This window comes from Legionella beliardensis (genome assembly GCF_900452395.1).
In the GTDB taxonomy this organism is placed as follows: domain Bacteria; phylum Pseudomonadota; class Gammaproteobacteria; order Legionellales; family Legionellaceae; genus Legionella_C; species Legionella_C beliardensis.
Genome location: NZ_UGNV01000001.1, coordinates 570,514 through 628,184 on the forward strand (window position 1 = coordinate 570,514; position 57,671 = coordinate 628,184).

Consider the following 57,671-nt stretch of genomic DNA (forward strand, 5'->3'; position numbering starts at 1 on the left):
CAGACATAAAATTAATAGGTACATTTAATAATTTTTCTTGCCCAATTACTAAAGATTCTTTGGGAAAATAATAAGGCATACAAGCTGCCAGGGCTTGATTAAATGTTTCTTGCGTGGGATTTTCGGTAAAAGTTTGCATTTCTAAAGATAAATCAGGAAGATTAAGCTCATTTGCTTTTTTGACAGCGGCTTCTAACCATAGGCCTGGTGCAGAATTTAAAATAACTAACCCGGCAAGGATCGTTTCTAATTCAGGGTATAACAAGGGTAACATGCCACCAAAAGAGTGACCGACAAGCACTGGATTAGCGAACTTTTGCACGGTAGGTAAGAATATATCTAACCATTTATCAAAGTTTTCATAATTAACTCCATGACTACCATTACCAGGTAAATCAATTAACCATACATTTCCCGGAAGATTAAGTAGATTAACTAAGTCAAAAAGATAAGAAGAGTCAACGCCTGGCCCACCTGGAAAAAATAACCAGTTGATGCTTTCTTTACCACGTGTTGATAGTAAATTAAAGCGCACCTGATTTTCATCATAAAAGTAATTAAGTTGATTGCTCATAATCCTCACTTGATTAGTTTGAAATAGCTATTTATAAAGTCTTAGAAAAATAAATTCGGTTTTTCTTGTTCTAGAATTTTCTTTAAGTAGAATTATTTCTAATTAGTGGTTTAGACAATCTAAAGATTATATTTGCTAAAACGGTGAGCAAAATAATACACCTAATCAAAAATGTCAAAATGAAGTAAAACGCATTTAATACTACAAGTCAGACTTAAAGGATATTCCTAAAATTAAGGGGAGAAACTTTTTATCAAAAAATATAATTTAGGTAATGGAAATAAATGAACATAATTGAGCCAATAATCTGGGGGCTAGTGTTAAGTGTTGATTCGTTTTCAGCGGCGCTAGCCATGGGATTTCGTCCTCATAAATTAAGTGACTCTTTAAAATTTGCTACTTCATCGGGTGGGGCAGAATTAATAGCAACTTTTTTAGGAATGCTGCTTGGGGAAAAGGTAATTATGCAATTGGGATCAATTGGTCAATGGATTGCATGTTTATTGCTGTTTGGGGTTGCAGTGCGTATGTTTTATGAAGGGATTATGGAATTTAAACATGGTAACCATAATAAACAGTTAGTCAAATTCCATAGTTTTGTGAAAATTCTAATCGTTTCTATTGCAACAAGCATCGATGCACTTGCTGTTGGCGTGAGCCTTGGTGTGGCTAATAAACCATTATTACCTTATTTAATTTCTATTGGCGGTTGGGCGTTTATATCTACAATGGTCGGTATGGCAATCGCAAAAAGAGCACCTAAGCGATTATCAGCAATCTTTAGTATGGTTGGTGCTTTAATTATATTCATTCTAGCGGTTAGTATGATAGCTTTGTAATTTTATCTTTAAATAAGATGTCGTTGTAGAAAGCTAAGCTAGGAAATTAAGTCGTTGCAAAACGTTACAGTAAAGGTGAAGCAATCCAGTCAGGTACGTTTGTCAAAGCTCGCAAGGCATTGTTGCGTGGATAATTAAAACGTAGCCTAGGTGCAAGCCCATAGGGTCTAAACCTGGGTTTCACTTTGTTTCACCCAGGCTACAAGGTCGTTTTGATCACTTATTCTATTCACGCAAGAACGCTTTAAAAAAGGCTGATTTTTATTTAATAATTTAATTGCGTAAACTATAGGTTTTACTGTGTTTGGGATAAGCTTCACTTATCTGATAGGGCGCATTATCTGCTAGCGTTCCATCCTGGTTTAGCCAATTTAATTTCACACAAACCTCTCTGCTTCTATTATTTTTTTCTTTGGCATGTGCCAATATTTCCGCTAATCCCTCGCTACCTTTTATTTGCGTTTGCTTAAAAAAGCTAATTTTTTTTAATAGGTTACTATGATAATTATGAAATAATTTTGCATGAAATTCAGGATTAAATTGCTCCTCAACTCGTCTAAAAGCCATAATAGCTCTATCAATATCAGAGCGGTTATCTGGGTTCATTTGAACCATGTCATAAATAGCAGCATAAACGAAGGCTTTATCCTCTTTGCCTAATTTGTCTAGGTTAGTGAATAAGGTTCGCAGCATGCCTGGCTCACCTTGTTCTAGATAGCTAAACATGCGCGTATAGGTTTCGTTATAACCACCCCAAACAAATGCCAGTACCCGGCCCATAGAATAAATATCACTTTTAAAGCTTGTTAGTTCAGGTGTTATAAGTGTTTCTGGTGCGACATAGGCAGGCATCCCCGCCCATTCTATAGGCTTATCAGATTCATTAATGCTAAGGCCATAATCAATAATATTAACAACAATAGGTGGCCCTAAATCAACAAGAATGTTGCCTGGTTTAATATCGCGGTGAATTATCCCTTTATCAATCACTTGTTCCTTTAATGCTTTTAATAACGCGCTACTTAGCTCGACTAATTCAGGGATTGTTAAGATTCGTTTTTTACGGTTTGCGTCATGAAGAATAGAAAAGAGCTCCCTTCCGGGTAGCCGTTTCATTCTTATCAAACTAATTTGTTCATCCGCAATAATAACAGGTTGTTTGATAGCTAGATGAGATGCCTTTCTAGAGGCTTGATATTCTTTTTCTAAGAATTTATCCGAATCAGCTAAATTATAATTCTGAATCTTAACAACACGTCGACTGCCATCTTTTTTACTTACTTTTTTAAAGTAAGCATTTTCGTTAGCAAAGGTTACGGTATTTTTTATTAATTTGACGGTACCAAAGCTGCCATTTCCTAATTCTTTATTACTGACTACTTCATAGCGATGAAGGCCATTTTTACCTTCGCGCTGATAAATATCATTGGTAAACCTGTAGGTTGTGCCATTAAAAATATAGGTTTTATCTCTTGACCAGTATTTAATTCCAAGTTGCGATTGATGTTGAAAAAAATTATACAGCGCTTGTGTTTTTTCGGCAGTAAGTTGACCATTTTTTAGGTTAGTGCGCTTAGGCATATCCATTTACCTATAAACTATACGATTTAAATCCTAAACAATATATGAAGTAGCAAATTTAGCAATCAAATAATGAGATTAATTTATTTAAAGGTTTTCTTAAAAATAATGATGTTCTAAATAGCTTCAATTAGTTAAATTCTTGGCATCTTGTTGATTTTGTTACAATTCAGTTAAGTTTGATCTCAAAATAAACACTGTGATAAAATCTTAAGGTTTCCTTAAGGAATAAGCGTTACACTCAACAATTAAATTTTTAAGCAACCCAAGCTAGGAATTCAGAAGCTATGATTAATGAATTACTTAACAGAATTGCGACACTTAAAGAAGCATTAGAACAGCTTGATGAAGGCAGAGACAATAGCCTTGCAGCTCAAGAAAATGCCCCACGACTATTCAGCGATAATCCAAAAAGTGCCGAAGAATGTAATGGACAAATCGAATTATTACGCAATGAGGCAAGGGAGCTTAGAAAAGCAAGAGTTACGTTAAAAAATAGGCAAGAAACTAACCTAGAATCCGAGGCTCGGGCAGGTTTAGAAAAGCAGATAACCGAAATATTAGCGGAAATAAATACAGCCCTTATTAACTTACAAACAAAAAAAAGAGATCTATTAACTAATGAATGTGCAGAAGGTATTAAATCTGCATTTCAAGAATTACAAGTAGCCCAACAAAATGAATCCAAGGCTAGACATGCAAAATCAAACTATATGGAGCGTTATTATACGAGTATGCAAAAGCTTGATAGCTATGTGAGCGCACGCTTTGCAAAAATCCTAGCCAACGCTCAGGTGAGTGTAGCTGATACAGCCAATGACAAATATACTGCTGCATTAGAAGCGCTAGGACTATTAAAAGATGGGTCTCATGACAAATACTCAAATGCCCTAGAAGTACTTGGATTACCTGATGAAACTGAAGGTAGCGATAAATACACCTATGCACTAGAACGATTAGATTTGCGTGCTACAGAAGGCCAGAAAAAATATCATGCACTAACCACCCTAGCTGCACAAATAGAGCGCAGAGTATTTCTTCTCGAAGCGCAACAAGAGCTAAAGCAATACCAGCAAGTACTTAAGAATCAAGATAGAATATACATCCCAACTGATAAAATTCCTAAAGATAAATTAAAGATTTATTTAGAGCGTAATGATGGTTTTGAAGCGTTTAATAACTGGCTTGATGAGTATTATTCCCGAGCAAGAGCGACTGAAGATAGCAGTTGGGGCTGGCTCAAGGAGCAATTTAAGTACCGCACCACGGTTCTTTCACCAGCCGAATCTGATGAAGATTGGGACTATTTAGCTGATTTAATTGATAGTCAATTAAATCAGATTTCAGAAGAATTAAAAGACCAGCTTGCTGGGGTACCTATTTCTGCCGCATCTCCTAATGCTCAAGTAGAAGATGGTTTATACACCCTGCAACAACGTTACCAGTTAGTTAATAAATTAAAAGCACTAGAAAATTTAGAAAACTTAGAACAGATAGAAACTAAGACAGTTACTAAATTGAATGATGATAGATTATCGTTTACTCAAAAGGCGGCTAAGGCTAAGCTTTCTAGGGAGTTAGCAGAGATAAGCCACTTACAGGCTATGCTAAAAAATAATTTAGTGGAACTTAAGACTAAATATATAGGCATTCTAGATAAAGTAGAAAAAGACCTCAATGCGATAACTCACTCCTATGAGCTTCAAGATGATAAAACCGATCTAGCGAAAGCTAAACAAGCGCTAGGGGCAATTAATACGGAGTCTATGTTAGCTCAAAGCAGTCATTATCGTGATTTAAGTTGTAACAATTTAGAGCAAAATATTAATAATCAATCTGCTGCTCGCGAGAGGAATTGGAATTTATTTCTTAAGGAAGTAACGGAAGAATTTACTGAGGTACCAGAAGATTTACAAGCATTCATGCAAGAGGTAGAGAAGCAATTTACAGCCCATAACAAGCAAAAATTAGAATTACAGGAAAAAAAGGGGCAATTAAAGAAAATTATTTCAGCATTACAAAGTTTTACTTCTATTCAATTAGAATTATCTTCTGTCCAAGAGCAACTAGCCACGCTAAAAGCTGACAATAGTAAAGCTAGGCAAGAACTGTTTAGTAAAATTGATGAGATTAAAGCGCGTTTAGAAGATGTCGCGTTAAAAGAGAAAGTAACTCTTAAGTATTCGTCTGTAAAAGCAAAATTTGAACAGGCTAATACGTTAATGACAGCGGTGCAACAGGCCAAAACAAGTTACCAGCTGCAGTTGCTAACTGGGGCTGAAACTGTGGTTTCTACTTTAACTGAGCAAGCAAAACAGTTATCCCTAATGTCTAATGAAGAAAGGGCAAATTTCCCAGTTAAAGTAGCAGGGGATTTAGGGGCAGTAAGAGAGCTCATGCAAACTACTTGTACTGATACAGATAAAATTGCTGTTCAAAATAAGAAACGGATTATAGAAAGAGAAAGCCAAAAATTTAAACAAGTAGAAGAAGTTATTCCTTTGCTTAACGAGCTTGAAACTATTTCATCTGATTACAGCAAATTAATTGCCAGGAGTGAAAACTTATCTGATGCTGAACACAATCAACTTACTGAACGCATTCAACTAGGACATGATTTGCAGCAATTGAATAAAGCTAGCAAAACACCTATTGCTCAGGCTAAAAATTTAGCAAAAAATACGGTATTTGCTCCAATTTTTAATCCTGTAATTATTGAAATGGAAAAGGCTCAACACGACTTAAATGAGTTAAGAAGTGGGTGGGCAGGTGATGCACAACGCCAACCTATAATATATCTAAAACAGCTAACTCACGAAGTTGAATTAGGTTATGAAAATTTAATAAATCATTATTGCCAACTTCCTCCTCTAGATTCTAAAAAGCAATTTTATAAACAACCCAATAGAACAAGTTTTTATGAGAGTCTCGTAGCTTTTGAACAATGTATCTTGCAAGAGAAATTAAAGCTTTGGAAATCTCGATCTATAGTTCAAGAGGGCCTTTCTATAGACAGTGAAAATACAAATACTATTAGAGAATCTGAGCAAAAAATTGCTGATTATAAAAGTAAATTGCAAGAATTTATATTAGCTGAAGTCAAGGCAGGTTATGAAACGTTATATGCAAAATGCCGTCAGTACTCGCATGATAAATATAGTTTTTATGCGCGCGATAAAAGACAATTGCAGCAGGACATTGTAGCTTTTAAAGAGAGTGCTTTGTTTAGAGCATATGAAGCGATTGGTACTACTTCTCCCAATTTCAATGCTCTGTATGAAAGACAATTTTCTTTATTGCAAGTACCACAAAAAGCAGATGAATTATCCTATGTTCGCGAGCAAGCCTGTAATAAAACCAATTATAGATATTTTGGAACTGATAATATTTTAGGTAAATTTGATCTTTATCTAAAACAAAGGCACCAAGCTTTTTGGTTTAAAGATTTTATTGGATCGATAGCCGCAGGTGTTTTAGGCTGTTTTGGTTTTAAAAGTGAGCAAAGTCAACGCGAAGAATATATCAATGATTTACATCAAGCCTATCAGAGTTACCAAAGCGATGTGAGTAACTATGATGGGTTGATTGAACTTATTAATAAGGGAATTAGCGAGTTTAAATCGCGTGTTCAACACGGTGAGGATAATTATGATAAAACGCTCCAATCCTATTTAGAAAAGTTTAAATCAAAAGTACAAACAATTCATGCGCAAAATACATTGGCCGTAGAAGAAGAACGTGAAGAAATACAAGTAGGTATGTAATATTATTAAAAAAGAGCCACTGGCAATAATTGGCAGTGGCTAACATGCGTAAATTATTATTCTAATTACAGAAGGTGACTTTTTCTGTCAATTCCATGTCTTTTTTGATGGAACTAAATCGCATATTATTGGCTTTAGAACAAAACCTACTTGTATTTAAATTATATTCAACATTAAGGACGGCTTTATTTGCATTAATGAAAGGGGTTAATGTATTACATTCATTATATTCAAAACATTGTTCATTGATGGCAAAATCAAAATAATTGACTAATTGTGCTGCTTGGTCAATGTCATTTTTTAAGCCAACAGCAAGGCCAGCTTGATGCGCCATGTTGGCTAACGAGGCATTATAAAAAGCTTGGTCTGCACTTTTTAAAGGAAAACCAGTCTTGTTTGTATAGCCATCAACGTTGTCAAATTCGACTGCATCAAAACCCTTTTGTTTACAGGTATTAATACGCGCTTGCATAATGGGCAAGAGAATGGATGTTTGCCGAATATCAAGCCATTTTTCGCCTGGCCAGCCATTAGACTTTCCTTTGACCGAGGCAGGAAATTGTTTAGCATCTGGACGCCAATCTTCCCAGGTTCCGGCACTGAGATAACAAATGGCTTTATTGCCTTGATTATGTATTGTTTTTACGGTTGCTGCCGTGTTATCAAAGCCATCGATATCATAAACATCGGCTAAAACTGAGAATTTTGGTTTCGTCGATAAAACATAATTCCAACGCTCACCTTGAATGATTTGGCTAGCGCAGGTATCACATTTGACTGGTGGAGGGAGGGCTAAATCTTGTGTAAAAGCAGTGTGTGTTGCTAACAATCCTAAAGTCAACAAGCCAGTCCTTAATGTTTTCATATTAATTATCCTATCCTTAATTTATCTATCAATATTGATAATTTAACTCATTGTATAAATACGCTGCTTTTATCAAGCATCATTATCAACAATAAAAGAATATTTTTTAATAGTCGATACCTTTAAAAATTATGAGTTTCATGGATTTCAAAATTGACATGCCAATACCTATGTGTTTTAGGCAGTGAATGTTTTTTTATTTAAAAAATAATACTGAATTTACATTGATTTAGAAATTATCTTTAATTAAGTTATGAAAATATCAACATTAAAAAATAGTTAAATTATTTAATAGAATTAGCCATAAAATTTTTTATAAAAAGGGAAAGAAAACATGTTTAGGATATAACGCAGGTATCATTCGACGTTATCGATAATAGTATATTAACTTAGCGAGCTTTCTATTACATCGAAGGCTGCTGTTCTTTCATACTGTCTTCTTGGTTTAATTGATTATTATGTTGGTCCTGTGGTTCGGCTTGTGACTTAGCCAAATGATGTGCGCGATTCATAATACTATTTATTTCAATGTCTGGATCTTTTATGGCTTCAGGAGAGCGTTTAAAGCCAATATGTTTATCATCTTCAAACATTTGCAACTCATCATTATTTCCATATCGCTGTTGCAAATCGAATTTTAGCTGCTCATTTAATGAATCACAAATTTTTTGTAACGTTTCGGGGTGATCTTTGAATAGTTGTTTTAAATCAACTGACTTACCACTTGAATCTGTTGCACTAACTTTTTCACTGAAATTTTCAGGTGTTATTTTTTCGCTTTTACAAATAAGGTCTTGGCTTCGTCTGAATCTAATTTATTTTTATTTTGAGGAGACAGGGTGAAATTTAAAGATTGATTATTTATTGTTTCATTTACCTTAATTAAAGGTACATTTTCCTCAACAAACTTCATTTCCATTTCCATCATTTTAGCAAGAAATGCTCTTCTTTCCTCTTCATTGCGAGCAAGCTCATATATTTTTTTATTCGCCTCTTGCGCTTTGAGGTATTCATCTGCAGTCATAATTAACCTTGGCTAGTTTGCTTATTTAATTATAGCAAGTAGGCTCAGAGAAACGAAGCAAAAAAAACCTAATTGAACAAATATTAATCTTGTGACGCTACAAAAGAACTATAATTATATGAAAGGCATTAGGATAAGGAGTAGTCTTATGCCTGGGAATAAAATTTTTCTTGGAGTAGCGCTAGATTACGCGGATAGAGCCAAGGCTCATGCTCGTAGTCAAATTTTAAAAGGAAGCACGCAGCCTGAAAACAATGCGCTGCCCTACACAAGGTTTGATGCGCTCGATGAGGGAACTGATGCAGTTAGGAAACTTGAAGATGAACGCGTTGCAGACAGATTGGCGTCAAACACGTTAGAAGATAGCTCTTTGGTTCGTTTTGAGACCACGCTTGATATTACCTCCAAATATTCTATTGGCAGCTGTCATGAGCTTGCCATTCACGCATTCGATTTTATGTTACAAATGCAGCCAAATATTAATGCCGAAATATTTAGTCTTTCTGGGGGTGATCATGAGTTTTTAGTCCTAAACAGAGAAAAAGACAGTATTCCAGGCTCGCCTGACACTTGGGGACCTAATGCCGTAATTTGCGACCCGTGGGCAAACCACGTTTATCCAGCTTCTTCATATCGTACAAAACTAAGAGCTTATGTGTTTGATGAAGAGCATAAGGAAAACCTAACTGCAAAATTCGATCCTGAAAAACATAGGTTAAAGCTAAGTTGTTATAATACCGAGTATTTTCAAAGGATAAGAACGGTAGATTATTTGAAAGAAAATTTTTCTGAACAAGCAGGAGAAATAATAAGTACACTAAGAGAATATAAAAACCAACTGCTTGGAGAGCAAGAAAGACTTAAAAACAAGCCTCAAAAGGAGTCTATCATTGCCCATAAAATCCAAGCAATTGACGATACCCTTCATTTATTAGATGAACGTATTTCAGATAGTATGGACGTGGAGTATCGTTTGCCTAGCAGGCAGCAGAATTATAATGCGGCAAAAGCGGAGTTAATGGCCTCACTAAACACCATAAAACAAACAGCAAGCCAGGTTATGCAATTTTCCAAAGCAGAAAAAGACATTTTGTATAAGCATTCAAATGTATTAAGTAAAGTGGGCATTCTAGGTAAAACGGATACCGAGGTTCATTTAGAGGAAATTGCTGACAGGGCAAACGCACAGCTTGCGCAATCACAAAAACATGGTATGAGGATGTAGGGTAGGAGTAATTTACTGAAATTTATAAGTTATTTTTGCAAATATTTTTTACTTTTTGTATAAATTAAATAAATAAATTATAGTATAATATATGTACTTTGGTTATGTGAGAAATTGATATGAGCGCTCAAGAACCCTCGCAGGATGCGCTAAAAGCTGAAGCCGTAAGCCGGCTTAAAAATTCAACTAATTATTATGATGCCCTTGGTGTAAAAGCTGATGCTAGCCCCTCAGACATTAAAAAAGCTTATTTTGGCATCTCAAAGTTAGTTCATCCTGATAAAAATCCAAATGATCCTGATGCTACAAAAAATTTTCAGACATTAGGAAAGATATACGAGACACTTTCTGATTCCAAAACAAGACAAGAATATGACAATAGTCTGAAATCTGAAGCTAGTCAGAAATCTAGAGAGCGGGCTGAATCACCTAAAACTGAAAAAAGACAAGCACCGCAAGAGAGGTACCAAGATAGCGCCAATTTTAAACCGCAAGCAGAGCAGAGCGCACCGCCTAAAGAGAAAAGAGCCCCTCAAGGTGCTTCACAAAGTAACCCAGATGAAGATATGGATGATGATTTAGATGATGACTGGGATGCCGATGATTTTGATGATATGGATTTAGATGATGCAGATGAGCTAGAGGATATGGATTTAGATGATTCAGATGATATGGATATGGAAGATATAGATGGCCGTTTTGTTCATCTCCTACGCAAGCTTGCAACCCCTGATGAATTTGAAGAAGTGGAAAAGCAAAATCATTCATTTCTAGCTAATTTTATTGAATTATTGATTAATAGCATCATTGATATGTGTGAAGATATTATGTCCCACGATCAAACCATGTCTCACGATCCTTTTTCTCACTTAAGCCCAATGGCAGTAGATTCGGAATTAGATTTCGGCACAATACCATTAAATGATCCTTCTTCCTCAAAAGATCAAAGCTCTCCTGTAGAAGAACCAGCACCTGTTGATGGCCTGAGAAATAAAATATAAAGCTTAGTAAATAGCCTTGATGCAGTGCGTTCAAGGTTTATTTAATAACCTGCTTTAACTTCTAGCAAGTACTACCTTTAATGCAATTACGCAAGTGTCCATAAGTACATAAATGATGTAAACGGTTACAGTAACGGTAAGAGCCACCTGATTGTCTACAAGGTTCGAAGACATTTTGGCTGCAATACTCATAGCTACGTATTCTGCCGCTACCACTATATGTATCACCTTTGCCATGAACATGCCCATAACCCGTATCATGGGCTAATTTGAAACTTGATAAAGACTGTTGCGCATTCATTGCATTGGACGTAGAAGCTTGTGATAACGTGTTTAGGTTAGTAGCGCTCGTGGGCCCACAGATTAGCAAAAATGTCAGACCACCTGTTAGACCTAATAGTTTTAATGTAACCATATGAATTCTCCATCATGATTAATATCCTATTAATGCTATGTTACAGAGTATATTATAGCATATGGCTGTCCAAAAATTGATCATTTGTCATGTAGATATTTAAATTAAGTGGTTGATTAAAATAATAAATTTGACAATTTTACCTTCGTTTATAGGACACGTAGTCCGTTTGCTTACACCCAAACTATATTTACGCACTACGGGCATTGGATTGCTCTGTTGTCATCACGTAAGTGCCCCATTGCTGGATACCGTGGTCAAGCCGCAGTAAATCGGTTTTCTCTTTCCCCTCGAAATACCGTGGCTTGACCACGGTATCCATTAGCCTGAGCGCAACCACCCGGGCCCGTTTTTGCTGGCCTGCACTTGGCGCTTAAGATGTGATCAAGAGACATTCGCTTGCAAACGGAAAGAGATCTCAATTCTTAATTTCCATATAGTTTTTTAAATGTTTCCGTCTCATAAAGCGTAATATTTTGCATCATTACATCTCTAAAAAATTTCATTCTCTTATTACGTAATCGCCCCGATTTATAAACTAGAAAAGAAGTGTAGGTGGGTTGTACAGTAGGTGAGTAAATTATTTGAATTGCTTCCTTTCTAGATTGGGGCGTAAATACACGATCTGGTAAAACCGTAACACCATACCCACCGCCCACAGCATAAAGCAATGCGTATAAATCCTTATAGAGAAGATGAGGTTTGATAAAAGAAGCACTTTTATTAAAAACAGTTTCAATGTAAGGTTTGACAAGTGATAATTCACTGTCATAGGTTAACCATCTTAACGATTTTAGGCTTTTATAGGTGTTTTCAAGGCAGGTTTTATCTAGATAATTCGCCCAGTGCTCAGTTCCTACTAAAGATAATGTATCCTGATAAAGCTCTAAATAGACTAAATCTTTTATCGATGTCTTACTGGTAGTAACACCAAAATCTATTTCTTCATGTAACAAGGCGTGATTTACTTTTTCATCCGTGTTAAAGCTATCATCCATGATCAATCTCATTTGTTTTTCTAAACACACGCCAATTTTAGGTAAAATAATATAACGTGCTAGCTCATTGACACATCCTATTTTTATAGTACTTTCCATGACATTGCTATAAGTAGAGAAATTGGTCATAATTTTGTCAATATTAGTAAAAGAAGCAGAAATTAATAAAGCCAAATCCTCGGCATCCTTTGTCGCTATTAGTTTTTTTCCTACTCTTTCAAAAAGAGTTTTAGCAAAATAGCGTTCTAATTTTTTGATATGGGTTGATATTGATTCTTGAGTTAAACCTAATTTGATTGCAGCATCGGTGAAGGATTTTAATTGATATACAGCAAGAAAAATTGCCAAACTACTATAGAGTTTCATAAAAATTTCTTTTCTTTTAGGTATATTTTAGTTTAGCCACTCAACTAACCTATTTCTAGTGTATCCGCCCTTAGACTAAATAAGCTTGATTGCTCTGAAGTTCTTAATTAATCGTTTATTTTAGATACTATTCTCACCTGAGCCCATAAACGGCTCACAATAAATTCGAGAAATCGCGGTTTATTTTGCATCAATAACTTAAAGATACCCTCAACTATTTATCGACTCATTCTTTTTTTAGGATAATCGCTTAATGGTAATTAAATAAGCAAAAAGTAAGATATTTAACTAAGTAGTGCTCCTAATATTTCAAAGTGAATTTAATAGTACTGCTGCTTACAAACAGCTAACCGATAATTATTCTGTGGAGTAAATAGTATGAAAGTTAATAATTTAGTAATTAATAATGCAGAGGCGGCATCTAGTATTTGGATGGAATTTACTGATAGATACAAAGCATGTTTGCCACCATCTGAACTCTCTAATAAGAAGGGTACTGAATATATTCCTGAGCCATCTGATAAAGAGGCAGCGATGTCACCTGTCCTCATTCCAAGTGAAAATTATAGCCCTGAAGTAAGGCATCTAGTTAACAATCGAGAAGTAAAGATGTCTCGCAATCTACAGAGGTTAAAACTACTTGAGGAGGCCTTAGAAACTAGAAATTGGGATGCAGACATCTTAAAAAATGAAGGCTATATTTATGAGGCCATGACGTTATTTAATTCTGGCAAAATCTCTCAACAACAAATGTATACCTTATTAGATCGCTATCAACTCATACATGATAAAGCGAGTAATTATCAGATTTCTCAAACTTATGATATCCTAAATGAAGAAGGAAGCTTCACCGAGCAAGCAGAAAAAACCTTATTGCCCGCAATATCAAAGTTTATAAATACTGATGAGCACAAAGAATCTTTCAGACTACTTATAAAGACTCTACCTGCCTCAGAGCAAATATTTTATACGTCAAGTACAGGAAAAAATGTTCCATCCTCTAAGGAGTTTTTTAGTAGTATATTGCTAGAAGCCGATGTCCTTTATCTCACCAAAAATAATGAATTTCTTTTCTTATCGGCAGGTGCTTACGATGCAGCAAATATTGCCGCATATGGGGTAAATGAATACATTCGTTTTATGCGCAAACTAGGTGAGTTAAATGTAGGGGATATTGAAGAAGGTATAAAATTTCATGCTCGTTATGGCGCAACATCTTACCCAGGTAGCCCATCTTACAAAGTGCATGGGAATGAAACGACTACTGCTATGGAAGCTACCGAACATGATAAATTTCATAGTTCTATTATGAGCAGAGTGCCAAACAATATTTTATATGCATTTGAGCATATGAAAACCATTGCGAGAACGTCTTTAAATATGCGTTGGTCAAAAGAAATATGGGAATGGACTGATTTGCCAATAGAGCTTTTTATCTATATGGAAAGATTGAAATTGGTACAACCCTTAATAGATAGATTTAATAAAAAAAATGACGGAGTAAAAAATAAGGAAGATATTGTTGATTTCTCTGAGGAAAATAAAAGTGAGATAGATGCATTAGGGCCAGTCATATCTCCCTATTTTGGTAGTTTGTATTATATGTCTCTCAATTATCCAGATGATTTACGTAAAACATTTAGCAAGCCCTCTAATGAATTAACCGATAAAGAATTAACAGAGATTTTTTGTCATATTATCACCTTTGGTTTTAATTATGCGAAAGATAACATGAAGGGAAGTTATTTATTCACTTACATAAACAATATTACGTTACTTGGTGCAATAGTTTTATTAGATATGTTTTTCAATGCCGATAAGTGGAAAGAATTTCATATTGATCCACAATATTTACTTGGTAAATCTTTAGAAGAAAATAGTTCTCCACTCAAATATTGTCTAGATTTAATTAAAGAGATAGAACCTATTATTAGAGATGATGATCCAAAAATTAAAGCACTCACAACTTATTTGTTTTTAAAACTTGCTTGTAAAGATAATAAAAATATAGAGAAACATTTAAGTCAAATTAAAGAATTACATGATCTGATGCTAGCTAATCAAGATACTTTAAAAAACTTTACCTTTTCAAAGATATCTAAATCATCAAAAGAAAATAATAATCTGGTTATATTAACTTTTAATAAAGAAAATTGTTTGCATTGGAATATTAATAAGTTTAAAGAAATGATTTCTAAACTCAATACTTCGAATGCTAGGCAATTACCGAGTTTGAATACTTTGGGACTTAGGGAGGGAAGTTTTTTTAAAAATGGGAATGTCATCAATTCAAATTCTGAAAAATCGTCTAGCAATTTTACAGAAAGAGATAGAAATAAAATTAACTTTGAGGGTAATAACCAGTCACTTCGCACTCATTTAAGTTCTTCTACGGGTAGTCCAAGCGCTAATGGGATGTTTGCTCCTCTAGAAACTTTATCATCACTTCTTGATAAACATATAAATTCGAACTATGGCAGCCATCTGGCAGAAAAGAAAAAATTAAATACTATTACTAATCATCTAAAAAAATTAGATCTGAGTCAGGGTGAGCATATGGAAGAATTTGAACAGTGTTATCGAAAGGCCTATGACCATCTTAAGACTCTGATAGTAACACGAAGTAAAACATCAAATAAAGTGAATGAATTTGAAGTAACTAAAGACATCTTATCCTTATTCTTTTCTGTATTAGAAAATACTGACAGAAACCATGAGTTAATGAGAGAGCGAAGCAATATTAAAACGTTAACATATTATGACATAGAGAAAGTACAGCAACCCTCATTTACTTCGTAATTTAAATGAAGAGATAAGGAAATCTCTTAAATTAGCGATACACTCCTTAAAAAAACTGCTACAAGTCCTATGAATTTTTATGCAAATTTTTCCAAGCCTCTGTCTCATAGAGATTAATATTTTGCAGCATAATATCTTTAAAAAAACTCATTCTCTTATTCAGTAATCGTCCCGATTTATAAACTAAGAAAGCGGTGTAGGTAGGTTGCACAGTAGGTGAGTAAATTATTTTGATTGCTTCTTTTTTAAGTTGAGGGATGAATATAATACCTGGTAAAACCGTAACCCCATATCCACCGGCCACAGCATAAAGCAAACCCCGTAAATCTTTATAAAGAAGGTGTGGATTGATAAAAGAGGAGCTGTTATTAAACACACTTTCGATATAAGGCCTTATAAGAGATAGTTCACTATCATAAGCTAACCACCTTAATGAATTAAGGCTCTGATAAGTGTTTTCAGGACAAGTTTTATCTAGATAGCTCTCCCAACGTTCAGTGCCTACTAAAGATAACGTATCTTCATATAACTTTATATAGACCAAATCTTTTATGAAGGTCTTACTGGTAGTGATACCGAAATCGATTTCCTCGTGCAACAAGGCATGATTTATCTTTTCGTCCGTATTAATGTGATCATTAACTATTAAACTGATTTGCTTTTCTAAACACATGCCAATTTTCGATAAAATACTATAACGTGCTAAATCGTTTGCACACCCTATCTTTATAGTTCCTGCTATATTGGTGTAGGTAGAGAAATTTGTTATGACACTATCAATATTATTGTAAGAGTCAGAAACTAATAAAACTAAATCTTGCGCATCCTTGGTCGCTATTATTGTTTTTCCTGTTCTTTCAAAAAGTGTTTTGCCAAAATAATGTTCTAGATTTTTAATATGTATTGATATTGCTGACTGCGTTAGGCCTAATTTTTTTGCAGCATCAGTAAAGGATTTTAGGCGGTAAACAGTAAGAAAAACCGCCATACTGCCATAAAATTTCATAAAATTCGTTTGCTTAAGAATTTATTTTAGTTTAGAACATCCTAGAATAGCGTCAAGTTAACTGACATGAACCTAAATTTTTTTAGCTAATCGATTTATCGAACTTAAAAAATAAACTGAGTGTATTTTTGTAAGGCTATTATTTTTTTGATAATCAAAGTGAATGATAATGCTTCCAATACTGAATGTTTTTATTTAAAGTTATTTTGAGGGTATAAATTTTATATAGGATGGTTATAAATGATATTAGATGGGAAAAGAAATACTATACTGGCTGAAATAAATCAACTAACACGAGACCTTAACCAAGCAGATTTTAGTTCTTATCGTTATTATCTGGAAGCGCGCTACACCTTATTTCATTTAAAACGTATTCTGACTAATAGTCATAATACTGCGATGCACAACACGCTTTTAAAGGTTCTGGAACGGCGCTGGCAACGGATTCAGGATACTGACTGCCAATACTTAACTGATTTTACTAGTCCCGCTAATCAAGCTTGTATTAATATAGCCAAGACACTTGGTCCAATAATTGAGAAGTCTTATTTAACCTTGCTAATGCCTAGTTTAGAGCGTATACCAGTGTCTGCATACATATCCTCCTCTTATAGGGATGATGATATCCTTAAGCTTCAGGAATTAACGTTAGATGATACAAATGAACGCCTCATTATTATCCCTGATGTACTTAACAGCGCCCAAAAAGATGGTGTTTTAAAGCATAGTTCACTATTTAATGGCAGAGCAAAAAAATTAAGTGTAAGTGAACAAGAAAGATTGCTATCAAGACATCCGTTTATTGAAGGCTTTTATAACGCACAACAGGCTGTCGTTGATTTTAAAATAAATGGGCCTACAGTGGGTGCTGCAGTTAACCGATTAATTAAAGGTCTACATGAAGGTGGCGTTTGGGAGCTGGGTAATGAGGAAAATGCTGCGTCTAACGCTAATGAAGCTATCTTAGAATTTAGTTTTTACCTTAAAACTTTAGATTCAGCGGCATGCAGGAAACTTTTTAAAGCAACTCGAACAGAATTTGATCTTGATTTAGAAGAAGACATTATTGTTCCATTTAAAGATTATTGGGAAAATCTAGCAGATCCCATAGAGATGAGTGAAGAACTGTCAGACGAAATAAAAAGCCAATACTGTGTTCAATCAATTGCTGTCTTTTTAGAAGAGATCCTAGAACAAAATCCTGACCTCTATAATTTGGCTCCTTCACCAGAGGATATTCTAAAAAGCCTTGATGAATTAGAGGAAGAGTTAGAAGTTGCTCAAGACGAGATGACCCATTGTTTTGATTCTGTTGAAAAACAAAGTTGTTATAGTCAAGGTCAAGATGACCTAGTTTTACTAACTAGTTTATTGAGCCAATTAAGACACGATAAGAGCTTCCCTTTAAGTGCTAACGACGTTCGTTTTTTAATCGAGACCTACCAAACGGCCTGTCAAGAAGATGATACAACTATAAAGCGGTTATGTTCAGGAACTATAAAAAACCATACTTACGCCAAAAACTTTATGAAGGAGGCCGCAGAGCAGTTTAATTCAGAAGAAAAAGCTATTTTTTCTAATATAACGAAAAAGCAATGGTTTACTTTCGAGCAGCCATCACCTTCCTCAATAGGATTTTTTCCTTCAAATAATAAAAAACGAAGGTTTGCAGAGCAGTCTCAATTTAATAATAGCTTAGAGATAAACTTATCTTAATCGTAGCAACTGTCTTGAGCTAAAAACTTAAGACAGTTGAGTTTGCTCAAAACTTCAGCATTTTTTTTTCTAATTCATGATATCTTAATGCATAAAATGCTAGATAAACACCGCTGTCGAGAGCTCATTCCTATTTTCTTGGACATGATTAAACAACTTAAGAATAGCCCTTTTAAGGCCTTAAAAGCCCTTGGCAAAACCTTGTTTGCTTGGAAAGAGGAAATTGCACGTATGTGGCGATTCACTAAGTCAAATGGTATCGCTGAAGGCTTCCATCGTAAGATGAAGCTCATTCAACGACGTGCCTATGGCTTTAGAAATTTTGAAAACTACAGAACCCGTGTTAAGGTCCTCTGTGGTTGATTAAAGCTGCCCCTGTAAATGGGAAAGACCCGAAGACCCGACATTATAGCCAACGCTGATTTCATTACCACCGGCAGTATAAAATGGAGGAATTAATAAAAAGCTCTCGTCTACTTTTTTACTGATGAGTTCACTAAATAGAGCCCTAATTGCGTCGGCATCGTTAAACGTCAAGCAATTGAGTTTTGCAGTGATTGCCATCGCTCGTTTGATATTCGTTACCATGGCCGCTGATTCTGGTGTCTTGCTTAAGATTATCTTGGCGTCTTCCAAATTCGACATTTGGTATTCCTTTTGTACCTTATTTTATGTCTACATTGCGACTACATGACTTTTTCGAATTTTTCTGAAACTTATGTAACTACTTGATTTATTGGTGGGCCCACTAGGACTTGAACCTAGGAACAACGGATTATGAGCCCTTTATCTTAATTTTAATTGATTGATTTTATTTTAATTTATGCCGCGGGAGAACACCACTATTGGCGTACGATGTATAACAATGTCATACTCAAATACGTAAATATCACGCTAGTGGTTAGAATCTAATTTAGCGTTTTTATTAAAATAATGAAAATATATTAAAGTAGTCTAAGCAATTTGAGAAATTGCCCGATCAATATATAAACATGGGTAGCTGCAAATATATTAGGTTGTCTCAAATTAAAATTAGGTTTTCCTATTGCTAAGTATAGGGAATACCTATGTGAGCATTAATGATTTCAGACTAGGGTTTTCAATTGGATGTGCTCAGGTTCGGTGAAAGTACTATATCTTCTGTAGAATCATTATTTTGGGGCATTTTTACCTCCTGTGAGAATAATGTTCTTACATTATTTCTTTTTTTATTAGAATTAATTTCTTTTTTACTTTCATATTCTAACTCGGCAACCTTTTTATCTCTCTTTTCATCACCATTGATCTTGGTAAATACTTTATTAAAAATAGAAGCTTTATTAAGTGAAGTCTTTGATAGATCCAGCTCCTTAGTTGCTATATTAAAGATTAAAAATAGGAGTTGTACCGGCAAAGATTTGAAATAATTTTCATGAGTTCCTGACTCGTTTAAAATATAATTTTGCCCTTTTGCTTGGGCAAATACTATAGCGAGTTGAATTGCTCTTTCAAGCTGAATATGCAATTTAATCTCTGATAGAATACTGACTCGCAAGTCTCGAGTAATATTTTTTATTGGCAGTTGAAGGACAGCTAACTTTTTATTCTTTTTTAATGCTTGAAATAAGAATTCAGCTCCCACACTATCAAATGGATTAAGATCAAGATTAACTGAAGTAAGCGTTTTGTTGGTTTCTAACATCCTTGCAAAGGCACGAATGCCTTCATTACCTATATTATTATTTGATAAATCTAAAATTTGAATTGAATGATTATCATGTAGCGCTTGAGAAATTAATGAAATACCGCGGTTCGATAAATTAGTTGTTCTTAAGCTTAATCGCGTTAAGGATGTGTTATTCTTTATTTCACCTGCAATGACTTCTTCATCACTCTCAGAAATAGGATTTGCCTCCAGGCTAAGCGATTTTAATGAGGAATTATGACTTATTGCCTTGAGGAAGATACTTACAGCAATTCTACATGCCTCTAAGCTTAAATTTTTTATAGTATTATTATTTTTAATCCATTGAGCTAGTAAAGGAGTACCTTCTTTTTCAATACGAAACCCATCAAGGGTTATAGTAGTTAAAGAGTTATTTAACGATATGGCCTCTAGGAACGCAGTTACATCGTGTTGTTTCGATAAAGCTTTTTCTAATCTAGAAGAATAATTAAATGACAATAAAGTATTATTTTGAGAAAGTGCTTTTGCTAGGGACACTACGCCATTATGTTGTGAGATATAATTATTACTTATATTTAGAGCCTTAAGAGTAATGTTTGATTGAATAATTTTAGCAAGGTATGGCAGAAACGCATTCGGAATCTTAGCGTTATCAAGTGTAAGCTCTGTTAAATTGGGCATTAAAACCACAGAATCAATAAAGGTTTTAATCATATTTTCATCAAACTCTAAATCAGTAAGTTTAAAATGAGCGAGGTTTTCTAAATTTTTAATCTGCTGAATTATTAAAGGGAAAGTGCTAGTCCACTCTTCATAATATTTAAAAATATCAGGAATAATAATTGATAGCGAAACAATACTATTTTTTCCATTAACTGCACTAAGTATTAGACGAAGAAAATTTAAATCCGCAAAACCATTAAGAAAGTGAAGCTCTTTTACGGAATTACTGTTTGCAAGTTCTTTAGCTAACTCGCTTTCCTGTATTGAGCTGAACGAATTAGAATAAAATTTAACTACTGATAATTCACCAGAATTAATACTTTTAATAAGAGAACTAAATTTTTCAGGCTCCATAAACCTATTCCAAATTAGCAGATAATGCTTAAAACTATAACATGTTGCTTAGTCCGTTTCGATTATTTCTAAAATGACCGTTAAGTATTAGCTGTACTCCGTTAAGAGAACTTCAATCAAATTATTCTAGAGCAACTATATTTTAATTGATGCGTTCGGAGGGATAAGAACTCCCGGTTCAAGGAAGTATGGCCTAGTTAGCTAATAAAACACAAAAGGTCGTGAAAGTTTATACAAAACCATATCAAAAGCTAACCTAAGTAATGATTATTAAAAAATGGAATTAATGTGAGTAAAGATTATTTTGATATTACAATTTTTGACAATTTATTCATAGGCCTTTCTAATAATTACATGTTGATAATTATTATTTTTTAATAAATTTTCAAAATATATAACCTCCTTTTTACAAAATTTACCAATAACTATTTTCTTTATCGATTTTTTATTCAATTCATCCGAAAAAATATAATCTTTGGGTGTATCAGACATGAAATTGCGAACTAATAATCTAGTAGGTAGCCTGGGAGGAGGGCATAGCCCGTATCCCAGGTTTTCAATGGGTTTTGAAGTTAAGAATTGCTATAAAATATTACCAGGAAACATCAACTTCATCATTTATAATGGTTCATTACCGTCAAGGCACCACCTTTGGTGGAATTTATTTTGTTACACTTGCGTTGGGAAATCAGAACGCCAATTTATTAACCTGTCATTTTAATCTGTTATAGGTGCTGCATTTAGTATGAGAAAGGTAAATATCCTATCTATGTAGAAGCTATTGTTATATTGCCAGATTATATGCATGGCGTTTAGAGTCTGCCTGTTGAATATGTTAATTACTCGCTGGGCTGGCATCAGATTAAATTTTATAAAAGGTCTTATCTATCAAGTTGGGTGATAAGTGTTAAGGCTATCATTTGTCGCAGCAAAGGTATTGGGAGGGCCTTCCATGAGGGGAGATTCTGGTGAGTAACTGGTGTTAAAGGTAAACCTGGGATACGAGCTTTGCCCTTCTCCCAGGCTACGCTTGCTGGTACTTGCCTACATGGTTTTCGTACAGGACAAAACCATTACCCGAAAATTCTATTATTCTAAAATTGTGGTCAGGTATATGCGCAAGTGTTACGTTGTCTGAGTTTACTGAGTTAACTCAAAAAATCAGCGGAGTAGTTGAAAGTATTTTTAGTTAAAGTTCTTTTAGTTGTCGAAAACTGAACGAATGACCTGTGCCGGATTTCCTCCAACAAAGGTATTTGGAGGAACGCTCTTAGTGACTACCGAGCCAGCAGCTACTACAGAGTTCTCACCAACCGTTACCCCGCCAATAATCGTAGCACTGGCTGCTATCCAAACGTTTTTCTTAATTACTATGGGCCTGCCAATTGTTGTAGTACGACGTTGCGAAGGTTCAATGGGATGGCTCGTCGTGATGATGCTCACATTTGGACCAATCATCACATTGTCCGCAATGTCGAGCCCACCAAGGTCATAAAAAGTACAGTTTTGATTGATAAAGACATTATAGCCAACGCTGATTTCATTACCACCGGCAGTATAAAATGGAGGAATTAATAAAAAGCTCTCGTCTACTTTTTTACTGATGAGTTCACTAAATAGAGCCCTAATTGCGTCGGCATCGTTAAACGTCAAGCAATTGAGTTTTGCAGTGATTGCCATCGCTCGTTTGATATTCGTTACCATGGCCGCTGATTCTGGTGTCTTGCTTAAGATTATCTTGGCGTCTTCCAAATTCGACATTTGGTATTCCTTTTGTACCTTATTTTATGTCTACATTGCGACTACATGACTTTTTCGAATTTTTCTGAAACTTATGTAACTACTTGATTTATTGGTGGGCCCACTAGGACTTGAACCTAGGACCAACGGATTATGAGTCCGCTGCTCTGACCAACTGAGCTATGGGCCCGGAGAAGGTGTATTGTAATCTTAAATTTCACATAACACCATATTAATTTTACATTAAATGATTAAAATGTATGCCCTGGCTTATTCTTAATCATGTTGATGAATAAGGTTAGCCAGAGCAGGCGATGTTGTTTAGTCATCGTCTCCTTCTAAGAAGCTGCGTAGCTTCTCGGAGCGAGAAGGGTGGCGTAGTTTTCTTAGGGCTTTTGCTTCGATTTGACGGATGCGTTCGCGGGTTACGTCGAATTGTTTGCCAACTTCTTCTAAGGTATGGTCGGTATTCATTTCGATGCCGAAGCGCATGCGTAATACTTTGGCTTCTCTTGGTGTAAGCGTCTCAAGGATTTCAAGAGTTGCTTCACGTAAACCCTCAGCAGTTGCCATTTCAATAGGGGACTCGATGTTGTTATCTTCAATAAAGTCACCTAAATGGGAATCGTCATCATCTCCGACTGGCGTTTCCATCGAAATGGGTTCTTTAGCAATTTTTAAGACTTTACGTATCTTGTCTTCGCTTAAGTCCATTTTTGCAGCTAACTCTTCAGGTGTTGCTTCACGACCTGTCTCTTGCAGGATTTGGCGCGAAATACGATTTAGTTTATTAATCGTTTCTATCATATGCACAGGTATACGGATAGTTCGTGCCTGGTCTGCAATGGAACGGGTAATCGCTTGACGTATCCACCAGGTTGCATAGGTTGAGAACTTATAACCACGGCGATATTCAAATTTATCGACCGCTTTCATTAAGCCAATGTTGCCTTCTTGAATTAAGTCTAAAAATTGCAAGCCACGATTGGTGTATTTTTTAGCGATAGAAATAACTAAACGTAAGTTTGCTTCTACCATTTCTTTTTTAGCGCGTCTCGCTTTTGCTTCACCAATTGACATTTTTTTATTGATGTCTTTAATTTCGCTGATTTCGAGACCATATTCCTCTTCAAAAGAGGCGAGCTTAGTTTGTATAAATTTTATTTCTTCACTGTATTCTTCAATGCGTGCTAAATCTAGTTTTTTACCATGCTTTGTTGTGATTGTTGCGAGCCATGTAGAATCTGTTTCTTGGCCTGGAAATGTATCAATAAAGAGCTTGCGCGGAATGCGTGCTTTTTCAATACAAAGACGCATAATAGTGCGCTCAAATTCACGAATATGATTACGCAATTGCCGGAAATGACGTGTTAACCTATCCACTTGCCGTGAGGTTAATTTAAGCTTTAAGAAAGCCTCAGACATCGCTTCAAGTAGCTCGACGGTTTTTGGACTATGCCGGCCTTCTTTTCGTAAGGCCTCCATGGCTTTTTCATAGGCTTCGCGTAATTCATCAAAATAAATTTTTGCTTGCTCTGGGTTAGGGCCATCATCAGCTTCCGTAATGCCGCCTTCACCTTCTTCACCTTCCTCGTCATCATCAAGGGCCACTTCATCAAGCAAGACTTCTTCGGGTTGTACTTCATCAAGCATAGAGCCAATGCTTGATGCAGGTGCTTCCTGATCGCTATCAGAGAAACCACTAATAATTTCGCTTAAGCGCATTTCTTCGCGCATTACACTGTCATAGTCATCCAGCACTAATTGTACCGTTTCAGGATAATGAGCCAGAGATTTAAGAACTTGATAAATTCCCTCTTCAATGCGTTTCGCAATGCGAATTTCACCTTCACGTGTTAATAGCTCAACTGTTCCCATTTCACGCATATACATACGGACAGGATCAGTCGTGCGGCCTGTTTCTTTATCCACAGAGGCAAGAACGGCTGCTGCTTCTTCCACATCTTCTGGAACTTCTTCGGTGTTACCTAAAAGAGCTAATTCATCATCGCTAGGTGGTGTTTCGAATACTTTAATATTCATACCTTCTAACATGCTAATGATGACATCAAAATGCTCAGTATCAACAATATTAGGTAATAAATCATTAATTTGGGCATACGTTAAGTAATTTTGCTCTCTACCCAAACTAATCACTTTAGTGATTTGGGAGCGCTGTTGCTCTTGTTCATTCGTCGTAGTCATAGGCAATATCAGATGAGTAATTAAATATAAAAAAAGTTTTTGATTATAAACCCGTAGCTTCAAACTTGCCAGTGAAAATATGTATCATCTCTTACCAGCTAGTGTTTGATGTCGTTGTTGTAACAACTCTTGCAAGAGTCCCCGTTCTGTTTCAGTTAAGCCTTGTTTTCGTGATTTTGCAATATATTCATTAATTTTATGCTCTAAATTCTGTTTTTGCATAAAGTTAATTATATCAACAAATTCAGTAATAAGCGCGTTTTCTGTAATTTTTAGTTCCCAGCTTGCTAATTTATTAAACGAATCAAAATAAGGCGTATTGCGCCACTGCTCAATCAAAGCCGCGGTATTTGTATTTGGGTTAGCGGCAATTTGCTTAAGTAAATGCTGCAAAAGACGCTGTTCTTCTGTATCTAAAGTCTTAAGATCAATGTCGTTTTGACAGGCAGCGTAAATTTCTGGGTGTTGTAATACGATGGCAATTGCTAAGCGTAAAGGGGAACGATGAATGTTAGTGTTCGTTTTTTGTGTTTGCTCTGTTTCCACCTGGGTGGTTATAAGCTGAGTTAAGCGGTGATTTTCTATACGTGTACGTACAGCAAGCTCATCGAGTAATAATTGTTTGTAGGGGCTTTCTGGTATAGTCAATAAAAAAGGTTTAGCTGCATTAATTAACTGGCTTTTACCCGCTACAGTTTGGGTATCAATCGTTTGAGCAAGGGTGTCAAAAAAATATTGGCTAAGCGGAATAGCATTAGTTAAGCGTGCCATAAATTTTTCTTTACCTTCTAAACGAACTAGGCTATCTGGGTCATGCCCTTCAGGTAAAAAAACAAAGCGCGCATCAAGACTATTATCTAGAAAGGGGAGGCTATTTTCTAAAGCGCGCCAGGCCGCTTGTCTGCCAGCATTATCGCCATCAAAGCAAAAAATAACTTGTTTTGTGTGTTTGCTTAATAACTGAATATGATAACTACTTGCGGCTGTCCCCAAGGCTGCAACAGCATTCCAAATACCATATTGTGCAAGCGCAATCACATCTAAGTAGCCTTCCACAATTAAAATGGTCTGAATGGGTTGGTTTTGTTGCAAAAGTTGATGCAAACCATATAATTCACGATTTTTTTGAAAGATTATCGTTTCAGGGGAATTTAGGTATTTAGGCTTTTGCTCAGCATCAATCGCTCGTCCACCAAAGCCAATAATGCGCCCGTTGCGATCATGAATAGGAAACATAATGCGATGGCGATAGCGGTCATACGTTTTGCCATCGTCTTTTTTAATAAGCATGCCAGTGGTAATTAAATCAGCTTTATAATCTCTAAATTGCTGCTCTAGAGTATGCCAGCCAAGAGGTGCATAGCCAAGTTGGAAGTATTTAGCAATTTCGCCACTTAAGCCGCGTTGACGCAAATAGTTTATGACCTCGCTTGGTGCTTGCTTTAATGATTTCTGATAATACTGATTAACTTGCGCTAAGACTTGATATAAGCTCAGTGATTGTTGAATTTTTTCATTATTTTGCTCCCGGGGTACTTGCATACCTAGGCGCGCCGCTAGCGTTTCAACAGCATCAATAAACCCTTGGCTTAAATAGCTCATGATAAAACTAATGGCATTGCCACTCGCGCCGCAACCAAAACAATGATAAAACTGTTTTTTCGCAACCACATTAAAGGACGGTGTTTTTTCGTTATGAAAAGGACAACAGGCAGTATAACTATTGCCCCTTTTTTTTAAGGGGACATAGCTATCGATTAACTCAACTAAGTCAGTGCGATGAAGCAATTCATCAATAAAAGGTCGCGGTATTAAGCCGGACATGGCTCAGTTAACTCAATCTAGCTTTTACCAGAGAGCTAACTTTACTTAAATCAGCACGGCCTTGCAGCAAAGGCTTAAGTGAATTCATAACTTTACCCATATCACTCAGCTGTTTTGCATCATGTTTAGCAATAGCTTCTTCAATTAATGTATTGACTTCTGCTTCGGTTAGAGGCTCAGGTAAATAGTTAGAAATGACATCAAGCTCATACTGCTCTTGGGCCACTAAATCATCGCGGCCGGCGCTCTGAAACTGTGAAATAGACTCTTTCCGTTGTTTAACAAGCTTATCTAGAATAACTAGCATGCGCTCATCGGCAACGGTGATACGTTCATCCACTTCAACTTGTTTGATTGCGGCTGTAACCAAACGGAGTGTACCTACTCGCTTTTGATCCTTGGCGCGCATGGCTTCTTTGAGGTCATTATTGATGTTGTCTTTAATTGACATAATTATTTTCGTCGACGTTTAGCGCTACGTTGCGTGGTAACATCACGAGATATTTTCTTTAAATGGCGTTTAACAGCTGCTGCTTGCTTACGTTTGCGCTCAGCAGTTGGTTTTTCATAAAACTCGCGGCGACGTAATTCAGTTAAAATTCCTGCTTTTTCGCAAGAACGTTTAAAACGACGCAATGCGTATTCTGGATTTTCACCTTCTTTCACACGAACGGTGGGCATTAATTTGTCCTCTGGTATAATTAAACACAACAAGTCGGCAATTCTAGTGCCACTTGTTAAAATCGTCAAGTTATTGTTAGATTGCCAGCAAGATTTGTAGCATTAAGCTTAGATTCTCGTTTTAAGGCTAGAATTAAGCGCTATAACTTATAAGAGCTATAGCATAAAGCATCCATTATTATAGCTTAATTAATTAGTAAAGAGTAGAGGTAAGAATGCGCGTATTAGGAATTGAATCATCGTGTGATGAAACAGGTGTGGCGATTTATGATTCTAAGCAAGGTTTAATAGCACAGGCCTTGTATTCACAGATTAAGCTTCATCAACAATACGGTGGTGTTGTTCCTGAATTAGCCTCTCGTGACCATATTAAATGGTTAATTCCTTTAATAGAACAAGCCTTAACAGAAGCTAATTTGAAAAAAGATGATTTAGATGCGATTGCCTATACTGCAGGGCCTGGTTTGGTTGGCGCTTTGTTAGTGGGTGCTTGTTTTGCTAAGAGTTTGGCGTTTAGCTTGCAAAAGCCTGCCATTGCTATTCATCATTTAGAGGCTCATTTACTAGCTGCCATATTAGATGCAAAAACACTGCAATTTCCATTTTTAGCCTTGTTGGTTTCTGGTGGTCATACTCAGTTAATTGCAGCTCATGCCTTGGGTAAGTATGAATTATTGGGAGATACTTTAGATGATGCCGTCGGAGAAGCATTTGATAAAATTGCTAAATTAATGGGCTTGCCTTATCCAGGCGGGGCGTTACTTGCGAAGTTGGCTGATGAATTTGCAGCTACAAAGCAAACGCTTAATTTTGCACCTTTTCCCAGGCCTATGACTGATAGGCCAGGCTTAGATTTTAGTTTCAGTGGCTTAAAGACACATGCCTTAACAGTATGGCATAAAAGTAATCAAGATGAGCAGGCGCGAGCAGCTATAGCTTATGCATTTCAGCAAGCTGTTATTGAGACACTGGTCATTAAGTGTGGTAGGGCAATAAAACAGACGGGCTTAAAGCAGTTAGTGGTAGCTGGTGGTGTTGGTGCAAATAAGGCATTGCGTACTGCGTTAACCGCTATGATGAGCCAACAACATGGCGAGGTGTTTTTTCCACGCATAGAATATTGCACCGATAACGGTGCTATGGTAGCGTTTGCTGGCAGTCTACATTTGCAGCAAGGTAGGCAAGATAATAACTTAGCTATTGAAGTAAAGGCGCGTTGGCCACTTGCCTAAGGTAAATTTAACAACCTAATTTTTTCTTGCTAAGGAGCAGAAAGTCATTAAGGTGCTTCATCTTTTTTAGCCTTTTGCTTTTTGGCTGTTGATTTATTAGGCTCAGGCGTGACTGGATCAGTGAAAATAGGCTGCTCAGCTGCAGTTGGTGGTTCTTGATTAATAGGTTCTGCTGATTCAGCTGATGTAGTTTCTGGCGCAACTATAATAACGTCATCTGCGCTTTTCTCCTCTTCCTCAAAAGCTTGATTCACTTGTTCATCGATAACAATATCATCGGTCACTTCACTAAATTGCTGCCGAGAAAATTTTAATTTAGGCTCTTCACCATCGATTAAACGATTAATATTATTACGATGCTTATATAAAATGAGTAAAGCTACAAAAAATAAAGGCAGAAAAACGTCAAGACTACCAAAGCCTAAAATAGCATAAAGCGGTGCAAGAAGAAGGGAAATAATAGAGGCTAAAGAAGCATAACCGGTAAAATTTGCAATAATAAGCCAAATAATAATCGTAGCGACGCCTGTTAGAAAGCTTAAACCGAGTAGGCCACCTAATGCGGTAGCGACACCCTTGCCACCTTTAAACTTAAAAAACATAGGGTACATATGGCCTAGAACTGCCGCAAAACATGTAAAGCTGGTGATTACTGGCCCCATGCCTAATGATCTGGCTAAAACAACAGGAATAAAACCCTTTAACATATCGCCAATTAAAACCATAGCAGCGTATTTTTTACCTGCAAGGCGCAATACATTCGTGGCCCCAGGATTTAAAGAACCTTCAGTGCGGGGATCAGGTAAAGAAAATAACCTGCTTACAATAATAGCGGAACAAAATGAGCCGCATACATAACCAAACACAGTAAAGAGTATAAAAAATACCAGGCTCATTATGCCTCCGAGCAGTTATATCCTTTGGTTTATAAAACTGAGTTAGCTGATTAAAGCAATTAATTGCCAAAGGTAAAAATTATCTTTAATTAAATCTAAGTTTAAACTTATCATTATCAGTGAAAGTATCTGACTTGTGAAGTATTATTATTTAAGTCGTGTTAACGGTTAATCCGGTAAAAATAAAGCTTGTAAATTATTGGTATAGCGGCGACCTAATTCACTCACTTGCCAATGATTGTGCGCACGCGTAATTAAGCCTTTTTTGTGGGCCGCTTTTAATTTTACTTCTAAATCACTAAAAGGTAGCCCGGTGCGCTCAGTAAAGAGTTGGTTGGCAATAGGTTGTTGTAAGCGGGTTGTATTTAACATAAATTCAAATAATAAAGAGCTAGAATTTACCTGCTCTTTGGCGGCTAAGAACTGTTTATTAGGGTTTAAATAATCAGTGGGTTGTCTATGTTTGCGCGTACGATAGACAACTTTTTCATTATGAAGGGTTATTTTACCATGTGCCCCGGCACCAATGCCGTAATAATCCCCAAATAACCAATAGTTAAGATTATGGCGGGCTTCCTTATTTTTTTTGCTAAACGCTGAAATTTCATAACGGATTAAGCCCTGTTCGGCTAATAATGCAAATCCTGCTTGTTCTAATTCATAGGCCACTTCCTCATTAGGAAGAGGCGGCGGCTTTTTATAAAAAACGGTATTAGGCTCTATGGTCAGTTGATACCACGAAAGATGCTCAGGATAGTGATTAAGAGCAAGCTGTAAATCTTCAAGGCCTTGTTCTACAGTTTGATTAGGTAAACCATACATCAGATCAAGATTGATATTATCAAATCCTGCTAAGCGAGCAGCTTCAATGGCTAAGTGCGCTTGTTTGCTGTCGTGAATGCGCCCTAAGGCTTTTAATTGCAAAGAATTGAAGCTTTGAATACCTAATGATAAGCGATTAATACCAACTTGCTTATACCCTTGAAAGCGTTTTTGTTCTACCGTACCTGGATTGGCTTCTAGAGTGATTTCTATGTCTTTAGCGAAGGAGATTAATTGCTGTAAGTGCTGAAATAGCTCAGCATAAGCTTCCGGTGATAATAAACTTGGGGTCCCGCCACCAATAAAGATAGAAACGAGCTCGCGTTTAGGAAAATGAGTTAAATCTTGTTTTAAATCTGCAATTAGCGCTTCTGTATAATTTTTTTCCGGCAAATGCTCAGGACTTTTATGTGAGTTAAAATCGCAATAAGGGCATTTGCGTATACACCAAGGGATGTGAATATAAAGTGAAGTAGGTAACATCATTGACAGAATACTGGCTTGTTGAACGTTGCAATAGTATCATGAGTCGCAATGCCTGTCCCACTAAGAGCACAAATTTATTACAACATTCTGCTTTTTATGAAACGCAGTTTGACTGCGTTATTTTAATTAAACAATGGTTAGAAGGAAAAAAAATAATGACTAATCGAGTTAAAGTTGCCGTTACCGGCGGAGCTGGCCAAATTGGCTATGCTTTATTATTTCGGATTGCTTCAGGGCAAATGTTTGGGCCCCATACTGAAGTCGAATTACAATTATTAGAGTTAGAACAAGCACTGCCTGCTTTAAATGGGGTAGCGATGGAGCTTGATGACTGTGCGTTTCCTTTATTAAAACGTATCGTTTGCACATCAGATTTAAATGAAGCCATGCGTGATATAAATTGGGCTTTGTTAGTAGGCTCAGTACCGCGTAAACAAGGGATGGAGCGTTCTGATTTATTACAAATCAATGGCGGTATTTTTACTAAACAAGGTAGAGCAATCAACGATAATGCCGCAGATGATGTTCGAGTCTTTGTCGTTGGTAATCCGTGTAATACAAATTGCCTCATTGCTAAGCATCATGCTAGAGATATTCCCAATGATCGCTTTTATGCTATGACGACTTTAGATGAGCTGCGCGCAAAAACACAGTTAGCTAAACGAGCGCAAGTTGATGTTACCGCTGTGACTAATATGACTATATGGGGTAATCATTCTTCGACTCAATACCCTGATTTTTATAATGCCAAGATCAATGGCCAATCAGCAGCCACAGTTATTCAGGATGAAGGGTGGTTAAAAGAAGAATTTGTAACTATAGTACAGCAGCGTGGTGCGGCAATTCTTAAAGCGCGCGGTCTTTCTTCTGCGGCTTCAGCTGCCAATGCGGTGATTGAAGGAGTAACGCATTTACTTAATGACACACCGGCAGGTGACTCTTACTCCATGTGTCGCAGTTCTCAAGGTGAATATGGTGTTGATAAAGATTTAGTATTCTCTTTCCCATGCCGTACTGAACAGGGCAAGTTAACGGTAGTTGAAGGGCTAGAGCAAAATGACTATGGTCACAGTAAGTTTGAAGCGACGTTAAAAGAATTACGTGAAGAAAGGGACATGGTCAAATCATTAGGTTTATTAGACGATTAATAAAATGATTCCCGCTTTGGCGGGAATTTTTATTCATTTAAACTAAGCTTAGTAAACTTGTGATGGAAGATTTGTTGTTACAGTGTCATAGCTCGTTTGCGGTTTTAGTGGATTAAAAAACTTTAAAGGACTGCACATAAAGCTTGATTCTTTAATTTTAAATAATGGGCAGCTAAGCGTTGGGTCAAGATTAAGTTGCTTATTAAGTGAATACACTAATTTAGCCAAATAGTCATTGCTAGCAATGCCTCTTTTGTAATTAGGTAATCTTGATTGAAAATAATCTTTTAAATTTTGGGCAGAACAGTTACTAAGTAAATCATTTTCTCCGTTGAACAATTTAAGTAATACTTCAATTTCGAAGATATAAGCATTGTTTTCTGTATTAGGTATACCAGCAGCCACATTAAATGCATGACCGACCTCATGAATAATAGTGCCAATGATATCTAAATCTGACTGCTTCAACAGAGTAGGTTTAATAGCAATAGTTTGATTAAGAACCCAGTTTGGATGCTTATTACTCAATTGACGATAAGTGAATTGATTAATAAAGATAGCAGGATTTGTGGACGTTCCTAGAAAATCGCATGGAGGTTTTAATACATCTAGGATAAGGTCGGGTATTTCAGCACTTATACCATTGTCAAGTCCCCATTTACCCATTAGCTGACAGTCTATTATAAGCTGCTTGATATCATCGACTGTAATCATGTTAAACCCCTTCGTAATATAATCATTACGTTTATAAATTAACAAAAATGACCAATTTATTTCAGTGTGTAATGAGTATTCTTCATGTACATTCATTAGTCAATACTATTTGTTAATTTTTGTTAGAGATTTAATAGACCTATTAATGTTTAAAATGCCTGGTACCTGTAAAAATCATACTAATGTTTGCGGCGTTGGCAGCAGCAATGATTTGCTCATCACGAATAGAGCCGCCCGGCTGAATAACAGCTGTAATACCTGCATCAGCCACTAATTCAATGCTATCAGGGAAGGGGAAAAAAGCATCAGATGCCATAACGGCGCCTTGGCACGAAAAGCCTGCTTGCTCCGCCTGCCATAACGCAATACGTGTGCTCATAACTCGACTGGTTTGACCTGCGCCTATGCCAATGGTTGCTAAATTTTTGGCAAGTACAATAGCATTTGATTTAACGTATTTAACGGCTTGCCACGCAAATAATAAATCTTGTTTCTGCTGCTCTGTAGGATTTTTTTCAGTAACGATAGTGAATTTATTAATATCAATAGGAAAATTATCATGTTCTTGCACTAGAAAGCCGCCATCAACATGCCGCATATCCAGTTTAAATTGCTCACTTGCCAGCAAGCCGCCGGTTTCAAGAACACGCACATTAGGTTTATTAATAAGTACTTTTTTTGCAGCATCGCTAATCGTAGGTGCAATAATCACTTCAGCAAATTGAGTAGCTAGTAAGAACTTGGCTGTTTCTTCTTCTAAACATTGATTAAAGGCTAAAATACCGCCATAGCTTGACACAGGATCGCATTGATAGGCTCGTTGATAAGCGTGTAATTGGTTATCTGCTAATGCAATACCGCAAGGATTGCCATGTTTTACAATAACACAGGCTGAGGTAGCTGTTGAAAAAGCCCGCACACAATCTAAGGCTGCATCAGCGTCTAATAAATTATTATAAGATAAGGCTTTGCCTTGAATAACCTGAGCCAGTGCTAGCGAACCTGGTGCTACATTTCTATCCGCATAGAAAGTAGCTTGTTGATGAGGATTTTCACCATAGCGAAGATCATATTGCTTATTGAATTGGCAAGTTAATACGGATGGGAAACCACTGGGCTTTTTCTTATCATCTAAAGCATTTAAATAATTAGCAATGGCAGAATCATAGCCCGCCGTATGAGCAAATGCTTTTTTAGCAAGATTAAAACGCCAATCATTAGGTACTTTTTTTAAGGCTAAATAATCGGTAAGTTGTTGATAATCATTCGGCGTAACAATGACCGTAACGTGCTCATAATTCTTAGCGGCCGCCCTAATCATCGCAGGACCACCAATATCAATGTTTTCAATTGCTGTTGAAAATTTACAATCAGGCTTACTGATGACCTGCTCAAAAGGGTAGAGGTTAACAATTAGAATATCAAACGGTTTAATTGCATGTTCTTCTAAGGTTTGTTGATCAGGCTTGCCACGAGCCAATAAACCTGCGTGAATAGCTGGATGTAGTGTTTTGACTCGTCCATCTAATATTTCAGGGAAATGGGTACAATCACTGACTTCTGTAACAGGTAGCTTTGCTTGACGCAGTAAAGCAGCTGTATTTCCGGTTGCTACTAATTCAATGCTATGCTCATAAAGGGTGGTAGCTAATTTAATTAATCCATTTTTATTTGAAACACTCAATAAAGCTCTTTTCGGGCTAAAAGGGAGCATAGGTATTCTCCGTATGACTTATTTATTTTTGCGATGAGTAAATACAAGTAATGACCAATCTTCTAATGTCTCTGTTTGTTGATGAATAAAGTCATCCTGATACATGTCAATTAAACTGACTGTTTGTTCATTTAAAATCCCTGAAATGACTAGCATGCCTTGATCGCGAATGAGTTGTTTGAACTGAGCTTTCAACGCTAATAAGGGGGTTAATAAGATATTAGCAATCAGTATGTCGGCGCTACCAGTTAGCTCATCAGGGGAGGTAATCGACAATTGCTCATCAGCTAGGTTATTAACTTCAGCATTAGCTTTTGTTGCTTGTAAGGCTTGTGGGTCAATATCCACTGCTTGTACTTGATTTGCACCTAATTTTAACGCAGCCAAAGCTAAAATTCCTGAGCCACAACCATAATCGATGACTATTTTATTCGCTAAATCGGCTCTAGCAAGCCAGGTTAAACAAAGTTGTGTGGTTGGATGAGTGCCGGTGCCAAAAGCAAGCCCTGGATCAAGAATTAAATTGATTGCTTCAGGCTTAGGCGGGGTAATCCAGGAAGGGCAAACCCATAAACGCTCACCAAATTGTTGCGGTTTAAAATTGTCCATCCAGGCGCGTTCCCAATTTTGCTCAGGTAACAAGGTAACGCGCGCATGAAAGTGAGGAAATAATTGATTTATGTGCTGCAAGGCTTCATCAGCTACTTTTTCTTCAGAGTACAGGGCCTTAAGTGTTATTTCAGGCCATAGTGGCGTTGCGCCTGGTAAGGGCTCAAGCACTGGGTCATCATTTTTATCACTTAACGTAATAGATACAGCGCCGCTTTCTTCAAGGATGGCGCTTAAGTTATCTACTTCATTAGGAAGGCAGACATCAATTTCTAGTTGATACCACACGACTTATGCTTCCTTTAACATCGATTCTAGATAATGAATATTTGTTCCGCCCTGTACAAAGGCAGGATTGCGCATAATACGTTGATGTAATTCAATGTTTGTTTTAATCCCCTCGATGATAATTTCATCCAAGGCATTGCGCATTCTATTGATGGCTTCTTGGCGTGTCTTACCATAGCTAATTAATTTACCAATCATCGAATCATAATTAGGGGGCACAGTGTAACTGCTGTAGATATGTGAATCAAAGCGAATACCTGGACCGCCTGGCTGATGCAGCAGTCGAATCGTTCCGGGAGAGGGCATGAATGTTTTAGGATCCTCAGCATTGATCCGGCATTCGATGGCATGTCCGCTTAATTGAATCGCGTCTTGTTTTAACGTAAATGGCAGTTCACTGGCAATTTTAATTTGCTCTTTAATCAAATCAATACCCGTAATCAATTCCGTGACTGGGTGTTCAACCTGAATACGCGTATTCATTTCTATGAAATAAAAGCAGCCGTCTTGATATAGAAATTCAAAGGTGCCTGCGCCGCGGTATTTTAATTCTGAACAGGCTTTGACTACTCGTGCGCCAATTTCTTGACGTAATTCTTGGCTAATTCCTGGGGCTGGTGCTTCCTCTACGACTTTTTGATGCCTTCTTTGCATTGAGCAATCACGCTCGCCTAAATGGATGGCACGGCCTTTACCATCGCCTAAAACTTGAAATTCGATATGGCGTGGGTTTTCTAGGAATTTTTCCATATAAACCATTGGATTATTAAAGGCAGCTTTTGCCTCGCTACGGGTTAAAGCAATGGCATTTAATAAATTTGATTCAGTATGAACAACCCGCATACCACGACCACCGCCACCACCGGCTGCTTTAATAATAATAGGATAGCCAATGTTTTTTGCTAATTTTAAATTTTCCTGGTCATCTTCTGGCAAAGGGCCATCTGACCCTGGCACGCAAGGAACACCTGCTTGTTTCATCGCAGCAATAGCAGATACTTTATCGCCCATTAACCGAATTGTATCACTGCGTGGGCCAATAAAAGTAAAGCCACTTTGCTCAACAATATCAGCAAAGTCAGCGTTTTCTGATAAAAAGCCATAGCCAGGATGAATAGCAACAGCATCTGTTATTTCAGCAGCAGAAATAATCGCTGGGATATTTAAATAGCTTTTTTGAGAGCTGGCAGGGCCAATGCAAACCGTTTCGTCAGCAAGGCGTACGTGTAATAAATCTTTATCAACACTAGAATGCACGGCAACTGTCTGAATACCAAGTTCTTTACAAGCGCGTAAAATACGCAAAGCAATTTCACCGCGATTAGCAATCACAATTTTGTTAAGCATGCGCGACTTCCTTACTCAATAATAAATAACACTTGGTCATATTCAACAGGATCGCCATTGTTAACACAAATTTCCATGATTTTGCCCGATCTATCGGCTTCAATCTCATTAAACATTTTCATTGCTTCTACAATACATAACGTGTCACCAGCTTTTACTGTCTGTCCAACAGCGACAAAGGGAGCGGCATCAGGTGATGGTGAAGTATACATGGTTCCGACCATAGGTGAGCGAATTTGATGGCCATGCACTGGTTTTTCAGCCGGTTTAACATCAGCTGGTGTTTCGGCTTGTGGCATTGATGGCGCTTGTTGCACTTGTGGTTGTAGCGCTGGTGCAGCATAACGTGGTTGTGCTATTTCAGGGTGATAACTATATCGGCTTAATCGTACTGATTCCTCGCCTTCTTTAATTTCTATCTCCGAAATGCCAGTTTCTTCAAGCAATTCAATAAGTTTTTTGATTTTGCGGATATCCATCGATAATAGCTCTCTTAATTAATGCTTCACATTTTATGGGATAACGTTCGTTTAGCGACATACAAATTCTTTTATAACCTTTATGTCGAACTCATGTTAATTAAACCCTTCTAAAATGGCTTGTAAGGCCAGTAAATAACCTTTAGTACCACATCCTGTTATGACCCCTTGCGCAACATCAGACAGGTAAGAATAATGTCTAAATGGCTCACGCGCGTAAATATTAGAGATGTGCACCTCAAAAAAAGGAATTGCTACTGCGATTAACGCATCACGAAGAGCAATGCTGGTATGGGTAAAGGCCGCTGGATTGATAATTATATAATTAATGCCAGCATCAGCGGCTTGATGGATAGCATCAATTAAAGCCGCTTCGCTGTTACTCTGAAAGCAACTTAAATCCCAGCCCTGATCTGCTGCTTGTTTGCGCAACCGAGTATTAATATTTGCTAAACTTTCCGAACCATATATAGTGGGTTCGCGGGTACCTAATCGATTTAAATTAGGCCCATGTAAAACTAAAATTTTCTTCATTTTGGTTGAAATAAACAAAGTTGTTGCGATTCTGCCTGAAGTTAAGATTAATGTCTAGAACTTCGATGATATCGGCATGATCTCTGCAGTTTGTGGCCATGTTTGTAAAAGATAAATTTATATTCCGCAAAAAATTCTATTTTGTAAAGATTAGAAGCTAATTTTAAGGGGTTGATTTAGGCCATCTATAGAACAAGATTAATAGCTTAATAGACAGGCCTAAATAAGGATTTTTATCGATATTCTTTTTAAAATTGATGAAATTAACCTTAAAAAGAGGTTGATTGGCTAGGGTTTCCACTCGCTTGAGCCTGAGATAGGGCTAACAGGTTCAAGTGGGACAAGAAGCCATAAAATGACATACAACAAGAGTGCTGAACCACCAACCAGAAAGAAGAGAACAAAGATAAGCCTAATCCACAACGGATCTAAATTAAAATAGGCAGCTAAACCACCACAAACACCAGCAATTTTCTTGTCAGTGCGTGATCGATATAATTTTTTATAAGGTTTTTGTAAGTCTGTCATCTGCGTTCCATTTAATCTACCTATTTATTATTTTAACATTTATTTTGCCTAATGCATGAATAATTATCAAATTTCTAATCGATTTTAATTCGGTTGGCTGATCATTTTTAACAAACGTTCTCTAACGCCGTACCAACTTTCTTCTTTAGGAGGTAATTCAACTAAGATAGTGGTGGCTGATGACATGTCCGCATGGCGAAGTTGATAATAAAGCTCGAAAGCCACTTGCTTGGGATTTTGTGGGAATTGATAGCATAAATTTTGATCGCTGTATGTTTGCTTGGTAAACGAAAAAACATACGCCTTAGGGTGGGCCTGAAGTAATGTTTGTAATTCATTGGTTGTTGTAAAACAATATAGTGGCTTATCGGGTTGATAATGGGTTAATAGTTTTCCGGGTACTTGAATGGAACTCGCTTCTTTTAAGGCGGCAATAGCAATCGTTGCTTGAATGGCTGCCTCATCAATAACCCCATGACGCAATAGTTGATAATGATTGGGATCAGTTGCTGCAACAATAGTAGATTCTATGCCGACCTCACAGCGACCGCCATCTAAAATAAGTAAGGGTTGCTCCCTAAAACTTTGTTGGACATGATTGGCCGTTGTAGGACTTATCTTTCCAAATGGGTTGGCAGAAGGCGCAACCAAAGGAAAATTTAATGCTGTTAACAGCGATTGCGCGATAGAATGACTAGGGCAACGAATGGCAACGGTATCTTGTCCGCCAGTTACTAAAGGATTTACTGTTTTAAGGTTACATTTTAAAACAAGAGTTAAAGGTCCTGGCCAGAAATTATCTATTAATTCTTGAGCATAATTAGGAATATCAGTAACCCACCTGCTTAAATCCCAGTCTTTAGCGACATGCATAATTAATGGGTGATTGAGAGGGCGGTTTTTTAGAGCAAAAATTTTTCGAATGGCCTCTTCATTTTCAGCATTACCTGCTAAGCCATAAACAGTTTCAGTAGGGATGGCAACTAAATTACCGGCTTTTAGCTGGGTAATTGCCTCATTAATATTAGTGGTGATAGTACTCATGAACAAATTATTGGCTAGTTAGATTCAAATACTTATAAATATGCCGCTTATTCTACTAAAAACTTACATGCTGCGTCTAAATATTTATTTTGTGGTTTGATTATCGTCTTAATTCTAGTAACAAAAAACTTATCTTACTATTTATTTTGAAAACTAGGCTGCAGATTTTAAATTTTAAAAAATTATGTTAGTTTGATGTTTACCTGTTAGAATTACGTCCATGAATTCGAGAGTAAGGCCAACCTCTTAGTCTTAAATTCTAAGATGCAATTAAAATAGGAAAAACTAATTGCTGTGATTACCAAGTTTGCTCATAACTAGGATGTTATCAGCCATTTATACAAAAAATTAGCTTATTTGCTGTACTTATATATTTGAGTAAAAGCTTAAGTGCAGCTAAGTCGCTTTAATTTTAAATGTAAGATAAGTTATGGACATACACAAATAATATTAACAACGGAAGCATCTAAATGAATGGATTTGCTTCATGTGTATTAGGTTAAGGAGTTAAGATTAATGCACTCAAATTTTTATTTATCCCCTCTTGCGGCTTGTTTAGCTTTTAGTATGATGTCCCCTGTGCAAGCAGCAGAACCAATCCCTTTAAATAAATCATCACTACCGGCTCTTCAGCAACAATTTCATCTTAATATGCCTGGGGTGAAACAAGCTAAGGGTTCTGTTACTGATTCATTGCAATTTATTAAGCAGCATACAGACAAAAATAATATTAGTCATATTCGTATGCAGCAACAATATGCAGGTTTTCCTGTGGTTGGTGGTTATGCCATTCTTCATAGTCCTCAAGCGGCGCAGACGTTTCTAGCTGCTCGTAATCAGGCTGATATAAAAATGAATGGGGTCGTTTATCATGGTTTACAAAAGGAATTAGGCCAGCCTTCTGCTGACTTTATTAAAAATGGTTCACTGGCGCTTCAGCAATTTAAGAGTCAGTTTGCTAATCATTCAGTAAGTGAAGAAACCGTAACCCCACTTGTTTATATTGATGAAAACCACAATGCGCACTGGGCTTATAAAGTAAGTGTTTTTGTTACTTATCAAGATAAAATTCCTGAAAGACCAACGGCTATCGTAGATGCAGTGACCTATAAACCTTTTGTACAGTGGAATAATGTAAAAACCCAAGTCTCGCCTGCAAAAGGACAAGGATACGGTGGTAATTCAAAAGTAGGTAAGTTTACCTATGGCACAGGGCTACCTTTACTTGAGTTAACTCGCGATGATGCCGCTTCCAAATGTTTTATGGAAAATACAGGCGTGCGTGTTGTTGACATGGAACATCGTTATTCTTCGAAAAATAACCCTATGTCGTTTAGTTGTAAAGTAGCTGATAAAGCAACTGATGCATTTTGGACTGGTTATCAATCGGATGGCTATGATAAAGAAAATGGGGCATTTTCTCCAACGAATGATGCCCTTTATGCAGGTTACGTTATTAACCATATGTATAAAGATTGGTATAACATCAATGCGCTTTCTAAATCTGATGGGTCTCCTATGCAGCTTGTTATGCGAGTGCACTATGGTGATGGTTATGAAAATGCTTATTGGGATGGTCGACAAATGACCTTCGGCGATGGTGAAGACATGATGTACCCACTTGTTTCACTAGGCGTAGGAGCTCATGAGATTAGCCATGGTTTTACTGAGCAGCATTCAGATTTACAGTATTACGGCCAATCAGGCGGTATGAATGAGGCTTTCTCTGATATGGCAGCACAAGCAGCAGAATTTTATTCTATTGGTAAGGCGAGCTGGCAAATCGGTGGTGAAATCATGAAAGAAAGTAGTGGCTATGACGCATTACGCTTTATGGATTTACCAAGTCGTGATGGTATGTCTATTGATACAGCCGATGAGTATTACGGCGGTCTAGATGTCCATTATTCAAGCGGTGTTTTCAATCGTTTATATTACTTAATAGCAAATCTCCCTGGCTGGGATGCTCGTAAAGCCTTTGATATTATGGTTAAAGCGAATATCGACTACTGGACACCTTATTCAACGTTTGATGAGGGTGGTTGTGGTGTATTGAGTGCTGCTAAAGATCTAGGGTTTGATCTCAATGGCGTCAAGCAGTCATTAGCAACAGTAACCATAGATTATGAATCATGTAATTAATTCATTTTCACTATAAAAGCTTACCAGGTGCTGTGCTACAGCACTTGGTTCTTCCATGTGTAGATGGTGTCCTCCTTCTACATGAAAAATAGTTAAATACTTAACTGCTGCAATTCTTGCTTGAATATCACTTTCGTTAAACAATGATCCGCGTTTAGCTAAAATAAGGCACGTTTTAGCCGTGTTTCCGCTAAGGCAGGATAAAACTTGGCCTTCTGTGAGCTGCAAGGGACTTGGATAAACCAAACGGCGGTCATGTCGCCAATAAAATTGACCATCAATTTCACTAACGCCACGATCACACAAAAGACGAACTAATTCTAATGATAAAAAGCCACGTTTGGCTCGTGCTTGCGCAGCCTGTTCTAGGGAGGAGTAAAATTTAGTTCGGTGTGGCTTTTTTTCGATAATAGTATGGATGTAATTGGCTAACTGATCACGGCAAGACTGTTCGCTTTTTGTAAAAGGCCCAAGCCCTTCAAGTAAAGCCACCGAAGCCGTACGTTTCGGTGCAACACCAGCTAGAATGCTTGCGAGGCACGCGCCTAGTGAGTGGCCTAGTAGGTGAATTTTGTCAATTTGCAGTGCATCAATAATATGAACTAAGGCAAAAACACCATCGATAAAATGATAATAGCTGCCTTCATTTAAATGAGAAGATTGGCCATGGCCAGGCAAGTCGATAGCAATCACACGGAAGTAGTTAGACAAGTAAGGTGCCAATAGGTCAAAGGAGTTAGCATTATCTAGCCAGCCATGAATAGCTAAAAGAGGCGGCAAATCTTTATTTCCCCATGATTTACCTGCAATAGTAAAACCAGGAATAGTTAATTTAAATTCTTCCATATCCATAGAATTGTTATGTGGTCTAGTTTATTTTGTAACAAAGGGTAGGTTTTTGCCAATAAACCTTTAATGATAACTGGAAGAGCTAGCCAAATAACTAGCTCTGACTTTTGCACTCACTTAAGACAATTAAACGACTGAGTTTTGTCGCGCTCGGCAAAGGTCTTTATTAACAGGAACCTCAAGAATTTTCTTATCATTTATCCAGTAGATGAAATTTACGTGAAAATCTTTACAAAATAATTCTTGAATTTGTTCGTCTTCACAAGCGTTTTGCTCAATCATGTCTTTATTACCTTCTTTAATCTGTAAGGCTTGATCAACATTAATGTTTTTAATTTGATAAGTAAATATGACGGTATCATCTTTTAAAAAGATATCATTTAGCTCAGTTTTACTATCAACCATGATAGGTAAACCTTCATTCAATCTTAACTCATCAAGGGAGTAAATGAGCCCGCTAAATAGCGTTGCACTAGCTAGACAGGTAATTTTTTTTAACCATGATTGCTTCATAGTACTCTCCTTATCGTATATCACAAATTTGTGTCTTTTATTTGTCTCAGTATATTTGACGTTTTTATCTAAACTAACATAATTGTTTATTTAACACAAATTATGTGACAAATTACTTCTTATATTTAGTGACAAATAATTATTAAACTGAGGCTAACTCTTAAAAATTCTCTTAAATTAACTGACTAAATTTGTGTGATAAGCTTTAAAAAGAAATTTTTAATGCTATGCTTAAGGTTCTAACTGGTTAACATAAATTTGATAGAAAGATAGTTTAATCGTTAGATTAAATCGTTTCTGGCAAATTCACATTATTTAAGGTTAATTGTTATGAAACAACCGCGACAAAGTGTGTCGCTGGTAACTTATAATATTCATAAAGGTTTTGGGGTTGGCAAACTGCGATTTTTGCTACCTGAGATGCGCTATGCGTTATCTAAATTAAATCCTGATTTTGTATTTCTGCAGGAAGTTCAGGGTTTTCACCAGCGGCAAGCTCAAAGGATTCAAATTTGGCCTGATTTACCTCAGTTTGAATATATCGCTGAGAACGATTGGCCACACTATCTTTATGCAAAAAATGCTATTTACCAAGCAGGCCATCATGGCAATGCTATTTTAAGCAAATATCCGTTTGTGAGTTTTGAAAATATTAATCTATCCCGTCAAAATCGTGCTTCTCGCAGTATTTTGCATGGGCAAATAAAATTGGATAATGATCAAGTATTACATTTATTGTGTGTACATTTAGGTTTATTTAAAGCAGAACGGGCTTCTCAATATCGCGCTGTGATTAAACGTATTACCGAAGTGATACCTGATAATGAGCCCTTATTAATGGCAGGTGATTTTAATGATTGGCGTATGCATTTATCCGAGCCTTTAGCCGAAGAATTAGGTATTTACGAAGCGTTTCAACGATTGGAAGGGCAGCATGCCCGCTCATTTCCAGCTCTTAAGCCAACATTATGTATTGACCGCATTTATTTTCGTGGCTTAAACGTTGAAAAAGCTCAATGCTTTAGTGGCAAACCTTGGCGAACACTCTCTGATCACTTACCATTATTTGCAAAATTTAGTTTATAACACGGGCAGTTAGATTAAGCTAATTTCTAAGTGACATAAAAAGATAATTTCTATCTTTTTATGTCAATTTTTGCATTAAGAATTAAATGCTATTCCATGCTAGGCTCATACTCGCCAAAGCAAGCTAAGCTATTTAAACGAGCGCGTTTAAGAAGGGCTGCTTGCGCTTGTTCAATATTAGCAGGATTTCCTTGCCAAAGTTTTAAGCAATCTTCTTGTAAAGCGCGACCATAAGAAAAGCTTAGATTCCAAGGTTGATAATCGATTCTGTTAATGGCATTTAAATTAGCAGTAGCTTGTTCTGAGGTCTGACCGCCTGATAAGAAATTAATGCTAGGTACTGCCGCTGGCACGGTATTACGAAACACACTAATAGTGTACTCAGCAATGTCTTCAGGGCTGCTAAAAGGCTTTGTTTCCTTACCATTGGTAACCATGCTGGGTTTTAAAATAATATTTTCTAATTCAACTTGATAAATAAATAAGGCCTTAAACACTTCATGAAGTACTATTTCAGAGACTTCTGCGCACATATCAATGCTATGATTGCCATCAATAAGCACTTCAGGCTCAACAATAGGAACGATTCCTACGGATTGGCAGCAAATAGCATAACGAGCTAAATTTTCAGCGCCTGCTTTTATGGCTGCTAAGCTTGGGGTGTTTTCAGTAATAGAATAAACGTTACGCCATTTTGCAAAACGAGCGCCTAATTTCTTAAAGTGGAGTAAGCGTTCTTCCAGACCATCTAGGCCTTGTGTCACTTTTTCATTATTGGTATTAGGAAGATTAATTAAGCCTTTATCCACTTTAATTCCAGGGACTATTCCTTTTTGGCTAAATAATTCTGCAATGGAGGTACCTTGTTCATCTTGGTGTTGGAAAGTTTCTTCAAATAAAATCACGCCGCTAATATATTGTTCTAAGTCAGGCGTTGTTGCGAGCAGCAGGCGATAATTGCGTCGATTATCTTCACTATTTTCTACATTAATGCTAGCAAAGCGCTTACCAATAGTACCATTGCTTTCATCCGCAGCTAAGATTCCTTTACCTTCTTGCGTTAATTGCTCTATGGTGTCTGCTAATTCTTCATAATACATTTTAATTAACACTCCTCATCTTCATTAGATAGTAACTATTTGCTCGCTATTTTGTATTGGCGGAAATATACTTTTCGCGAATGATTTGTTGCATTGCAAAATCACGCTTTTTTAACTCTTCAAAGCATTCATCAATCATACCTGGATTGCCACATAAATAAACAACATCTTCAGCAGGGTTAAGCGCTATTTCAGGAAAAGCATGTTGAATGTAGCCTCTAAACTGGTTTGGTTGTAAATTTAGATTATCAGCGCGACTTAATTGTACTCTAAAAGTCACTTGTTGTGGATAAGCCATAGCAAAGGCTAAAAATTCTTCCTCATAAAGCGCATCTTCTGGCTTTTGCACGCCCAACATAATTAATACATTTAAGCTTGGATTTTCTGTAAGCCTTTTTTTAAGCTCTGTAATCATGGCGCGGTAAGGCGTTATGCCAGTGCTGGTTGCCGCTAAAACATAGCGTTTGGGTAGCTCATCTTTCAAAACTAAGCGGCCAAAAGGGCCATTAATATTAATACTGTCGCCTGGAGCTAAGTTAAATAATAAATCAGTTCCTGGGCCGCCTTCTACGTAACCTGCAGCAAATTCAATAAGATTATCTTGGCTTGGTACATTAGCTATACTATAACTACGTCTAAGTAATTTGCCATTTGACTCAAAATGAATGGTAATGAATTGGCCTGGTATATAATTAAAAGGCGGTATCTTATCTGCTTTAAAGATAAAATGTTTTACATTAGGTGAGAGCATAAATGCTTCTACCAGGGTAATTGGGAATAAATTTGCTTGCATAGTTTTACTTTTTTAGAAAAAAGTTAATTAATATAGGCTAAATGGCTCGCATTGCAAGTAGTAATCAATAAATTGAGGTATAATTAAGCCATGAGCGAGATGACTGACTTAATTGCAATGCTCGGCAACATTAGCCGAAACTTTATACCTGTTCAACGTGTGATTGTAGGGTTTGCCTATTTGCTTGGTATTTGGTTTTTTATCACAGCGATTCAAAAGCTTCGTAAAATAGGTGATCATCGCGCTAATTCTTCCTCCCAAGAAAGTATGTATGTGCCAATGGCTTATCTGGTAGGCGGTGTTATCTTGCTGTTTTTACCATCTTCCTTATCAGCTCTTTCTAATACGACGTTTGGGGTGGGTAATATTTTGCAGTATGCAAGTTATAATCCTTATAATATTTATAGCTCTATGGGGCTCATTATTCGTATAGCAGGCCTCATTTGGTTTGTTCGGGGTACTGTCTTATTAACGCATGCTAGCAATACAGGATCACAGTCACAAGATGGTTTTAAAGGGTTTATGTTTTTGTTTGCTGGAATTTTAGCGGTGAATTTTGACAATACAGTCAGTGTATTAGATGCAATTATGAGTCAAATTGCTATATGGACTTCTGGCAGTGGTACTTAACTCTATTCTTCACCACAAATTTTAAGATTATTGTTTTGGGCAAATTCAATAATCGCTTGATATACATCAGGGCTTGTTTCTTTTAATTTTGGATCTAATAAAACACATTTATATCCTTCTGTCGTGACGCTAGGTTGAAGAAGCGGGGAATAATAGATACGATTATTTTTAAAAATAGCCATCGTACCGCTCATACGCTCTGCCCAATCACTTGGCCTAAAAGTTTTTCCTTTATCGGTTACTCCTTCAATTACAATTTTTTTCTTATCACGGTCAGAAGCAGTCATAATTAAAACACAATCAAAACAATATGCCTATTATAGCATCATATTAAGATGCAATAAGTAGGGTAAAGCACTAAAGATTAAATTAATTTAACGTGAATTTAACAGAAAAAACAGTTTATTTATTTAATTCTGTACTTAAAGTGGGCTTGTTAAGAAAAATAGTAAGACCATAGCAGTCTGTGAGCGAGTATGTTAGGATGCTTTTGGTTTATTTTAAATGATTTTGTTTGATTTAAATGCGGTTATCTGTGTTAAAAAATCTGTTACGAACGATAACAGTTTATAATTTAATTACCCATAATACTTTGGTAGGCTTTAGTTGTGAATCGGAAAGAAAATCCTTCTGGCGTTTATTTATTACCTAATCTTTTTACTACAGCAAGCTTATTTGCAGCGTTTTATTCTATCGTTGCATCCTTTAAAGGGCTAGATGAAACAGCAATCATTGCTATTTTTGTCGGTATGATTGCTGATGGATTAGACGGCCGTATTGCTCGTTTAACTAATACTCAATCTGCTTTTGGTGCTCAGTACGATAGCCTTTCTGATATGGTCACGTTTGGTGTGGCGCCTGCATTATTGCTATACAGCTCAAGTCTACAGCAATTAGGTAAATTCGGCTGGTTGGTTGCTTTTATCTATACGGCAGCAGTCGCTTTACGCCTTGCGCGCTTTAATACCAAGGTAAATACAGCTGATAAACGCTATTTTCAGGGGCTAGCTTGTCCTGCTGCTGCGGCCTTAGTTTCTTCTTTTGTTTGGTTATGCCACCAAAATCAGTTTCAGCATCTCTTTGTAGCATTAGTAAGCGCTATGATTGCTATTATTGCCGCAGCGCTTATGGTAAGTAATATTCGCTATTATAGCTTTAAAGAAGTTGATTTTAAGGGTAAAGTTCCTTTTTTATATTTATTACTCATGGTCATTTTATTTGTAGCGGTTGCAGCTAATCCGTCATTTATTTTATTCACAGGCTTTGTTATTTATGCGTTATCAGGGCCAATTCAATTATTCGTAAAATTACATCGAATTCGCAGACAAAGAAAATCCTTTAAAGATTGATAGTGCTCAATTATTTATGTAGGCTGCGCCACTCGGCCCCCCAATAATCGCTTTTTATTCAGGTTCGTCAAAGCGATTATTGATGAGATCGATTAAGGCCTTTTCCATGTCTTTTTCATCGGGACCATCAATTTTAATAATTAATTCTGAGCCTTGGCTGGCAGCAAGCATCATAACACCCATAATACTTTTGCCATTGACTTTTTGTGACTGCTTAATGACTTCAATATGACTTTGAAAGCGAGCTGCTGTCGAGACAAATTTAGCTGAAGCACGAGCATGCAGCCCTAGTTTATTAATAATACGTACATTGGTTTCAATCATAAAAGTCAACTTATTTAAGGCGTTAAACCTGTGGTTCTAACAGGCCATTTACTAGAAGATCATATAATGATTCCGCATTACTTAAGTTTCGGCAAGCTTTTCTAAAGCAAGGGTCGCTAAATTGCTTAATAATTGCTGCAAGAATCGTTAAATGATGTTCCTCTTGATTAGCAGGCATCATTAACCCAATAACTAAATCTACAGGTTGCTTATCTTCTGCACCAAAGTCAATAGGATGTATTAATTTAATAAAGCAGGCTTTTGGTTCATTGATGGCTGGCATGCGTATATGTGGGAGCATGATGCCATGGCCAATAGTGGTACTACCAAGGTTTTCACGATGCCAATAGGCATCAAAGAGCTCATTAAGGCTAAGTTCAGGTGTAGTATGAGCAAATAGTTCACTTATTTTATGAAAGACTGCTGTTTTACTCTGCGAAATGGTGTCTATACAAACCTGCTGCGGGGTGATTAAGTAACCTAGTTTCATAAACATTTCGGCTAAAAATACTTATTTTACCGTTCGTTTATTCATTCTTGCAAGTTTAAATCATTATGAGTGAGGAGTCTGCACCTGTCCTTGGTACAGATAAGTTAGGGGAACAAAGTTAGAGCGGTACTAGTGAGCACGTAATTTTTCCTTATGTTTAATAAGCTGCTGATCTAATTTATCAACGAGATCATTAATTGCAATATACATATCATCATGTTGAGCGCTGGCATGTATGGTCCCTTTAGCAACATGTATTGTTGCTTCAGCAATTTGAGCTAATTTTTCTATATTAAAAACAACATGAATCGCAGTGATATTATCAAAATGATGCATTAACTTAGCAAATTTATCTTCAGTATATGCTCTTAATGCTGGGGTCACTTCCATCTGATGGCCGGTGAAGTTTATTTGCATAACTTTTTCTCCTCTTTTATTAACTACTAATTGTTTTACGTTCATTTGATGGAGCAATACACATTGCCTCACGATATTTTGCTACGGTTCGGCGTGCAACTTTAATACCTTGCTCACTGATTAATTGAGCAATTTTACTATCACTAAGTGGCTTTTGGCGATTTTCGGCAGCAATTATTTTTTTAATAACAGCACGTATTGCTGTTGAAGAGCATTCGCCTCCGCTTGCAGTAGCAACATGGCTTGAGAAAAAGTATTTTAATTCAAACACACCGCGTGGTGTATGCATGAATTTTTTGGTGGTTACTCTGGAAATAGTTGATTCATGCATATCTAAAGCAATGGCTACGTCATTTAGTATAAGCGGCTTCATTGCTTCTTCACCATGTTCTAGGAATTCAACTTGGCGATCGACAATGCAACGAGCTACTTTAAGCAAGGTTTCCTGGCGGCTTTGAATGCTTTTTAAAAACCATCTGGCTTCTTGCAGGTTATTTTTTAAAAATTGGTTGTCTGAGCTGGTATTAGCACGCTGAATCATCGCTGCATATTGGCCATTGATTGCTAAACGAGGTAGAGTCGCTTGATTTAAATAGACCTGCCAATGTCCGTCAATTTTTTTAACGATAACGTCTGGGTTAATGTATTCTATATTATTTTGTTGAATTAAATTGCCAGGTTTTGGATGTAGGCGGTGAATTATCTGTAATACACGGTTAATAGCTGCTTCATTAATACGATAACTTTTTATTAATTGTCGATAATTATGTTGCCCTAATAATTCAAGATCGTTTTTAATGATCATTTTTGTTAATTCAACATCATTATCATGTTCAGGCAATTGGCTAAGTTGTGCTAAAAGTGACTCAGCTAAGTTAAGGGTAGCACAACCTACCGGGTCAAAAAGTTGTAGTCGATGCCTGACAGCTTCGATTTCCTCAATATCTAGGGGGTAAGCTTCACTATTTAGGCTAGTATGTAAATCATTGACTGATATTGTTAAAAAGCCGTCATCATCTATGGCATCAATAATCGCTGTAGCAATCACGCGATCAATATCGGACATAGGGGTTAAATCTAACTGCCACCTTAGATGTTCTTGTAAATTGGTTGTCGTGCAATATAGATTTTCGTAGTTAATATCATTGTCTTCGAAATTAGTGCGCTTGTTTAAGTTATAAAGTTGTGACCATTGAAAATCATTGTCTTCTGTATTCTGCTTACTATTGTCGTTTACCTCTTCTTTTTCTTCATTAGGTAAAACTTCAAGCATTGGATTTGATTCGACAACCTGTTGAATCTCTAGTTGTAAATCGACAGTAGATAATTGCAACAAGCGAATAGCTTGTTGAAGTTGTGGGGTAAGGGTCAGTTGTTGACTAATACTAAGTTGCAACGAGGGTTTCATCCCCAATCCTCTTATATCATTGCCTATTATTAAGTTTAACTGATTCACTAAGATAATCCAGTAGATTAAATGATAAGTGAAGGTATTAGAATGAGGAATAGTAGTTATTACATGATGTTGTCGATAAGGGCTAGTTGTTTTTAATGCGAAGTGCTTCAATTAAATACTCTTTGTGCGCGCATAAGTAACGATAAATTTGAAAAATTTACGATCAATCAAATTGTTATAATGGCTTGTACGTTCTTAGTTATTGAATACTAGTTTATAGTAAAGTATCTTATACCTGCTTACAGTATAAGGATGTATTGCTCTACCATGTTATCTTATATAAAAAAGACAGTTATCGTTTTTGCAGTGTCTACAGGCATGTTGTACGCTGGAACCATGGGAGGCCCAATTCCTATTTGTGTTCCTGGTAATAGTATTGTTCCCTGTGCTACCACGTCTTGGGATGTTAGTATTGATGCCCTGTATTTAAAACCAGCCTATGGCGATGATCTAATTTATCATGGTGTCATTAATGATAATTTAATATCCCATCAGATTGCCAAAAAATCTTCTGAATGGAACTGGGGGGTAAAGTTAGCAGGTGCATATCATTTCAATACGGGTAATGACTTATCTCTAAACTGGTATCATTTCGATCAATTAATAAACAAAACCGTGTCTTTTAATGTACCCACTTTAGGCATAGAGATACCCATAACCTATGCTATCAAGCCTGAATGGGATGCTCTAAATCTAGAGTTTGGACAAATTATTAATTACGAAGAGAGTAAAAGTTTTAGGCTCTATGGCAGCATACAATATACTCGGCTTGCCTATGAGGGACATATCAATCTACCACCACTTATCACAAGACAGGCGATTAAATTTTTAAGGGCCAGTGGTGAGGTTAAATACCATGGAGCGGGCCCAAGAGTAGGCCTTAATTGGTATTATAACCTACGGGAGGAGTTTGGCTTATATGCTGATGCTGCTTTAACACTATTGATAGGGGATGGTAAATTTTATCGAACTAAATACGTTAATGATAATGTGGTTGCAATTAAAAGAAATTCAAAAAATCTCATTGTCCCCGAATTTGAAGGCAAAGCTGGCGCTCAACTTATCTATCTAATAGGCCCAAGTTATTTATCTTTTAATGCAGGTTATATGCTAGTTGATTTTATCTCAGGGATTAATTCTGGTTCGTCACCTCATGTAAAAGGTATCTATTTATTAAGTGGCGCTTATATTGGCGCTAAGTGGGCAGGCAGTATTTAATTCACAATAGATTAATTAGGCAGCTAAAGCAACCTATGGCTGCTCTAACTGGTTAGTTAAAATGAACTAGAGGAAAGGTTACAGACCCAATCTAATTGCTTACTTCAGCTACTTTTTTAGATTGTGATTCTATGCATTTTTGGGCTTGCTTTTTAAAAGAATTAATTTCTGGCGATAGAATACATAACTTTTCCCAGTAGGATAAAGATTCCTCAAGTTTTTTCTGTTTCATTAAAGCAACTGCTAAAATTCTTAATGCTTGAATATTATTGGGATCTTTCTCATAGATTGATTGCGCAAGTTTGATTTGTATTTCTGAGCTCTCCGCCTCTTTTAACTGTTCTGACATTTTCCTTAAAATTAAGGTCCTAGCTTTTAACGATTTTTTGTCTTCTGGTAGTTCAGCAAGCAATGCTTCATTTATTTGCCAGGCTAATTCTAATTCGCCTTTTTCCAAAAATAGCATGACTTGTTTTAAAGAGTTGACTAAGACAAGTTTAATAATATTTTTAAATTCGGTTTTATGGGTGTTTTCGTTGAAATATAATTTCATCTGCTGCACGGTAAAGAGTGCTTCAATAAAATTATTAGCTTTTAAGGCTGCTTTAGCCCGTAATATCCATGCATTCTTGTCATTACTGTCTAAGGTTGTTGCTTTGATTAGCCAATTTAAGGCGTTTGTGTAATCATCTTTAGCATAAAAAGAGCGGCCTATAAGTAGCGAAATACCGGGAAAATTTGGATCTAAAAAGAAAATATTCATGCCAGCCATCGTTGCTTTGTCATAATCTGCATGTTGATAGGAATTTTTTAATTCGCTTCGTTGGCTTAAAATATAGTCGCGACGAATACGGATGGCTGATTTTTGTCTTGGCTGAACAAGTAATAAAGCACTTAAATAATGCAACCATTGCTCGGGCTCTTGCTGGCGTAATTTTTCGTCTGTTATCAATTTTAGCCATTCTGCAGACGTACTCGCAATTATCTTTTTTACTTGCGGCTCGTTTGGGCCTAGCTCGATTGCTTTTAGAAGACCTTTCGCTGCGGTGATAATAAAGTTATGATTTAATGCGGTTCTCGTAATAGAAATAACTTCGTCAGCTGAAATTGAAGATACTCTTTCAATTAAAAGTTCTAAGCTTTTTTCATCGGCAACGCTGGCTAGCATTCTATTTAAGGCAGATATCAAATTAGAATCATTAGGGCATACATCTAATGCTAAGTTAAGCCACTTAATCGCTTTTTCAAAGTCATTTTCTTGTTCAAAGAGTAAGGCTTGTTGCGAGGCAGCTTCTAATTTGAAGTCTTCAAACTTATACAACTGTTCCCAGTAAGTACTCGCTTTAACTCGCTCACCTAGTGCTTGTGCGGCCATCGCTGATAATTTAATCACTTCAGGCTCATAAATTTCTTCTTCAAAAAGAACATCAGCCTGGCCTAATGCGTCTTTAAAGTTTTTAAGATTAAAGTGACATTTAATTAAGTAAAGGCGGCCATCATTACCTAGTTCTTGATTTTCGTCGAGTGATTTAAAGATTTCGATTGCTCGTTCATAGTCATTTAAATGATATAAAATTCGGCCGAAAAATTCTTTTGCTGCAGCAAATTTTGGATGTTTGCGCATTAAATTATTTAGCTGTTGTAATACAGTGGTTAATTCACCTTGATTATATAATTCTTCAAGGTGATTGAGCTCTTCGGTAATTATATTTTTATCATTTTCGACTTCTTCTTCAGCATGTGGATCATTTAATAAAGGCTCAACATAGAGGCGGTGTAAGTCATTATAAATTCGACTCTCAAACAAAGGCGTATAATGCGTACTATCTAAGCCATTTTTTTGTAAAGAAAGAGATTGGCCAAGTACTAGCATTAAATGCGTTGGATTATAAACCTTGCACCCAATTTCTTTCCCTATCTTTTCAATCGTTTTAATCCATGAATCCCTGGAATTGATGTAAGACATATCAGGTAGCTTCACATTACAATGTGTAATAAAAACAACATTTTTGACACGATTTATAATCTCTACCATATCTTGTTGCAATTCATCAGCGGTCATTTGTCTAATGGAAATTTTGCTTAATAATTTTTGCTTGTCTTTGGGATAAGATTTATAAACTGGATCGGCCTGTAAAAAATTTAATAATTCTTCTCGATTAGCACGGCCGGCTAGTGACCAAAATTTTTTAGTTCGCTCAGGCTCAAGAAAAAATTCTGAAAAATAAACGTAAATATAATTCATCTGCACATATTCATCGTTAACCATAGCAACTTTTGCTGATGAAATTTCAACGAAATATAAATCGGAAGGGGGCGTTGCTTGCTTTAATTTGTTTTTATTAAAACGCAGACGAGCAGAGAGTATTGGGTAAATATCTTTTGAAGGAAGATAATCACCTTGCAAATACTTAAGCTGTTGTAACGCTTCAGCACTGGTATGAGTAAAGCCATAAATATCAGATGTATTGAGCTGTAAATAAGGTTTGGAACTGAATTTCTTTAAGGGGTTATGAATTCGACAAGAGCCAATAGGTGTTATTTTTATGGTCATAATGTTTCTCGCTACCTTATACTAAATTTTATAAAGTTTATTTCATCGTTTTTAAATCATTTTGCGAACATTAGGCTAATCAAATTCTTTAAAACAAGTTTGCTTTCTTAATTAGAATAATTAAACAAATCTCATAGCCAAGTCATCATAATTAGTCACTAAATATTAAGAGGCTTTATTGGAAAAATTGATACGATTAGGGCAAGCTAACTTTCTAAGAAGGTCTAATTGGTTATTGCTGAAACCCTACTTCTAAGATAGCCTAGTATCTAGCAAACAGAGTAATAGATTTATCTAAATCATTTGCCATTTCCTTATAGCTTTTATCTTTTCAAAATATAAATTAACTGTTTTTCACTTCGGTGTCTACCCACTTCGGGTATTAAACGAACGAGGTAGAAAATAAATAAAATCGATATTTAGACAAATACTTACTTATTGTCTAGTTTGAGTACTTTATTTAATAGAACGCCAAATTCCGCCACTTAGCCGTGCAGCACTTGGATTATTAACTAAAAAATTGCGTAGTAAATTCAAAAAACATTGGGTCCAACGTGAACAAAATTCTTCAATGTCTTCATCAGGTAAAGGAGAAGGAAGTTCTTGTGTTAAAAAATGAAAGCTATCATTTTCCCAAAAAGGAACGCCAAACAAGGAAGGTGCTTTTGTTCGAAAAGCCATCCTTGCTGCAAAATCGGAATAAGTGACTTGTTGGTCTTCAAAAAAAATACTCGGTGCTGCAGGATTCATTGCACCATCTACTGCAATGGTAATTACATTTCCCTGCTTAAGCGATTTGATAACTTGGCGTACGACTTCAGTTTCAGTGTGTGCACTGGTCGAAATTAATGTATCATTGTAGCTGATTGATGGAATATTAGGCGTTGATGCTAACCATTTATAAGGTAAACCTAAAAGCTCAAGCGCTAAGGGGCCAGCATATAAGCAGCCTACATGAGCGGAAGCTAAAATAAGCCCCTTACCTAGACTTAATTTATTATTTAATAGGGTATTTTCCTCTGATAAGTCTGCAAGAAAGCCCATAGGTTCATCAGCTTGGTGAGGCCTACATTCCAACCAATCTAATAAATAATGATCGATTAAATAACCGAGCTTAACTTGCTCTTCATAATAAGCTTGCTCATTTTCATTCAGTGCACGATGAGCTTTTATGATTTTCCATAGCCAATCAAATCTAACTTGGGGAAGCTCAACGGAGTGTATTTTTTGTTTTAACAAACTTAAGCCTACTTCAAATGCAGGAGATAGCGTTTTCTCTCTAAGGGCTACGCTCTCGTTAAAAATATCTTTTGCTTCGTCGTGACGTCCTGCTTGTACTAGTGCTGAAGCCGCATAACGTTGCCATTTTGTAGCATTAGGTAGTAATTTTACAACTTCTAACATTTCATCTGCTGCTTGCTCATAGTGTTGGGTAAACTTCAATGCTCGAGCATAAAGAAGGCGAGTGTGTGGGTTTGCGGGTAAACGTTGTTTAAGTTTTTCTAAATGGGTTAATGCTTTAGAGTACTGGCCATCTTTAAGTAATAAGTCACCCAGTAAATTATTGACTTGTATATGATCTGGGGTCAGCTCATGTGCTTTCAGGAGCATTGCAATAGCATCCAGTTTATTATTATCAATCGCTAATTTTAGTTGGGCTAAAATCAAATAAAGGCGTGCATCTTCATGCCCTCTTACCAATAATTGATCCGTAATTTTTGTAGTGAGGGGATAATCTTGGCTATCAAAGGCAATTTGTGCAGCTAAAACATCAATATCTAGCGGTTGTTTAGAAAAATCTAAAGTCAGTATGGTTTTAATACATTGCTCAATTTTGCCTGCTTTAGACAAGGTTAATAAGGCTATCTTTAATAAACGTTCATTCAATGGATAGGCATGTTCATAGGCCTCAGCAAGTTTAACGGCGTCCTCTAGCTTATTGTCTTGCAGTTTAAGTTGGATTAATTGAGCGGCTACGTTATAGTTATTTTTTTCGAGAAGTAAAATTTTTTCTAAATAAGCACACCCTTCAGCTCGTTTATTTTGTCTAATTAACAGACTACCTTGGGTCATTAAATCTAAACTTGAATTGGGATGATTTTGCAAAATCAATGCAATTAATTTGCTGGCCCAATTAAACTGTTTGGCTTTTATTAGAGGTGCTATTACCATGCGGCGCAGCCAAGCACAGTCCGTATAATCATCCCAGGATACGTTTTCGAATTTGGTATAGCTTAAGTCATATTGCTCTAAATTAAAATGGATTAATCCTAGCTTCAGTAGATCAGATTTTGATAATACTGAATTCTTTTCTTTAAATTCCATTGTTGTTAAGGCTTCTGACCACTTTTCTAGATTCATTAAGTGATCAATATGATTGCTCGTTTGGGTCGTTTCCATCGTTTTTTTAAGTTTTTATTGAAATTTTTACAGCAGTCCTTACTAAAGATAATAAAGTAATTACGCCATATAACACAATTAAAATTAATAGGAATAATTTTAAGGGTTGTGGTTCAACGGGTAAGGGGGAGGTAATGGGTGGCACAATGGTAAGAAAATATTGGCGTTGATTAAACACTTCGGTTTTAATGTTTGCAAGATACTTAAGTGCTGCTTCCCATTCTTTTTCAGCCACATCCCTTAAAATAATAGCGCTCTCAAAACCTGATAGCACTTTATTCATAGAGAACTCTCCATGGCCCACTAAGCGGAGATTTAAGCTCTTCTGTTGTTGGCGTAAAACAGACAAACGCTCGTTTAAACGATCAACCACAGGGCTATTGTTAACGCCTGCTTTTTTATAAACAGCAATTTCTCTTTCTGTTTCTTTGATCTTAACTTTAATATCGTTGATGTTAGCATAGATGGCAGCGACGGTTTCTCTAGGGTTTAAATCACGCTTGGAAATTTGAAAATTAACAATTCGCTTTCTAGCGGTGTGTAGGTTCTGTTCTCGTGCGGCTAGATTGTCTTCTGCTTCTTTTATTTTATCGCTAGCCATGCGATTTGATAAAGAATTTACCCATTTTTCTGCATAAAGTAATAAGGCGTCAGCAAACCGTTTTGCATCACTTGGCGTTTTTGCTTGCACTTTTACTTTTAAGAGGCCTTCTTGTATGTCAATTCCTACTTTGACGCGGCGTTTATAATAATTAAAATCATCTTTACCAATTAGCCTGTTTGAAAAAGGCCGAGATAAAAAATGAATATCATTATTTTTAAAATAACTGATAAAGCCCTGGTCTTTTTCCATTCGATTCATCATTTCACGAGAAAAAATATATTCTCTAGCAGAAAAAATATTTTGCATGGTATTTGGGCTAACTGAGGTTGGTATGATTGATGAGCCTATGGTATTTTCATTGGGTGCGTTCGTTTTTATCGTGACGATAGATTCTGCCTCATAAAAAGGTGTGGTAAAAAAGGATATAATGGTAGTTAGCACGATAGATGCTATGACCAATAGTGTTATTTGTTTTAAAAATAAACGCTTTCTACGATGATGCTCAAAAACAATAGCTTGGCGTGTTTCATGAATTCTTT

General features: G+C 36.5%; 50 protein-coding genes, 1 tRNA gene and 1 pseudogene (2 of these 52 only partly in view). 14 read left to right on the forward strand and 38 right to left on the reverse strand.

The window, feature by feature from the left end:
* Positions 1-574, reverse strand: partial view of an alpha/beta fold hydrolase gene (locus DYE47_RS02575; RefSeq protein WP_115301770.1) — the 5' portion only. Its footprint begins 263 nt before the window's first position; the window shows 574 of its 837 coding nt (coding positions 1-574); the start codon lies at positions 572-574; its stop codon lies off the left edge, out of view.
* A gap of 284 nt (positions 575-858) precedes the next feature.
* Here DYE47_RS02575 and DYE47_RS02580 point away from each other — a divergent pair, with 284 nt between their 5' ends.
* Positions 859-1,413 (forward strand): manganese efflux pump MntP, encoded by a 555-nt coding sequence (locus DYE47_RS02580; RefSeq protein WP_115301771.1) that lies wholly within the window; start codon positions 859-861, stop codon positions 1,411-1,413.
* Between the two features lie 273 nt (positions 1,414-1,686).
* On the opposite strand, the gene DYE47_RS02585 is transcribed toward DYE47_RS02580, so the two are convergent.
* Positions 1,687-2,994 (reverse strand): protein kinase domain-containing protein, encoded by a 1,308-nt coding sequence (locus DYE47_RS02585; RefSeq protein WP_160149829.1) that lies wholly within the window; start codon positions 2,992-2,994, stop codon positions 1,687-1,689.
* Positions 2,995-3,281: 287 nt separating this feature from the next.
* Here DYE47_RS02585 and DYE47_RS02590 point away from each other — a divergent pair, with 287 nt between their 5' ends.
* Complete coding sequence (locus tag DYE47_RS02590; RefSeq protein ID WP_115301773.1) at positions 3,282-6,758, forward strand: hypothetical protein; 3,477 nt, start codon at positions 3,282-3,284, stop codon at positions 6,756-6,758.
* 61 nt (positions 6,759-6,819) lie between these two features.
* On the opposite strand, the gene DYE47_RS02595 is transcribed toward DYE47_RS02590, so the two are convergent.
* From DYE47_RS02595 to DYE47_RS02605, 3 genes are all read right to left on the reverse strand, one after another.
* The gene (locus tag DYE47_RS02595; protein WP_115301774.1) at positions 6,820-7,623 is read right to left on the reverse strand and encodes an endo alpha-1,4 polygalactosaminidase; all 804 of its coding nucleotides are present in this window, start codon (positions 7,621-7,623) and stop codon (positions 6,820-6,822) included.
* 404 nt (positions 7,624-8,027) lie between these two features.
* Positions 8,028-8,216, reverse strand: a complete 189-nt coding sequence (locus DYE47_RS02600; protein ID WP_115301775.1) for a hypothetical protein — start codon at positions 8,214-8,216, stop codon at positions 8,028-8,030.
* Between the two features lie 173 nt (positions 8,217-8,389).
* Positions 8,390-8,647: a hypothetical protein gene (locus tag DYE47_RS02605; protein ID WP_115301776.1), complete on the reverse strand. Its 258-nt coding sequence runs from the start codon at positions 8,645-8,647 to the stop codon at positions 8,390-8,392.
* A 148-nt stretch (positions 8,648-8,795) separates the two neighbouring features.
* On the opposite strand from DYE47_RS02605, the gene DYE47_RS02610 reads away from it, so the two are divergent.
* On the forward strand, positions 8,796-9,872 hold the full coding sequence (locus DYE47_RS02610) for a hypothetical protein (protein WP_115301777.1): 1,077 nt from the start codon (positions 8,796-8,798) through the stop codon (positions 9,870-9,872).
* A 119-nt stretch (positions 9,873-9,991) separates the two neighbouring features.
* A complete protein-coding gene (locus tag DYE47_RS02615; protein ID WP_115301778.1) occupies positions 9,992-10,873 on the forward strand; it encodes a J domain-containing protein in 882 nt (293 codons plus the stop codon).
* 61 nt (positions 10,874-10,934) lie between these two features.
* On the opposite strand, the gene DYE47_RS02620 is transcribed toward DYE47_RS02615, so the two are convergent.
* Together DYE47_RS02620 and DYE47_RS02625 are read right to left on the reverse strand one after the other, a co-directional pair.
* Positions 10,935-11,288, reverse strand: coding sequence for a hypothetical protein (locus DYE47_RS02620; protein WP_115301779.1), 354 nt, complete (start codon positions 11,286-11,288; stop codon positions 10,935-10,937).
* Positions 11,289-11,713: 425 nt separating this feature from the next.
* Complete coding sequence (locus tag DYE47_RS02625; RefSeq protein ID WP_115301780.1) at positions 11,714-12,652, reverse strand: LysR family transcriptional regulator; 939 nt, start codon at positions 12,650-12,652, stop codon at positions 11,714-11,716.
* A gap of 378 nt (positions 12,653-13,030) precedes the next feature.
* On the opposite strand from DYE47_RS02625, the gene DYE47_RS02630 reads away from it, so the two are divergent.
* Positions 13,031-15,451, forward strand: a complete 2,421-nt coding sequence (locus DYE47_RS02630) for a hypothetical protein (protein ID WP_115301781.1) — start codon at positions 13,031-13,033, stop codon at positions 15,449-15,451.
* Between the two features lie 67 nt (positions 15,452-15,518).
* Here DYE47_RS02630 and DYE47_RS02635 read toward each other — a convergent pair whose 3' ends face one another.
* Positions 15,519-16,457, reverse strand: a complete 939-nt coding sequence (locus DYE47_RS02635) for a LysR family transcriptional regulator (RefSeq protein ID WP_115301782.1) — start codon at positions 16,455-16,457, stop codon at positions 15,519-15,521.
* 240 nt (positions 16,458-16,697) lie between these two features.
* Here DYE47_RS02635 and DYE47_RS02640 point away from each other — a divergent pair, with 240 nt between their 5' ends.
* Positions 16,698-18,173 (forward strand): hypothetical protein, encoded by a 1,476-nt coding sequence (locus DYE47_RS02640; protein ID WP_115301783.1) that lies wholly within the window; start codon positions 16,698-16,700, stop codon positions 18,171-18,173.
* A gap of 72 nt (positions 18,174-18,245) precedes the next feature.
* Positions 18,246-18,536, forward strand: a pseudogene (locus DYE47_RS02645) (transposase); the annotation flags it as partial.
* On the opposite strand, the gene DYE47_RS02650 reads toward DYE47_RS02645, so the two are convergent.
* From DYE47_RS02650 to rpsU, 8 genes are all read right to left on the reverse strand, one after another.
* On the reverse strand, positions 18,537-18,818 hold the full coding sequence (locus DYE47_RS02650; protein ID WP_207385197.1) for a hypothetical protein: 282 nt from the start codon (positions 18,816-18,818) through the stop codon (positions 18,537-18,539).
* A 454-nt stretch (positions 18,819-19,272) separates the two neighbouring features.
* The gene (locus tag DYE47_RS02655; protein ID WP_115301784.1) at positions 19,273-20,916 is read right to left on the reverse strand and encodes a leucine-rich repeat domain-containing protein; all 1,644 of its coding nucleotides are present in this window, start codon (positions 20,914-20,916) and stop codon (positions 19,273-19,275) included.
* 1,200 nt (positions 20,917-22,116) lie between these two features.
* On the reverse strand, positions 22,117-22,677 hold the full coding sequence (locus DYE47_RS02660) for a sugar O-acetyltransferase (RefSeq protein WP_115301785.1): 561 nt from the start codon (positions 22,675-22,677) through the stop codon (positions 22,117-22,119).
* A gap of 92 nt (positions 22,678-22,769) precedes the next feature.
* Positions 22,770-22,846 (reverse strand) — tRNA-Ile (locus DYE47_RS02665).
* A gap of 131 nt (positions 22,847-22,977) precedes the next feature.
* Entirely contained in the window at positions 22,978-24,861 is a 1,884-nt protein-coding gene (gene rpoD, locus DYE47_RS02670; protein ID WP_165482072.1) for an RNA polymerase sigma factor RpoD, read from the reverse strand.
* Positions 24,862-24,945: 84 nt separating this feature from the next.
* Positions 24,946-26,685 (reverse strand): DNA primase, encoded by a 1,740-nt coding sequence (gene dnaG / locus DYE47_RS02675; protein ID WP_115301786.1) that lies wholly within the window; start codon positions 26,683-26,685, stop codon positions 24,946-24,948.
* 7 nt (positions 26,686-26,692) lie between these two features.
* The gene (locus tag DYE47_RS02680) at positions 26,693-27,136 is read right to left on the reverse strand and encodes a GatB/YqeY domain-containing protein (protein ID WP_115301787.1); all 444 of its coding nucleotides are present in this window, start codon (positions 27,134-27,136) and stop codon (positions 26,693-26,695) included.
* 2 nt (positions 27,137-27,138) lie between these two features.
* Positions 27,139-27,366: a 30S ribosomal protein S21 gene (rpsU, locus tag DYE47_RS02685; RefSeq protein ID WP_115301788.1), complete on the reverse strand. Its 228-nt coding sequence runs from the start codon at positions 27,364-27,366 to the stop codon at positions 27,139-27,141.
* Between the two features lie 215 nt (positions 27,367-27,581).
* On the opposite strand from rpsU, the gene tsaD reads away from it, so the two are divergent.
* Positions 27,582-28,598 (forward strand): tRNA (adenosine(37)-N6)-threonylcarbamoyltransferase complex transferase subunit TsaD, encoded by a 1,017-nt coding sequence (gene tsaD, locus DYE47_RS02690; protein WP_115301789.1) that lies wholly within the window; start codon positions 27,582-27,584, stop codon positions 28,596-28,598.
* 47 nt (positions 28,599-28,645) lie between these two features.
* Here tsaD and plsY read toward each other — a convergent pair whose 3' ends face one another.
* Both plsY and hemW read right to left on the reverse strand, forming a co-directional pair.
* A complete protein-coding gene (gene plsY / locus DYE47_RS02695; protein ID WP_115301790.1) occupies positions 28,646-29,494 on the reverse strand; it encodes a glycerol-3-phosphate 1-O-acyltransferase PlsY in 849 nt (282 codons plus the stop codon).
* Positions 29,495-29,662: 168 nt separating this feature from the next.
* Entirely contained in the window at positions 29,663-30,799 is a 1,137-nt protein-coding gene (gene hemW, locus DYE47_RS02700; protein ID WP_115303989.1) for a radical SAM family heme chaperone HemW, read from the reverse strand.
* A 158-nt stretch (positions 30,800-30,957) separates the two neighbouring features.
* Here hemW and DYE47_RS02705 point away from each other — a divergent pair, with 158 nt between their 5' ends.
* On the forward strand, positions 30,958-31,950 hold the full coding sequence (locus tag DYE47_RS02705) for a malate dehydrogenase (protein WP_207385211.1): 993 nt from the start codon (positions 30,958-30,960) through the stop codon (positions 31,948-31,950).
* A 48-nt stretch (positions 31,951-31,998) separates the two neighbouring features.
* On the opposite strand, the gene DYE47_RS02710 is transcribed toward DYE47_RS02705, so the two are convergent.
* From DYE47_RS02710 to DYE47_RS02745, 8 genes are all read right to left on the reverse strand, one after another.
* Positions 31,999-32,664 carry a hypothetical protein gene (locus DYE47_RS02710; RefSeq protein WP_115301791.1) on the reverse strand — a complete coding sequence of 222 codons (666 nt, stop codon included), beginning with the start codon at positions 32,662-32,664 and terminating at the stop codon, positions 31,999-32,001.
* A gap of 142 nt (positions 32,665-32,806) precedes the next feature.
* A complete protein-coding gene (gene purH, locus DYE47_RS02715; protein WP_115301792.1) occupies positions 32,807-34,378 on the reverse strand; it encodes a bifunctional phosphoribosylaminoimidazolecarboxamide formyltransferase/IMP cyclohydrolase in 1,572 nt (523 codons plus the stop codon).
* Between the two features lie 18 nt (positions 34,379-34,396).
* Entirely contained in the window at positions 34,397-35,275 is an 879-nt protein-coding gene (gene prmA, locus DYE47_RS02720) for a 50S ribosomal protein L11 methyltransferase (RefSeq protein ID WP_115301793.1), read from the reverse strand.
* A 3-nt stretch (positions 35,276-35,278) separates the two neighbouring features.
* Positions 35,279-36,622, reverse strand: a complete 1,344-nt coding sequence (accC, locus tag DYE47_RS02725) for an acetyl-CoA carboxylase biotin carboxylase subunit (protein ID WP_115301794.1) — start codon at positions 36,620-36,622, stop codon at positions 35,279-35,281.
* Positions 36,623-36,633: 11 nt separating this feature from the next.
* Positions 36,634-37,101: an acetyl-CoA carboxylase biotin carboxyl carrier protein gene (gene accB, locus DYE47_RS02730; protein WP_115301795.1), complete on the reverse strand. Its 468-nt coding sequence runs from the start codon at positions 37,099-37,101 to the stop codon at positions 36,634-36,636.
* Positions 37,102-37,197: 96 nt separating this feature from the next.
* Positions 37,198-37,635 carry a type II 3-dehydroquinate dehydratase gene (gene aroQ / locus DYE47_RS02735; protein ID WP_115301796.1) on the reverse strand — a complete coding sequence of 146 codons (438 nt, stop codon included), beginning with the start codon at positions 37,633-37,635 and terminating at the stop codon, positions 37,198-37,200.
* Between the two features lie 288 nt (positions 37,636-37,923).
* On the reverse strand, positions 37,924-38,163 hold the full coding sequence (locus DYE47_RS02740; RefSeq protein ID WP_115301797.1) for a PspC domain-containing protein: 240 nt from the start codon (positions 38,161-38,163) through the stop codon (positions 37,924-37,926).
* Positions 38,164-38,247: 84 nt separating this feature from the next.
* Positions 38,248-39,207 (reverse strand): L-threonylcarbamoyladenylate synthase, encoded by a 960-nt coding sequence (locus DYE47_RS02745; RefSeq protein ID WP_115301798.1) that lies wholly within the window; start codon positions 39,205-39,207, stop codon positions 38,248-38,250.
* 516 nt (positions 39,208-39,723) lie between these two features.
* Between DYE47_RS02745 and proA the strand changes: the two genes are divergently transcribed.
* Positions 39,724-41,349, forward strand: a complete 1,626-nt coding sequence (proA, locus tag DYE47_RS02750; RefSeq protein ID WP_115301799.1) for a zinc metalloprotease ProA — start codon at positions 39,724-39,726, stop codon at positions 41,347-41,349.
* On the opposite strand, the gene DYE47_RS02755 is transcribed toward proA, so the two are convergent.
* Together DYE47_RS02755 and DYE47_RS02760 are read right to left on the reverse strand one after the other, a co-directional pair.
* Positions 41,338-42,195, reverse strand: coding sequence for an alpha/beta fold hydrolase (locus tag DYE47_RS02755; RefSeq protein ID WP_115303991.1), 858 nt, complete (start codon positions 42,193-42,195; stop codon positions 41,338-41,340). The genes proA and DYE47_RS02755 overlap by 12 nt on opposite strands.
* A gap of 129 nt (positions 42,196-42,324) precedes the next feature.
* Positions 42,325-42,711 (reverse strand): hypothetical protein, encoded by a 387-nt coding sequence (locus DYE47_RS02760; RefSeq protein ID WP_115301800.1) that lies wholly within the window; start codon positions 42,709-42,711, stop codon positions 42,325-42,327.
* 330 nt (positions 42,712-43,041) lie between these two features.
* Here DYE47_RS02760 and DYE47_RS02765 point away from each other — a divergent pair, with 330 nt between their 5' ends.
* A complete protein-coding gene (locus DYE47_RS02765) occupies positions 43,042-43,797 on the forward strand; it encodes an endonuclease/exonuclease/phosphatase family protein (RefSeq protein ID WP_115301801.1) in 756 nt (251 codons plus the stop codon).
* Between the two features lie 89 nt (positions 43,798-43,886).
* On the opposite strand, the gene DYE47_RS02770 is transcribed toward DYE47_RS02765, so the two are convergent.
* Positions 43,887-44,897, reverse strand: a complete 1,011-nt coding sequence (locus DYE47_RS02770) for a class I fructose-bisphosphate aldolase (RefSeq protein WP_115301802.1) — start codon at positions 44,895-44,897, stop codon at positions 43,887-43,889.
* A gap of 46 nt (positions 44,898-44,943) precedes the next feature.
* Positions 44,944-45,690: an FAD-binding oxidoreductase gene (locus tag DYE47_RS02775; RefSeq protein WP_115301803.1), complete on the reverse strand. Its 747-nt coding sequence runs from the start codon at positions 45,688-45,690 to the stop codon at positions 44,944-44,946.
* A gap of 90 nt (positions 45,691-45,780) precedes the next feature.
* On the opposite strand from DYE47_RS02775, the gene DYE47_RS02780 reads away from it, so the two are divergent.
* Complete coding sequence (locus DYE47_RS02780; RefSeq protein ID WP_278043872.1) at positions 45,781-46,320, forward strand: type IV secretion protein IcmC; 540 nt, start codon at positions 45,781-45,783, stop codon at positions 46,318-46,320.
* Positions 46,321-46,322: 2 nt separating this feature from the next.
* On the opposite strand, the gene DYE47_RS02785 is transcribed toward DYE47_RS02780, so the two are convergent.
* A complete protein-coding gene (locus tag DYE47_RS02785) occupies positions 46,323-46,607 on the reverse strand; it encodes a DUF3579 domain-containing protein (RefSeq protein ID WP_115301804.1) in 285 nt (94 codons plus the stop codon).
* 321 nt (positions 46,608-46,928) lie between these two features.
* Here DYE47_RS02785 and pssA point away from each other — a divergent pair, with 321 nt between their 5' ends.
* Positions 46,929-47,669, forward strand: a complete 741-nt coding sequence (pssA, locus tag DYE47_RS02790) for a CDP-diacylglycerol--serine O-phosphatidyltransferase (protein WP_115301805.1) — start codon at positions 46,929-46,931, stop codon at positions 47,667-47,669.
* 54 nt (positions 47,670-47,723) lie between these two features.
* Here pssA and DYE47_RS02795 read toward each other — a convergent pair whose 3' ends face one another.
* The 4 genes from DYE47_RS02795 to DYE47_RS02810 all read right to left on the reverse strand — a co-directional run bounded on the left by DYE47_RS02795 (position 47,724) and on the right by DYE47_RS02810 (position 50,308).
* Positions 47,724-47,993 (reverse strand): HPr family phosphocarrier protein, encoded by a 270-nt coding sequence (locus tag DYE47_RS02795; protein ID WP_115301806.1) that lies wholly within the window; start codon positions 47,991-47,993, stop codon positions 47,724-47,726.
* 22 nt (positions 47,994-48,015) lie between these two features.
* A complete protein-coding gene (locus tag DYE47_RS02800) occupies positions 48,016-48,489 on the reverse strand; it encodes a PTS sugar transporter subunit IIA (RefSeq protein WP_115301807.1) in 474 nt (157 codons plus the stop codon).
* 123 nt (positions 48,490-48,612) lie between these two features.
* Positions 48,613-48,900, reverse strand: coding sequence for a ribosome hibernation-promoting factor, HPF/YfiA family (hpf, locus tag DYE47_RS02805; protein WP_115303993.1), 288 nt, complete (start codon positions 48,898-48,900; stop codon positions 48,613-48,615).
* Positions 48,901-48,919: 19 nt separating this feature from the next.
* Positions 48,920-50,308, reverse strand: coding sequence for an RNA polymerase factor sigma-54 (locus DYE47_RS02810; RefSeq protein WP_115301808.1), 1,389 nt, complete (start codon positions 50,306-50,308; stop codon positions 48,920-48,922).
* 315 nt (positions 50,309-50,623) lie between these two features.
* Here DYE47_RS02810 and DYE47_RS02815 point away from each other — a divergent pair, with 315 nt between their 5' ends.
* A complete protein-coding gene (locus DYE47_RS02815) occupies positions 50,624-51,574 on the forward strand; it encodes an Lpg1974 family pore-forming outer membrane protein (RefSeq protein ID WP_160149830.1) in 951 nt (316 codons plus the stop codon).
* A 91-nt stretch (positions 51,575-51,665) separates the two neighbouring features.
* Here the strand turns inward: DYE47_RS02815 and DYE47_RS02820 are convergent, their stop codons facing one another.
* The 3 genes from DYE47_RS02820 to DYE47_RS02830 form a co-directional block, all read right to left on the reverse strand.
* On the reverse strand, positions 51,666-54,128 hold the full coding sequence (locus tag DYE47_RS02820) for a tetratricopeptide repeat protein (RefSeq protein WP_115301810.1): 2,463 nt from the start codon (positions 54,126-54,128) through the stop codon (positions 51,666-51,668).
* A 456-nt stretch (positions 54,129-54,584) separates the two neighbouring features.
* Positions 54,585-56,489, reverse strand: coding sequence for a tetratricopeptide repeat protein (locus DYE47_RS02825; protein WP_160149831.1), 1,905 nt, complete (start codon positions 56,487-56,489; stop codon positions 54,585-54,587).
* A 46-nt stretch (positions 56,490-56,535) separates the two neighbouring features.
* A protein-coding gene (locus DYE47_RS02830) for a hypothetical protein (RefSeq protein ID WP_115301812.1) crosses the window boundary here: on the reverse strand, positions 56,536-57,671 show its 3' portion. The gene runs 241 nt beyond the window's last position; the window shows 1,136 of its 1,377 coding nt (coding positions 242-1,377); its start codon lies beyond the right edge, outside the window; the stop codon is at positions 56,536-56,538.

Bases quoted from the DNA above. Each gene is read 5' to 3' on its own strand.
- DYE47_RS02625 (WP_115301780.1), bottom strand. From the start codon at position 12,652: ATGAAACTCTATAGTAGTTTGGCAATTTTTCTTGCTGTATATCAATTA.
- DYE47_RS02615 (WP_115301778.1), top strand. From the start codon at position 9,992: ATGAGCGCTCAAGAACCCTCGCAGGATGCGCTAAAAGCTGAAGCCGTA.
- DYE47_RS02655 (WP_115301784.1), bottom strand. From the start codon at position 20,916: ATGGAGCCTGAAAAATTTAGTTCTCTTATTAAAAGTATTAATTCTGGT.
- DYE47_RS02740 (WP_115301797.1), bottom strand. From the start codon at position 38,163: ATGACAGACTTACAAAAACCTTATAAAAAATTATATCGATCACGCACT.
- DYE47_RS02820 (WP_115301810.1), bottom strand. From the start codon at position 54,128: ATGACCATAAAAATAACACCTATTGGCTCTTGTCGAATTCATAACCCC.
- purH (WP_115301792.1), bottom strand. From the start codon at position 34,378: ATGCTCCCTTTTAGCCCGAAAAGAGCTTTATTGAGTGTTTCAAATAAA.
- plsY (WP_115301790.1), bottom strand. From the start codon at position 29,494: ATGAGCCTGGTATTTTTTATACTCTTTACTGTGTTTGGTTATGTATGC.
- proA (WP_115301799.1), top strand. From the start codon at position 39,724: ATGCACTCAAATTTTTATTTATCCCCTCTTGCGGCTTGTTTAGCTTTT.
- DYE47_RS02610 (WP_115301777.1), top strand. From the start codon at position 8,796: ATGCCTGGGAATAAAATTTTTCTTGGAGTAGCGCTAGATTACGCGGAT.
- DYE47_RS02680 (WP_115301787.1), bottom strand. From the start codon at position 27,136: ATGTCAATTAAAGACAACATCAATAATGACCTCAAAGAAGCCATGCGC.
- DYE47_RS02800 (WP_115301807.1), bottom strand. From the start codon at position 48,489: ATGTTTATGAAACTAGGTTACTTAATCACCCCGCAGCAGGTTTGTATA.
- DYE47_RS02585 (WP_160149829.1), bottom strand. From the start codon at position 2,994: ATGCCTAAGCGCACTAACCTAAAAAATGGTCAACTTACTGCCGAAAAA.
- accB (WP_115301795.1), bottom strand. From the start codon at position 37,101: ATGGATATCCGCAAAATCAAAAAACTTATTGAATTGCTTGAAGAAACT.
- accC (WP_115301794.1), bottom strand. From the start codon at position 36,622: ATGCTTAACAAAATTGTGATTGCTAATCGCGGTGAAATTGCTTTGCGT.
- DYE47_RS02710 (WP_115301791.1), bottom strand. From the start codon at position 32,664: ATGATTACAGTCGATGATATCAAGCAGCTTATAATAGACTGTCAGCTA.
- aroQ (WP_115301796.1), bottom strand. From the start codon at position 37,635: ATGAAGAAAATTTTAGTTTTACATGGGCCTAATTTAAATCGATTAGGT.
- rpsU (WP_115301788.1), bottom strand. From the start codon at position 27,366: ATGCCCACCGTTCGTGTGAAAGAAGGTGAAAATCCAGAATACGCATTG.
- rpoD (WP_165482072.1), bottom strand. From the start codon at position 24,861: ATGACTACGACGAATGAACAAGAGCAACAGCGCTCCCAAATCACTAAA.
- DYE47_RS02660 (WP_115301785.1), bottom strand. From the start codon at position 22,677: ATGTCGAATTTGGAAGACGCCAAGATAATCTTAAGCAAGACACCAGAA.
- DYE47_RS02620 (WP_115301779.1), bottom strand. From the start codon at position 11,288: ATGGTTACATTAAAACTATTAGGTCTAACAGGTGGTCTGACATTTTTG.
- hpf (WP_115303993.1), bottom strand. From the start codon at position 48,900: ATGCAAATAAACTTCACCGGCCATCAGATGGAAGTGACCCCAGCATTA.
- DYE47_RS02650 (WP_207385197.1), bottom strand. From the start codon at position 18,818: ATGTCGAATTTGGAAGACGCCAAGATAATCTTAAGCAAGACACCAGAA.
- DYE47_RS02580 (WP_115301771.1), top strand. From the start codon at position 859: ATGAACATAATTGAGCCAATAATCTGGGGGCTAGTGTTAAGTGTTGAT.
- DYE47_RS02760 (WP_115301800.1), bottom strand. From the start codon at position 42,711: ATGAAGCAATCATGGTTAAAAAAAATTACCTGTCTAGCTAGTGCAACG.
- DYE47_RS02765 (WP_115301801.1), top strand. From the start codon at position 43,042: ATGAAACAACCGCGACAAAGTGTGTCGCTGGTAACTTATAATATTCAT.
- DYE47_RS02635 (WP_115301782.1), bottom strand. From the start codon at position 16,457: ATGAAATTTTATGGCAGTATGGCGGTTTTTCTTACTGTTTACCGCCTA.
- tsaD (WP_115301789.1), top strand. From the start codon at position 27,582: ATGCGCGTATTAGGAATTGAATCATCGTGTGATGAAACAGGTGTGGCG.
- DYE47_RS02825 (WP_160149831.1), bottom strand. From the start codon at position 56,489: ATGAATCTAGAAAAGTGGTCAGAAGCCTTAACAACAATGGAATTTAAA.
- DYE47_RS02815 (WP_160149830.1), top strand. From the start codon at position 50,624: ATGTTATCTTATATAAAAAAGACAGTTATCGTTTTTGCAGTGTCTACA.
- DYE47_RS02755 (WP_115303991.1), bottom strand. From the start codon at position 42,195: ATGGAAGAATTTAAATTAACTATTCCTGGTTTTACTATTGCAGGTAAA.
- DYE47_RS02770 (WP_115301802.1), bottom strand. From the start codon at position 44,897: ATGTATTATGAAGAATTAGCAGACACCATAGAGCAATTAACGCAAGAA.
- dnaG (WP_115301786.1), bottom strand. From the start codon at position 26,685: ATGTCCGGCTTAATACCGCGACCTTTTATTGATGAATTGCTTCATCGC.
- DYE47_RS02590 (WP_115301773.1), top strand. From the start codon at position 3,282: ATGATTAATGAATTACTTAACAGAATTGCGACACTTAAAGAAGCATTA.
- DYE47_RS02780 (WP_278043872.1), top strand. From the start codon at position 45,781: ATGAGCGAGATGACTGACTTAATTGCAATGCTCGGCAACATTAGCCGA.
- DYE47_RS02705 (WP_207385211.1), top strand. From the start codon at position 30,958: ATGACTAATCGAGTTAAAGTTGCCGTTACCGGCGGAGCTGGCCAAATT.
- DYE47_RS02605 (WP_115301776.1), bottom strand. From the start codon at position 8,647: ATGACTGCAGATGAATACCTCAAAGCGCAAGAGGCGAATAAAAAAATA.
- DYE47_RS02595 (WP_115301774.1), bottom strand. From the start codon at position 7,623: ATGAAAACATTAAGGACTGGCTTGTTGACTTTAGGATTGTTAGCAACA.
- DYE47_RS02795 (WP_115301806.1), bottom strand. From the start codon at position 47,993: ATGATTGAAACCAATGTACGTATTATTAATAAACTAGGGCTGCATGCT.
- DYE47_RS02640 (WP_115301783.1), top strand. From the start codon at position 16,698: ATGATATTAGATGGGAAAAGAAATACTATACTGGCTGAAATAAATCAA.
- DYE47_RS02810 (WP_115301808.1), bottom strand. From the start codon at position 50,308: ATGAAACCCTCGTTGCAACTTAGTATTAGTCAACAACTGACCCTTACC.
- hemW (WP_115303989.1), bottom strand. From the start codon at position 30,799: ATGTTACCTACTTCACTTTATATTCACATCCCTTGGTGTATACGCAAA.
- DYE47_RS02745 (WP_115301798.1), bottom strand. From the start codon at position 39,207: ATGAGTACTATCACCACTAATATTAATGAGGCAATTACCCAGCTAAAA.
- DYE47_RS02785 (WP_115301804.1), bottom strand. From the start codon at position 46,607: ATGACTGCTTCTGACCGTGATAAGAAAAAAATTGTAATTGAAGGAGTA.
- DYE47_RS02630 (WP_115301781.1), top strand. From the start codon at position 13,031: ATGAAAGTTAATAATTTAGTAATTAATAATGCAGAGGCGGCATCTAGT.
- DYE47_RS02600 (WP_115301775.1), bottom strand. From the start codon at position 8,216: ATGTTTGAAGATGATAAACATATTGGCTTTAAACGCTCTCCTGAAGCC.
- DYE47_RS02775 (WP_115301803.1), bottom strand. From the start codon at position 45,690: ATGCAAGCAAATTTATTCCCAATTACCCTGGTAGAAGCATTTATGCTC.